General features: G+C 37.3%; 55 protein-coding genes, 3 pseudogenes and 2 other annotated features. Of the genes and pseudogenes, 8 read left to right on the forward strand and 50 right to left on the reverse strand.

Features of this window, described 5'->3' with window-relative positions; translation table 11 throughout:
- The 4 genes and pseudogenes from exsA to nadB form a co-directional block, all read right to left on the reverse strand.
- Positions 1–780: pseudogene (gene exsA, locus ACZ76X_RS25145) on the reverse strand (spore coat assembly protein ExsA); the annotation flags it as partial.
- A 225-nt stretch (positions 781–1,005) separates the two neighbouring features.
- Positions 1,006–2,112, reverse strand: a complete 1,107-nt coding sequence (nadA, locus tag ACZ76X_RS25150; RefSeq protein ID WP_479852034.1) for a quinolinate synthase NadA — start codon at positions 2,110–2,112, stop codon at positions 1,006–1,008.
- 30 nt (positions 2,113–2,142) lie between these two features.
- Entirely contained in the window at positions 2,143–2,976 is an 834-nt protein-coding gene (gene nadC, locus ACZ76X_RS25155; RefSeq protein WP_479852035.1) for a carboxylating nicotinate-nucleotide diphosphorylase, read from the reverse strand.
- A 19-nt stretch (positions 2,977–2,995) separates the two neighbouring features.
- Positions 2,996–4,525, reverse strand: coding sequence for an L-aspartate oxidase (gene nadB, locus ACZ76X_RS25160; RefSeq protein ID WP_479852036.1), 1,530 nt, complete (start codon positions 4,523–4,525; stop codon positions 2,996–2,998).
- Positions 4,526–4,677: 152 nt separating this feature from the next.
- On the opposite strand from nadB, the gene ACZ76X_RS25165 reads away from it, so the two are divergent.
- The 4 genes from ACZ76X_RS25165 to ACZ76X_RS25180 all read left to right on the forward strand — a co-directional run bounded on the left by ACZ76X_RS25165 (position 4,678) and on the right by ACZ76X_RS25180 (position 7,709).
- Positions 4,678–5,820 carry an IscS subfamily cysteine desulfurase gene (locus ACZ76X_RS25165; protein WP_479852037.1) on the forward strand — a complete coding sequence of 381 codons (1,143 nt, stop codon included), beginning with the start codon at positions 4,678–4,680 and terminating at the stop codon, positions 5,818–5,820.
- Positions 5,820–6,362: a transcription repressor NadR gene (locus ACZ76X_RS25170; RefSeq protein WP_078417860.1), complete on the forward strand. Its 543-nt coding sequence runs from the start codon at positions 5,820–5,822 to the stop codon at positions 6,360–6,362. Before ACZ76X_RS25165 ends, ACZ76X_RS25170 begins: the two co-directional genes overlap by 1 nt.
- Before the next feature lie 79 nt (positions 6,363–6,441).
- On the forward strand, positions 6,442–7,089 hold the full coding sequence (locus tag ACZ76X_RS25175; protein ID WP_479852038.1) for an MOSC domain-containing protein: 648 nt from the start codon (positions 6,442–6,444) through the stop codon (positions 7,087–7,089).
- 149 nt (positions 7,090–7,238) lie between these two features.
- Positions 7,239–7,709 carry a hypothetical protein gene (locus ACZ76X_RS25180; protein ID WP_479852039.1) on the forward strand — a complete coding sequence of 157 codons (471 nt, stop codon included), beginning with the start codon at positions 7,239–7,241 and terminating at the stop codon, positions 7,707–7,709.
- A gap of 178 nt (positions 7,710–7,887) precedes the next feature.
- Here ACZ76X_RS25180 and pheA read toward each other — a convergent pair whose 3' ends face one another.
- The 32 genes from pheA to hemA all read right to left on the reverse strand — a co-directional run bounded on the left by pheA (position 7,888) and on the right by hemA (position 41,452).
- Positions 7,888–8,739, reverse strand: coding sequence for a prephenate dehydratase (pheA, locus tag ACZ76X_RS25185; protein WP_479852040.1), 852 nt, complete (start codon positions 8,737–8,739; stop codon positions 7,888–7,890).
- A 97-nt stretch (positions 8,740–8,836) separates the two neighbouring features.
- Positions 8,837–10,747, reverse strand: coding sequence for an ABC transporter permease (locus ACZ76X_RS25190; RefSeq protein ID WP_479852041.1), 1,911 nt, complete (start codon positions 10,745–10,747; stop codon positions 8,837–8,839).
- 49 nt (positions 10,748–10,796) lie between these two features.
- The gene (locus ACZ76X_RS25195) at positions 10,797–12,719 is read right to left on the reverse strand and encodes an ABC transporter permease (protein WP_479852042.1); all 1,923 of its coding nucleotides are present in this window, start codon (positions 12,717–12,719) and stop codon (positions 10,797–10,799) included.
- Positions 12,694–13,470 carry an ABC transporter ATP-binding protein gene (locus ACZ76X_RS25200; RefSeq protein ID WP_000114530.1) on the reverse strand — a complete coding sequence of 259 codons (777 nt, stop codon included), beginning with the start codon at positions 13,468–13,470 and terminating at the stop codon, positions 12,694–12,696. Before ACZ76X_RS25200 ends, ACZ76X_RS25195 begins: the two co-directional genes overlap by 26 nt.
- A gap of 93 nt (positions 13,471–13,563) precedes the next feature.
- Positions 13,564–14,646 carry a HAMP domain-containing histidine kinase gene (locus ACZ76X_RS25205; RefSeq protein WP_479852043.1) on the reverse strand — a complete coding sequence of 361 codons (1,083 nt, stop codon included), beginning with the start codon at positions 14,644–14,646 and terminating at the stop codon, positions 13,564–13,566.
- Positions 14,636–15,343: a winged helix-turn-helix domain-containing protein gene (locus ACZ76X_RS25210; RefSeq protein ID WP_479852044.1), complete on the reverse strand. Its 708-nt coding sequence runs from the start codon at positions 15,341–15,343 to the stop codon at positions 14,636–14,638. Before ACZ76X_RS25210 ends, ACZ76X_RS25205 begins: the two co-directional genes overlap by 11 nt.
- Before the next feature lie 260 nt (positions 15,344–15,603).
- On the reverse strand, positions 15,604–16,890 hold the full coding sequence (gene obgE, locus ACZ76X_RS25215; protein WP_342715848.1) for a GTPase ObgE: 1,287 nt from the start codon (positions 16,888–16,890) through the stop codon (positions 15,604–15,606).
- Positions 16,890–17,438, reverse strand: coding sequence for a sporulation initiation phosphotransferase B (locus ACZ76X_RS25220; protein ID WP_088312891.1), 549 nt, complete (start codon positions 17,436–17,438; stop codon positions 16,890–16,892). The genes obgE and ACZ76X_RS25220 overlap by 1 nt, the downstream gene beginning before the upstream one ends.
- Positions 17,439–17,501: 63 nt before the next feature.
- Complete coding sequence (gene rpmA, locus ACZ76X_RS25225) at positions 17,502–17,792, reverse strand: 50S ribosomal protein L27 (RefSeq protein WP_000944957.1); 291 nt, start codon at positions 17,790–17,792, stop codon at positions 17,502–17,504.
- A 3-nt stretch (positions 17,793–17,795) separates the two neighbouring features.
- Positions 17,796–18,140 carry a ribosomal-processing cysteine protease Prp gene (locus tag ACZ76X_RS25230; protein ID WP_098669493.1) on the reverse strand — a complete coding sequence of 115 codons (345 nt, stop codon included), beginning with the start codon at positions 18,138–18,140 and terminating at the stop codon, positions 17,796–17,798.
- Positions 18,141–18,151: 11 nt separating this feature from the next.
- Positions 18,152–18,460: a 50S ribosomal protein L21 gene (gene rplU / locus ACZ76X_RS25235; protein WP_000270908.1), complete on the reverse strand. Its 309-nt coding sequence runs from the start codon at positions 18,458–18,460 to the stop codon at positions 18,152–18,154.
- A 14-nt stretch (positions 18,461–18,474) separates the two neighbouring features.
- Positions 18,475–18,552, reverse strand: a sequence feature (ribosomal protein L21 leader region).
- A 77-nt stretch (positions 18,553–18,629) separates the two neighbouring features.
- Complete coding sequence (locus tag ACZ76X_RS25240; RefSeq protein ID WP_479852045.1) at positions 18,630–20,018, reverse strand: Rne/Rng family ribonuclease; 1,389 nt, start codon at positions 20,016–20,018, stop codon at positions 18,630–18,632.
- Positions 20,019–20,085: 67 nt separating this feature from the next.
- Entirely contained in the window at positions 20,086–20,946 is an 861-nt protein-coding gene (gene spoIVFB, locus ACZ76X_RS25245) for a stage IV sporulation intramembrane metalloprotease SpoIVFB (RefSeq protein WP_098669491.1), read from the reverse strand.
- Positions 20,939–21,685, reverse strand: coding sequence for a stage IV sporulation protein SpoIVFA (spoIVFA, locus tag ACZ76X_RS25250; protein WP_479852046.1), 747 nt, complete (start codon positions 21,683–21,685; stop codon positions 20,939–20,941). The genes spoIVFB and spoIVFA overlap by 8 nt, the downstream gene beginning before the upstream one ends.
- A gap of 133 nt (positions 21,686–21,818) precedes the next feature.
- Positions 21,819–22,616 carry a septum site-determining protein MinD gene (minD, locus tag ACZ76X_RS25255; RefSeq protein ID WP_342715856.1) on the reverse strand — a complete coding sequence of 266 codons (798 nt, stop codon included), beginning with the start codon at positions 22,614–22,616 and terminating at the stop codon, positions 21,819–21,821.
- Between the two features lie 2 nt (positions 22,617–22,618).
- Positions 22,619–23,305 carry a septum site-determining protein MinC gene (gene minC / locus ACZ76X_RS25260; protein ID WP_098669489.1) on the reverse strand — a complete coding sequence of 229 codons (687 nt, stop codon included), beginning with the start codon at positions 23,303–23,305 and terminating at the stop codon, positions 22,619–22,621.
- Positions 23,306–23,340: 35 nt separating this feature from the next.
- Entirely contained in the window at positions 23,341–23,886 is a 546-nt protein-coding gene (mreD, locus tag ACZ76X_RS25265) for a rod shape-determining protein MreD (protein WP_098669488.1), read from the reverse strand.
- A gap of 14 nt (positions 23,887–23,900) precedes the next feature.
- Positions 23,901–24,752: a rod shape-determining protein MreC gene (gene mreC, locus ACZ76X_RS25270; protein ID WP_479852047.1), complete on the reverse strand. Its 852-nt coding sequence runs from the start codon at positions 24,750–24,752 to the stop codon at positions 23,901–23,903.
- 41 nt (positions 24,753–24,793) lie between these two features.
- Complete coding sequence (mreB, locus tag ACZ76X_RS25275; protein WP_000466737.1) at positions 24,794–25,813, reverse strand: cell shape-determining protein MreB; 1,020 nt, start codon at positions 25,811–25,813, stop codon at positions 24,794–24,796.
- A gap of 157 nt (positions 25,814–25,970) precedes the next feature.
- Positions 25,971–26,648, reverse strand: coding sequence for a DNA repair protein RadC (gene radC / locus ACZ76X_RS25280; RefSeq protein WP_087957065.1), 678 nt, complete (start codon positions 26,646–26,648; stop codon positions 25,971–25,973).
- 47 nt (positions 26,649–26,695) lie between these two features.
- Complete coding sequence (locus tag ACZ76X_RS25285) at positions 26,696–27,271, reverse strand: Maf family protein (RefSeq protein WP_479852048.1); 576 nt, start codon at positions 27,269–27,271, stop codon at positions 26,696–26,698.
- A gap of 221 nt (positions 27,272–27,492) precedes the next feature.
- Entirely contained in the window at positions 27,493–28,455 is a 963-nt protein-coding gene (locus tag ACZ76X_RS25290) for a stage II sporulation protein B (protein WP_479852049.1), read from the reverse strand.
- 164 nt (positions 28,456–28,619) lie between these two features.
- Positions 28,620–29,921, reverse strand: coding sequence for a bifunctional folylpolyglutamate synthase/dihydrofolate synthase (locus tag ACZ76X_RS25295; RefSeq protein WP_479852050.1), 1,302 nt, complete (start codon positions 29,919–29,921; stop codon positions 28,620–28,622).
- Positions 29,922–30,013: 92 nt separating this feature from the next.
- A complete protein-coding gene (locus ACZ76X_RS25300; protein ID WP_000072219.1) occupies positions 30,014–32,659 on the reverse strand; it encodes a valine--tRNA ligase in 2,646 nt (881 codons plus the stop codon).
- A 38-nt stretch (positions 32,660–32,697) separates the two neighbouring features.
- Positions 32,698–32,929, reverse strand: a binding site (T-box leader).
- A 120-nt stretch (positions 32,930–33,049) separates the two neighbouring features.
- Positions 33,050–34,075 (reverse strand): spore coat protein YsxE, encoded by a 1,026-nt coding sequence (gene ysxE / locus ACZ76X_RS25305; protein ID WP_479852051.1) that lies wholly within the window; start codon positions 34,073–34,075, stop codon positions 33,050–33,052.
- A 62-nt stretch (positions 34,076–34,137) separates the two neighbouring features.
- Positions 34,138–35,115 carry a stage VI sporulation protein D gene (gene spoVID, locus ACZ76X_RS25310; RefSeq protein ID WP_098669481.1) on the reverse strand — a complete coding sequence of 326 codons (978 nt, stop codon included), beginning with the start codon at positions 35,113–35,115 and terminating at the stop codon, positions 34,138–34,140.
- A 109-nt stretch (positions 35,116–35,224) separates the two neighbouring features.
- A complete protein-coding gene (gene hemL / locus ACZ76X_RS25315; RefSeq protein WP_479852052.1) occupies positions 35,225–36,514 on the reverse strand; it encodes a glutamate-1-semialdehyde 2,1-aminomutase in 1,290 nt (429 codons plus the stop codon).
- Positions 36,514–37,503: a porphobilinogen synthase gene (gene hemB, locus ACZ76X_RS25320; protein WP_001087078.1), complete on the reverse strand. Its 990-nt coding sequence runs from the start codon at positions 37,501–37,503 to the stop codon at positions 36,514–36,516. The genes hemL and hemB overlap by 1 nt, the downstream gene beginning before the upstream one ends.
- A gap of 63 nt (positions 37,504–37,566) precedes the next feature.
- A complete protein-coding gene (gene hemD / locus ACZ76X_RS25325; protein ID WP_479852053.1) occupies positions 37,567–38,319 on the reverse strand; it encodes a uroporphyrinogen-III synthase in 753 nt (250 codons plus the stop codon).
- 2 nt (positions 38,320–38,321) lie between these two features.
- On the reverse strand, positions 38,322–39,251 hold the full coding sequence (gene hemC / locus ACZ76X_RS25330; protein ID WP_479852054.1) for a hydroxymethylbilane synthase: 930 nt from the start codon (positions 39,249–39,251) through the stop codon (positions 38,322–38,324).
- Between the two features lie 15 nt (positions 39,252–39,266).
- Complete coding sequence (locus tag ACZ76X_RS25335; protein ID WP_479852055.1) at positions 39,267–40,100, reverse strand: cytochrome c biogenesis protein; 834 nt, start codon at positions 40,098–40,100, stop codon at positions 39,267–39,269.
- A 17-nt stretch (positions 40,101–40,117) separates the two neighbouring features.
- Positions 40,118–41,452, reverse strand: coding sequence for a glutamyl-tRNA reductase (gene hemA / locus ACZ76X_RS25340; protein ID WP_479852056.1), 1,335 nt, complete (start codon positions 41,450–41,452; stop codon positions 40,118–40,120).
- A gap of 416 nt (positions 41,453–41,868) precedes the next feature.
- Between hemA and ACZ76X_RS25345 the strand changes: the two genes are divergently transcribed.
- A complete protein-coding gene (locus tag ACZ76X_RS25345; RefSeq protein WP_063224825.1) occupies positions 41,869–42,321 on the forward strand; it encodes a MarR family winged helix-turn-helix transcriptional regulator in 453 nt (150 codons plus the stop codon).
- Between the two features lie 2 nt (positions 42,322–42,323).
- Entirely contained in the window at positions 42,324–42,740 is a 417-nt protein-coding gene (locus ACZ76X_RS25350) for an organic hydroperoxide resistance protein (RefSeq protein ID WP_098669475.1), read from the forward strand.
- A gap of 33 nt (positions 42,741–42,773) precedes the next feature.
- On the opposite strand, the gene ysxC is transcribed toward ACZ76X_RS25350, so the two are convergent.
- The 7 genes from ysxC to ACZ76X_RS25385 form a co-directional block, all read right to left on the reverse strand.
- Positions 42,774–43,370, reverse strand: coding sequence for a ribosome biogenesis GTP-binding protein YsxC (ysxC, locus tag ACZ76X_RS25355; protein ID WP_048531469.1), 597 nt, complete (start codon positions 43,368–43,370; stop codon positions 42,774–42,776).
- Positions 43,367–45,697, reverse strand: a complete 2,331-nt coding sequence (lon, locus tag ACZ76X_RS25360; RefSeq protein ID WP_479852057.1) for an endopeptidase La — start codon at positions 45,695–45,697, stop codon at positions 43,367–43,369. Before lon ends, ysxC begins: the two co-directional genes overlap by 4 nt.
- Before the next feature lie 184 nt (positions 45,698–45,881).
- Positions 45,882–47,552, reverse strand: a complete 1,671-nt coding sequence (lonB, locus tag ACZ76X_RS25365) for an ATP-dependent protease LonB (RefSeq protein WP_342715871.1) — start codon at positions 47,550–47,552, stop codon at positions 45,882–45,884.
- A gap of 106 nt (positions 47,553–47,658) precedes the next feature.
- Positions 47,659–48,918, reverse strand: a complete 1,260-nt coding sequence (gene clpX / locus ACZ76X_RS25370) for an ATP-dependent protease ATP-binding subunit ClpX (protein WP_000472282.1) — start codon at positions 48,916–48,918, stop codon at positions 47,659–47,661.
- A gap of 264 nt (positions 48,919–49,182) precedes the next feature.
- On the reverse strand, positions 49,183–50,460 hold the full coding sequence (gene tig / locus ACZ76X_RS25375; protein WP_000729253.1) for a trigger factor: 1,278 nt from the start codon (positions 50,458–50,460) through the stop codon (positions 49,183–49,185).
- Positions 50,461–50,769: 309 nt separating this feature from the next.
- Positions 50,770–51,768, reverse strand: a complete 999-nt coding sequence (locus tag ACZ76X_RS25380; protein WP_479852058.1) for a hypothetical protein — start codon at positions 51,766–51,768, stop codon at positions 50,770–50,772.
- Positions 51,769–51,965: 197 nt separating this feature from the next.
- On the reverse strand, positions 51,966–52,214 hold the full coding sequence (locus ACZ76X_RS25385) for a hypothetical protein (protein WP_002094402.1): 249 nt from the start codon (positions 52,212–52,214) through the stop codon (positions 51,966–51,968).
- A 481-nt stretch (positions 52,215–52,695) separates the two neighbouring features.
- On the opposite strand from ACZ76X_RS25385, the pseudogene ACZ76X_RS25390 reads away from it, so the two are divergent.
- A pseudogene (locus ACZ76X_RS25390) lies at positions 52,696–53,311 on the forward strand (PH domain-containing protein).
- Between the two features lie 85 nt (positions 53,312–53,396).
- On the opposite strand, the gene ACZ76X_RS25395 reads toward ACZ76X_RS25390, so the two are convergent.
- Positions 53,397–53,597 carry a cytoplasmic protein gene (locus tag ACZ76X_RS25395; RefSeq protein ID WP_098669470.1) on the reverse strand — a complete coding sequence of 67 codons (201 nt, stop codon included), beginning with the start codon at positions 53,595–53,597 and terminating at the stop codon, positions 53,397–53,399.
- A gap of 152 nt (positions 53,598–53,749) precedes the next feature.
- On the opposite strand from ACZ76X_RS25395, the pseudogene ACZ76X_RS25400 reads away from it, so the two are divergent.
- A pseudogene (locus ACZ76X_RS25400) lies at positions 53,750–53,836 on the forward strand (DUF6572 domain-containing protein); the annotation flags it as partial.
- A 505-nt stretch (positions 53,837–54,341) separates the two neighbouring features.
- Here the strand turns inward: ACZ76X_RS25400 and ACZ76X_RS25405 are convergent.
- The 6 genes from ACZ76X_RS25405 to ACZ76X_RS25430 form a co-directional block, all read right to left on the reverse strand.
- Positions 54,342–54,542 carry a cytoplasmic protein gene (locus tag ACZ76X_RS25405; protein WP_479852059.1) on the reverse strand — a complete coding sequence of 67 codons (201 nt, stop codon included), beginning with the start codon at positions 54,540–54,542 and terminating at the stop codon, positions 54,342–54,344.
- 279 nt (positions 54,543–54,821) lie between these two features.
- On the reverse strand, positions 54,822–55,385 hold the full coding sequence (locus tag ACZ76X_RS25410) for a hypothetical protein (RefSeq protein WP_479852060.1): 564 nt from the start codon (positions 55,383–55,385) through the stop codon (positions 54,822–54,824).
- A gap of 12 nt (positions 55,386–55,397) precedes the next feature.
- Complete coding sequence (locus ACZ76X_RS25415; RefSeq protein ID WP_479852061.1) at positions 55,398–55,769, reverse strand: minor capsid protein; 372 nt, start codon at positions 55,767–55,769, stop codon at positions 55,398–55,400.
- A 15-nt stretch (positions 55,770–55,784) separates the two neighbouring features.
- The gene (locus ACZ76X_RS25420) at positions 55,785–56,117 is read right to left on the reverse strand and encodes a hypothetical protein (protein WP_479852062.1); all 333 of its coding nucleotides are present in this window, start codon (positions 56,115–56,117) and stop codon (positions 55,785–55,787) included.
- Positions 56,118–56,519, reverse strand: coding sequence for a hypothetical protein (locus ACZ76X_RS25425; protein ID WP_479852063.1), 402 nt, complete (start codon positions 56,517–56,519; stop codon positions 56,118–56,120).
- Positions 56,520–56,575: 56 nt separating this feature from the next.
- Complete coding sequence (locus tag ACZ76X_RS25430) at positions 56,576–57,664, reverse strand: SU10 major capsid protein (protein ID WP_479852064.1); 1,089 nt, start codon at positions 57,662–57,664, stop codon at positions 56,576–56,578.
- Positions 57,665–57,671 lie beyond the last annotated feature (7 nt).

The following is a 57,671-nucleotide window of genomic DNA, read 5'->3' on the forward strand; positions in this document are numbered from 1 at the left end:
TTGCGGTGATACGATGTTTCCTACATTTTCTTTCTTTACTTGCGGTGATACGATGTTATTTTTTTTCGTTTGCGGAGAAATGACGTTATTAGGTTTCATTTTATTAATTTGAGGAGCAATTAATTCGCTTCCTTTTTTAATTACATCTGAAATTTTATATTCTTTTTTCGCTTTTATCGGTGGTTGCGGCGGCTGTGGTAATACATTTACCGAGAATTTCGTGTTTTCTTTCTCCGCTGGTTTTTGTTTTTCTATAACAGGTGGTTTTTGAATAACAGACGGTTTTTCAACTGGTTTTTCTATTTGAATTGGCTTTTCTTTTTGCACTTCTTTTTGTGGCTTTACCTGTATTTCCTTTTGCGGTGTCACTTGCATTTCCTTCTGTGGTTTTACCTGTACTTCTTTTTGCGGCTTCACTTGCATTTCCTTTTGTGGTTTTACTTGCACTTCTTTTTGTGTTTGCTGCATAGCTGGCTGCTGTGTAATTGGTGCTGATTGATACGTAACCTCTTCCTCATCTTCTATTCCAAGCGGCGTTGGCGTTGCTGAAAATTCTTTTTGTTGCACTTCTTTTACGTATTGTTTTGGAGGTGCTGAGCCTGCTCCAGCCTGCTGTTTTACATGAACGCTGTTTGATGGCACTTTAATTTTCATACCTGGCATAATTAAATCTGGATTACTAAGTTGTGTATTTGTTTTTTTCAACGTATCAAAATCCACTCCGTACTTTTTCGCAATTTTCCAAAGGGTATCCCCTTTTTGCACGATATGAATTTTCAAATTTTCCCCCTCCTGTATAACTTATCTATAAGTAACAAATCTCATGAAGTAACCCTTTCTAAATAACATTAACTTCTTTTCACTTGTATCACTTCTTCGATTTTCAATATCATTAGAAGCGGAATAAGTATAAGATAATCGCAATGATTTCTTCAAAACAATGTATGCCCATTTTGTTCTCGTTATGATTATATGTACGAAAAAAAGCAACGGGAATCCGCTGCTTTACACACGCTCTAACATACGATTTAATGCAAGAACTGCCTCTTCAGTCACTTGTTTATCTACGCTAATAACGTTAATTACTTCTCCTCTTTCTATCATTTCAAGTGCCCATAATAAGTGCGGCAGATCAATTCGGTTCATCGTTAAACACGGACACATAAATGGATTCAGTGAAACAATTTCTTTATCTGGATGTTGTTGAATAATTCGGTTCACTAAATTCATTTCTGTACCAATCGCCCATTTACTTCCAGATGAAGCCGCTTCAATCATATCAATAATATATTTCGTTGAACCTGCATAATCCGAAGCAGCTACAACTTCGTAGCAACATTCTGGATGTACAATAATGTTCATGTCCGGATGATTTTTCCGTACGTTCTCAATGTTTTTCACTGTAAAGTTTTGATGAACAGAACAATGTCCTTTCCATAAAATCACTTGAATTTCTTCTATATCTCCATCGTACTCTAATGAATCTGTATGCGGGTCCCATACTGCCATTTTATCTAACGGGATACCTAAATCGTATGCTGTATTTCTTCCTAAATGTTGGTCCGGTAAAAAGACAAGGCGCTCTTTTTGTGTAAACGCCCAAGATACCATTTGTTTTGCATTAGAGGAAGTTACTGTCGCTCCGCCATTTCGACCGCAAAACGCTTTAATTGCAGCTGTAGAGTTAACATACGTTAACGGAATCATCGTATCTCCAAATAATTTTGTGAGCTCTTTCCAGGCTCTTTCTGTTTGTTCGATATCTGCCATATCTGCCATCGAACAGCCTGCACGCATATCTGGCAAAATAACGATTTGATCATCTGTCGTTAACATATCTGCTGTTTCTGCCATAAAGTGTACACCGCAAAATACAATATATTTTGCTTCTTTATTACTCGCTGCAACTTGCGCAAGCTGAAGTGAATCTCCTGCTGCATCAGAAAATTGTACCACTTCATCTTTTTGGTAATGATGGCCTGGAATAAATAGTGTTTTCCCCATTTTTTCTTTAATCTCACGAACACGCTTTTCCATATCTTCTGTTGTCATCGTGTAATAACGCTCTGGTAACATCGTTTCAATCGGTTGCACTTTTTCTAAAATACTCATATCCCTTTCTCCCCCTCTAAGCCACTTTCCTTACGCCTCTATGTTAAAACTAATATCAAATGCTTTCACTGAATGTGTTAACGCTCCAAGTGAAATATAATCTACCCCTGTTTTTCCGTATTTCGATAAATCTTCAATCGTAATGCCTCCTGATGCTTCCGTAACGATAGCACTTGGTACAATCTTGGAAAACTCCCGAATCTCTTCTGGCGTACGGTTATCAAACATAATAATATCTGCACCAGCAGCTACAGCTTCTTTTACTTGCTCTTCTGTTTCTGTTTCCACTTCTACTTTCACCATATGTCCTAACTTTTCTTTCACCGATGTAACAGCTTTCGTAATAGAACCAGCAAAAGCAATATGATTATCTTTGATCATGACACCATCATATAAACCGAAACGGTGATTAAATCCGCCTCCGCACACGACCGCATACTTATCAAACATACGTAGCCCTGGCATCGTTTTTCGCGTATCACAAATACGTGTATGGCTACTATCTAAGGCACGAACAGCCTCGTATGTCATTGTAGCTATCCCGCTCATACGCTGGATAACGTTTAATATAACGCGCTCTGCCGTTAATAACGATGCAATTGGTCCTTGGACAGTTGCAATTATTTCGCCTTTTTCTACAAGATCTCCATCTTTTTTATGAAGCTCAACTTCAATTCTCTCATCAATTAATTTAAACCCTTCTTCAATGACTAAACGTCCCGCAAAGACCCCTGTGTCCTTCGCAAGAAACGTTCCTTTTGAAAGTAAATTGTCTGGAAAAATAAGCTGAGATGTTACATCTCTTTCTCCTATATCTTCTAGAAAAAATCGATTTAATGCTTCTTTAACCTTTATCGTATTCATAAAGCCCCTCTTCCTCTCATTACACAAGTTGTAGTTTTCTTTTCACTCGAACGATTTCTTTTTTTACGCTATTTCTATATGGATAATCACTTCGATAATGGCCACCAATGCTTTCTTCTCTTTGCAAAGCTGATACGACGATAAGCTCACACACTGTTAACATATTAATAATCGTTATCTCCTCATTTGTAAGAGCATCATGTTGCAATATCATATTTCGAACACCGTACTTACTAAGCCATCTCTTTGCATAAGATAAACTTTGTTCTGTTCGCACAATCCCAACGTATTTCATCATGCATTCTTGTATTTCTTCTTTCGCCGGCAAATGATTCAGAACGATAAACTTCTCTTCCTTCTCAGCAAATTTGTTCAATCTGTCTTTTGTCGCCTTCGTTAAAAGATGCTGTCCTATTCTTTTTCCAAACACAAGACCTTCTAATAACGAATTACTTGCTAATCTATTTGCTCCATGAACACCGTTACAAGCTACTTCACCGACTGCATATAAATTTGGAATGGACGTCTCCCCATCAATGTTTGTTTTCACGCCACCCATATGAAAATGAGCTCCGGGTACGACCGGAATGCGTTTTTTATTTATATCAACACCATTCTTTTTACACAATGCTGATACAGTTGGAAAACGTTCTTCGAAATTTTGGATAGACTCGATATTCAAATGCACGTTTTCACCCGACAAAAGCTGTTCATGAATCGCTCTTGCCACTACATCACGCGGTGCGAGATCATGATCTGGGTGTATATCCATCATAAAACGCTGCCCTTTTCCATTTATAAGGACAGCTCCTTCACCACGGACAGCTTCAGAAACGAGGCCACAGCATCGCCCGCCCGCATATAACATCGTTGGATGAAATTGTACAAACTCTAAATCTACAAGCTCTCCGCCTGCGCGGTATACCATCGCAAGTCCATCACCCGTAATTGTTTTATCATTAGAAGTAAAGGCGTATAAACCACCAACCCCGCCTGAGGCTAGCACAGTATAATCTGCATCATAACGCTTCAACTTCCCTTCACTATCTCGCGTTAAAACTCCAACGCATTTTTCATTTTCTATAATAAATTCAAGCACCATTTCCTGTTCCACTACCGTAACGTGCGGTGCTACTTCTTGAATGAAATGCTCTAATAAATTCTTTCCTGTTGCATCGCCGCCTGCATGTAAAATACGACGCTTTCGATGTGCACCTTCTTTCCCAAGATGAGGACCCATTTCATCTCCATCAAATTTCATTCCATTTTCAATGAGATGATTCATTTCTTTCGGTCCTTCCTCGACTAAATAACGGACCACATTTTCATTGTTATAATGACACCCTGCTACTAACGTATCTTCAAAATGATCATTTGGATTGTCATATGTAGCAACCGCTGCGGCAATTCCACCTTGCGCTAAATATGTATTATTATTACGGCTCGTTTTCTTTGTGATAATAATCACATTCTTTTCGTGACAAATCTCTTTCGCAACACGAAGTGCCGCAACGCCACTTCCAATAATTAAGACATCTGCACTTGGCATAATTGTTGCCTCCTACTTTACACTTTTCAACTGTCTTGACACCTATATTTACATAGTTTTAAAATAATGACAAGAGTTTTTTTATAATTCTTATTTTCATTACCATTTAAAAAATAAAAGAAATGTAACTCTTACTAGAGAGAGGAACTTACATGATGATATATCTTGACTATGCAGCTACTACACCTATGAGCGCGGAAGCGTTACAAACATATATGAAAGCAGCGTCGCAATACTTCGGAAATGAACAAAGTTTACATGATATGGGAGGAACAGCCTCTTCTTTATTACAAGTTTGCCGAAAAACATTTGCGGAAATGATTGGAGGAAAAGAACAAGGAGTATTTTTCACAAGCGGCGGCTCAGAATCTAACTATCTTGCGATTCAATCTCTTCTAAACGCCCGAAATAAGAAGCATATTATTACGACACCTATGGAACATGCATCCATTCGAAGTTATTTTCAATCCTTACAATCACAAGGGTATACAATTACTGAAATTCCTGTTGATACAAATGGGCTAATTCATTTAGATGATTTAGAAACAGCTATTACAGAGAATACTGTTCTAGCAAGTATACAGCACGGAAACTCTGAAATTGGAACCGTTCAAAACATCGCAGAGATTGGGGCACTTTTAAAAAAATATAACGTCTTATTTCATTCAGATTGTGTGCAAACATTTGGTAAACTTCCTATCCATGTTTTTGAGATGGGGATTGATAGTCTTTCTGTTTCAGCACATAAAATATACGGACCGAAGGGTGTTGGCGCTTGCTATATAAATCCGCAAGTTCGCTGGACACCAATATTTCCAGGGACTTCTCATGAAAAAGGGTTTCGTCCAGGTACAGTAAACGTTCCTGGCATTGCATCTTTTTTAACAGCTGCTGAGAATATATTAAAAAATCAACAGGAAGAAAGCTTACGTTTTAAAGAGTTACGATCCTATTTTTTAGAGCGATTACAAGCATTTCCTCTAGAAATTGAAGTAGAAGGTCATTCTACTTCTTGTTTACCACATATTATTGGGGTTACAATAAAAGGAATAGAAGGTCAATATACAATGCTAGAATGTAATCGCCGCGGTATTGCCATTTCTACCGGAAGTGCTTGTCAAGTCGGTAAACAAGAACCTTCGAAAACAATGCTTGCAATTGGAAAAACGTATGAAGAGGCAAAACAATATGTCCGCTTCTCTTTCGGGCAACAAACAACGAAAGATCAAATTGATACTACTATTCATGCACTACACACAATTGGAAATCAATTTTATAGAGGTGTTAAATCATAATGAAACAAAATGACCAAAAAAAGATTTTAGGTGAAGAAAGACGACAGCTTATCCTTCAGTGGCTTCTCGCTGCAAATGAGCCGTTATCTGGGAATGAACTATCGAAGAAGACAAACGTAAGTAGGCAAGTGATTGTGCAAGATATTTCCTTACTTAAAGCAAGAAACGAACCAATTATTGCAACTGCTCAAGGCTATTTATATTTAAAACCACAAGAGAAACAACAAGCTTTCGAACGCGTAATTGTATGCCAACATAAGCCAGCAGAAGTACGTCAAGAACTTACAATGCTTGTTGACCACGGCATCACGATTAAAGATGTAAAGGTTGAGCATCCTGTATACGGTGACTTAACAGCATCCATCATGGTAAGCAATCGCTTTGATGTAGAGCAATATTTACAAAAAATCGAAAACACAAATGCTTCCTATCTTTCGCAACTAACGGATGGTATTCACTTACATACAATTGAGGCAGATTCAAAAGAAAAGTTAGATGCAGCTTGCGAGGCACTAGATAAAGCAGGATTTCTCGTTTATTAATGTAAAGCACAGAGTTTTTATCATTCTCTGTGCTTTTTTAATGCTATAATATTGTAATCAATCGTAAAGGAGATCAAATATGGGAATTGAACTCGTTCACTTTAGCATTGGCAAGCCGAAACAAATGAAATATAGCGAAGATAAAGAAATGATTACTGGTATATGTAAAGAACTTACCGAAGAAGCTTTCCTATCAAAAGATGGCTTCCTTGGTGATGATGTAGCAGATTTAAAACACCACGGTGGACCTGATCGCGCAGTTTGTGTGTACTCACACGAACATTACGCACTATGGGAAAAAGAATTCCAAACAACACTTCCAGCTTCCGCATTTGGCGAAAACATTACCGTAACAAATATGTTAGAGCGTGATGTTTGCATCGGAGATACATACAAATTAGGTGAAGCGATTATTCAAGTGACACAAGCGCGCGTACCTTGTAGCACGATTTCAAAACGCCTCGGTATTCCTGGCATACTGCCGCGCATTGTAGCAACCGGATTTACCGGCTACCTATGCCGCGTTCTTCAAGAAGGTACTGTACGTAAAGATTCAAAAATTACATTACTAGAACGTCAACCGAGCAATGTTTCTGTTTTGTTCTCTAACGAAATTTATTTTCATAATAGAAAAGATAAAGAGGGCATTGAAAAGATTCTTGCTGTTCCAGAACTAGCCGATATTTGGCGTGGTCAGTTAGAAGAGCGTCTTGTGAAGTTAAAATAAAGAATCCCACCAGGTAAAACAGTATTGAGTCTATCCTACCAGATGGACTCTTTTTATTTTCTCTTCCTTCACGTCCAAACATATAAAAATATATTTCATATTATATATGGACAACCTTTAATCCTTATATGTGAAGGGAGTGATTAATTATGGCAGATTACTTCTTAAAAAATGGAAAAAAATATTATAAGAAAAATGATCGTCCATGTAATCCTTCAAATTCAGATTCAAATAACTGTTTTATACAGAACTATACTATTTTCGGTACGGGAGATACTCCTCAAGATCTTGATATAACAACTGGAATTCCTCGAACTGTATTTGAAAACTTCACTGAAAATCATAATAAGACACTTATTAAATTTAGTTTCAGTCCTGCTTTTGCAACAACGATTCGATTAACAATTGCAAGATTAAACCATCGCTCTCCACTTATATTTACCTTAACACCAGGAGATATTAAAACATTTTTAGTAGAAGATGTTTTAAGTATTACTTTCTCAGATACTGTAGCTCCATCTACACTTAACCTATTCATACAACAAACGAATTGTATTTGCTGCAGTAATTCGAACAATGATGAATCCTATTATTATAATAGTTGTAATGATGCGTACTAAAAACACGAAAAAAGAGTGACCTATTCCTAACAGAAAGCCGTCCTAGAATCTCTTTTAGGACGGATTCTTTATTTTGCTAGCTTAATTACATCACTTACTTCAATAGAATCGATAGCTTACTCTGCCTCAAACCGAGAAACAGCTTTTCATTTCAAACAAGTTTAACAATAGCTCACCTTTACAACCAATAAGAAGAATAACTCCCAAGCACAGTAACCGAAAAACCAAGTGCTTCAAGTTCCATCGTTACGCCTGGCAATAATACATCATCATATGCTTTATCGACATCAATCAAGAAAAAGTAATTTCCAAGACCTGTTTTCATCGGACGCGATTCGATTTTTGATAAGTTTAATTTTCTCCATGCAAAAGCTGATAACACTTGATATAGCGCTCCTGCATAATCAGCGGGTAACGTTATCATAAGCGTCGTTTTCTCTCCGCGGTTTTCTCCATTATTTGAAAGTATTGCTTTCTTTTTCTTATGGAGCACGAGGAAACGTGTATGATTATTTTTATGCGTATGAATGCTACGTCTTACAATCGTTAATCCGTATTTCTCTGCAGCTGCTTCATTTGCAATGGCAGCAATTTTTTCTTCAGGATGTTCTTTCACATATTGCGCAGCTGCACTTGTTGATGTCATATCTCGGACAGTTACCCCTTTTAACTCTTCATTTAAAAATTTATGACATTGCGCAATAGCGTGTGGATGAGAATGCACTGCATATACTTCTTCCCACACTTCTGCATACTGCGGATGTACAAGTAGGTGCTGCTGAATGGGTACTGTAATTTCTCCTACAATGGAAAGCGGCTGCTCATGTACGAGGTAATCAACTGTTATATTCACTGAGCCTTCTATGGCATTTTCTAGTGGTACCACTGCATAATCTACATTTCCATCTGCAGCTGCATCCATACAATCCGGAATCGTTCGATATGGCACATGCTCTGCTTCCGGAAAAAAACGACTCACCGCCATATTTGTAAATGTTGCTTCTGGTCCTAAATATCCTACTCGAATCATCGTCTTTTCCCCTCTTTTTTCGTTTTCTTACTGTTATACCATAATTTTTTATATTCTTCTATGTAAATTTCGAATATTAAAAAAAGACTAACTTTCGCTAGTCTAAATGTTTCTTATATTCTCTTTGAGCGAAGAAGAAATAAATGATACATGCTGCGATATAAAACAGAATGAACAAACCTACTTTTCTTAATGATCCATCCATAAAAAGCGTATTATGAAACGTATATAACGCAACTGCACTATGCATACTCCCTACTATAATTGGCGCAAAAAATAGCATACATAATTGCCAACGAGAAATTTTCCATACTTCTTCCTTCGTCATTCCAAGTTTAGAGAGTGCACCATACTGCTTTCGGTCCGATGCAATATTATGGAACCATTTAAAATACACGATACTACATGAAGTAAGAAAGAACAATATACTAATAAATGAGCCTACAAATAGAGTAATATCGCCGCCTTCTTTCATATTTACATATAACTCCATATTGCTTCGAAATGCATTATTATTTTGTTTCATATGTTTCCGTAAATCTTCATTTAATCTCTTCGTCTTTTCGATATTTGGTAATGTGTAGCCTCTATATATCATTTTTTCAGAATCAGGAACCTGATTTGCTATACTATCAAAATCTTCATCATTCATAACGAAGAACAGACCATTAATGTACGAAGGATGATAGTTAAATTGAACCCCTTCTTTCTGGCCGTTAAATACGAATTGATATGGTTGATTCATTACTTGCAATTGAATCTCTTTTTGATTATATACATTCGAATTATTGTATTTATTATAATAAACGAGTGTCACTGTACCTTTTTTATGGTGATACGTTTTCTGTTTTTGTTTCCTCGCTTCTTGGTTATATTCACTTTCTTTTATAAGCGGTACTATTGTTGTTTCTCCCTTATTAGATTGAAAGGATGCATACACTCCAACAAAACTTATATATTGAAAATCATCATACTCATATTGATGCAGTAATTTTTCAACCGCACCTTCCTCAAAGACTTCATGAGTAGAAATACCTTTTTCTATGTACGAAAACGAGTGTACCCCTCCAGTTCGCCACATATCTTGCATGCTAGAAAAATATAAAAACACCGTACCTGTTGCTGTAACTACAAACGTCGTTGCCATAGACATCAGAAAGAAAAAGCGACCATTTTCCTTCATTCGATGTGACAATTGATTCACTATAAATAAATACGGATATGTATACATAATCTTTTTATTTCGCTTTATCATTTCTAACACTTGGGTAGCTCCATGTGTAAAAGAAAAGTACGTTCCAAAAAAGACAAGTATAGACACAGGGAAAAAGTATATCACTATTGTAGCCATCGTCACTTGTAGCACCAACGCATACCCGCCCACTAAACAAGCAAAACCGAATAAACAGAGCCACTTTGATGTTTTCTTCTCTTTTTTATCTGTTCGAAATTCTTTCAATAACCGAATGATTTTTATATTCCATATACGTAAAGCACTTATAAAAGATAACAAAATAAAAACGACCATATATGTAATAAATGTTACACCAATCGCCCTTACGTCAAATATGACAGGGAGTTCTTTCGGAAGCCCCAGTAACATACTAAATACCATAAAAAAGAGTTTTAAAAAGACCATACCAAGCCCAATACCGAAAATATTCGCGAAGACCCCGATTAAAATTTGCTCGGTCATAATCACTCCTATTACGTTAGACTTTGTTGCTCCCATTAACATGTATAACCCTAATTCTTTCTTACGTGCTTCTATGAAAATTGAAGTAGAGTACAAAATAAATATGACGAAAAAAGAAATGATTATAACATTACATATGATAAGTCCCCAGCGTACGTTTTGATACCACATCGTCTCTTGCATATATGGATGCACAATGACAGACATATATGCGTAAGAAGCAAATATTGCAAAACAACTACTTAAGAAAAACACTTTATAATTACGCCAATTTCCTTTTATATTTTGCAGCGCTAGTTGCCGAATTTTCATCTATCGTCCTCCTGTAACTTACTACATAGGCAAAAAGCTAGAGGTTCCCCTAGCTTTTTACGTGTTTTAAATATCCTCTTTGCGCGATTATAAAGTAAATGGCAGAAGCTAAAATGTATGCTCCAATTACAAGCGCGCCTGATTTCCACAAATCAATATAAAGCATTTTCCCTAACGTATGAAGAGCAACTCCACTATGAATGGAACCGATTAAAATTGGGATAAAGAAGATAACTCCCATTTGTCGAATCGCAATTTTGCGAATTTCTTTATCTGTCATACCGATTCTCTTTAACGATTTAAATTGAATACGATCTTGTTCTTTATCGTTAAACCATTTAAAGTATGTCATACTACAAGCGAAGAAGAAGAACAGCACCGCTACGAAGAAACCAATGAACATTGTAATTGCTCCACCTTCTCTTATATCCTTATACGCAAACACTGAATTTCTCAATTCCCCTTGCTTTTCTGGTGCAATTTCATTTTTCAAATCTAATACAAGATCTTCTGTACTTTTCCAATCCTCAATATAATAACCATAATATTTCGTCTTTTCTTCATCTGGTACGAGTTTTGCATATTTCTCAAAATCTTGATCATTTACAACGAGATATTCACTATCATTAAAAACAGAATACTGCGTTGGGGCATTTAATTGAACAGACTGCTTTTGTCCGTTAATTGTAAATTCATACGGTTTTGTACGGTCTATCTTCATCAGTTCATTTGACATATCAACCATAACCATCGTTGCACTACCCATTGCATTATGAATTTCTGAAGGTTGCTCTCTCTTTTGTTTACGCACTTCCGCATTATATTCTTTTTCTGAAATAATCGTCATCGGTACTTCATGTTCACTATTAAACAACGTTATTTTCTGTGTTGCTGGTAGTTTAACGTAGGTTACTTTTCGTGCATCTTCAAACCCGTGTCTCTTCACAAGCTCCTGTACCTTTTCTTCATTAATAAGGCTATATGTATTTAACCCCTTTTCCTCATATGAAATAGCATGTGGTGTAAGTTCTACCGTTTTCGCACTCAAATTTTCAAAATATACGTAAAGCGTGCCAACTGCCGAGGATACAATCGCCGTAATAATAGAAATTACAAATAAAAAACGAGCATTATCTTTCATTTTATAAATAAGATTGCTAAGAACAAACATATTTGGATATGTATAGAAAGATTGCTTTCTTTTTTGTAATGCTTTTAATACAACTGTACTACCTTGTGTAAATAGTAAATACGTTCCGCCAATTGTCAGTCCTACCACCGGTAAAAAGAGGATGAGGAAATTCAGAAACGTTACTTGGAAGCTAAGTACATATGCAACAATAATACATCCTATACCAACTACACATAACCATGTAAATGCAAACGGCTCTACTTTTTGCTTTCTTGCCTCTCTTAATAAATCAATAATTTGCAAGCGTCCTACTGTCCAAACACTAAACAATGATAGGATTAAAAATAGAATAAAGTATACACCTGCCGTAATCAAAACTGCTTTACTATTCCATACGAGTGGAAGTGTCTTATCTATTTTTAATAATACACTTAACGCTTGGAAAAATAATTTTGAACAAAGCATTCCAACCCCAATACCAACTACAATTGCAATACTACCTAACATCAGTTGCTCTAATATAATCATTCGGCCGAGCTGCGATTTCGTTCCGCCTATTAATGTTAGTAGACCAAACTCTTTTTTTCTTGCTCGTAAAAACGTTGAATTTGCATATAAAATAAAGAGTGCCGAGAAGATGACCACAATATAATTCATCGATTCTAATCCTTTTGTGATCATCTTTCTCATACTAATATTACCGCTTACGACATCTGGATGATAAATAAAAGAAGCATACATGAAAAATACGACAATCGATAAACAACTACTTATAAGAAACGCTTTATAATTACGCCAATTTCCTTTTACGTTATTAAGCGCGAGCTGGCGAAAGTTCATGATATTCTCCTCCTAGCATCGCAAGTACGTCCAAAATTTCTTGGAAAAAGGCTTGCTTTGTTCTTCCTTTATGTATTTCTGAGAAAATTTCTCCGTCGCGAATGAATAGAATACGTTCGCAATAACTCGCCGCTACCGGATCATGCGTTACCATTGCAATTGTCACTTTCTTTTGTTCATGTAAGTCTTGCAACGCGCTCATTAATGATTTTGCTGACTTAGAATCTAAGTTTCCAGTAGGCTCATCCGCTAAAATTAAAGTTGGTTCATGAATGATCGCTCTCGCAGCTGCTGCACGTTGTTGTTGCCCGCCTGATACTTCATATACTTTTTTATTTAAAATTTCTTCGATATTTAAAAACTTTGCAATCTCAAGCACTTTTGCATCAATCTCATTTACAGATTTCTTCGCCATAACAAGCGGCAAAATAATATTTTCTTTAATCGATAACGTATCAAGTAAGTTAAAATCTTGGAAGATGAATCCTAAATGTGTACGGCGAAACTCTGCTAGTTTTGCAGCACGCATTTGATTAATTTCTTCGCCATTTACAAGCACATGACCTGAAGTTTGCTTATCAATTGTTGCTAATAAATTTAAAAGCGTTGTTTTCCCGCTTCCTGAAGGACCCATAATCCCTACAAATTCGCCTTCTTCTATTTTAAAATTTATATCGTTTAAAGCAGTCGTCGCTACTGAACCTTTTGATTGATACACCTTCGTTAATCCTTTTACTTCAAGAACACTCATTTCTAATCCCCCTATGTGTTTTCTTCTTACATTTACTATAAGAAAAATAAGAACAAGAAACGAGCGATTTCCCTTACAAAACGTTTTGTTATCTTACAGTTTTGTCATTTTTCTCATTAATGTATGATATTCTTCATCTTTTGCAAATTGGAACGTGAATGTTGTCCCTTCCCCTTCAGCCGATTGTACATAAATACCGTGATGTAAATTATCGCAAATTTCCTTCGTAATATATAAGCCCATTCCGGTTGCTTCTCTCGTTTTACGACCATTTATCCCCGTAAAGAATGGATCAAATATACGCTTTACATCTTGCTCTGGAATACCGATTCCATTGTCCTTAATATGTAATAACACTTTTTGATCTTTCTCTTCAATTTGAAATTGAATTTCCTTTTTCTCTACTTCTGAAATTTTCGTATACTTAATTGCATTTACAACGATTTGACCTATAGCAATACTGAGCCATTTTCTATCAGATGCAACCATACAAATATCTTCCTCAAACATTACTTTCGGAAATACAGACGATTGAATAAAAGATTTTCGATTTTCATTAATAATACCTCGAATGATATCTATCACATTTACTACTTCTACTTTATAATCTTTCGCAAACTGCTCTAACCTTGCCATATGTAACGCTAAATCTAAACCATTTAGTATACGGTTATTTTCTTCACGAATACTTTCAACTATTGCTCTTGCTTCACGATGCTCCTTACTAAACTTCTGTAATAGCAATTCTACAACCGATACTGGTGTTTTCATTTGATGAATCCATTGGTTCATAAATATCATTTGCTGTTGTTCTTTCGCATGTTGTTTATGAACTTCATTCATATATTGCTGTCTCAATAGCGTAAACGATTCAACGACCATCTCTTGCTCTGACGTATAAGAAGTATCAATAAGTAAAGAGTCATGTAATGTATTTCCGCCAGTAACATACTTTTCGATCCTCTTTAAAAACACACTTCGTTTTCGGTAATCGTAAATGAGGTATACAGTAAATACGACTGTCCCTAATAAGAGTCCATATAACCACGTACTCCAGTCAATTGATCTTTTGTCCAAAAGATTTTGCAACTGCAAAACGAGCCCAAATAAACAGAGGCTAACAATATAAGAAAGAAGTAAAGAAAATCGGTCCATGAGGTAATTTTTAACCTTCATGCCCTTCGCCCCACTCTGTAAGAAGTGCATAACCATATCCACGTTTCGTTACAATTGCATTTTTAATGCCTAGCTCCTCTAGTTTCTTCCTTACACGTTTTACATTTACGGTTAATGTATTATCATCGACAAAAGCTACCTCATCCCAGAGGGCTTCTAACAGTTCTTCGCGCGTTACATATTGATTTGCTTGTTTCATTAAACATTCTAATAAGTAAAATTCATTTTTTGTCAGTTCTGTTTGTTGCCCTTGCCACTCAACAACATGTTGGGACGGAAATAACAACAGTCCATTTACACCTAAACAATCACTTTCTGCCGCAGAAGCATACTCACCATACCCACGCCTAAGTGCACTTTTCACCTTAGCCATTACAATATCTAAATGGAATGGCTTCGTAATGTAATCATCTCCACCATTTTCAATTGCCATTACTTGATCCATTTCTCCTGTTCTTGCAGAAACGAAAATAATTGGTGCATTCGATACAGTGCGGATTTGACGACACCAATAGAAACCATCAAAATACGGTAAATTAATATCAAGTAACACGAGATGTGGATTTACTTTTACAAATTCATCTTTTATATGTCGTAAATCACTCGCTCGAAATGACTGATAGCCATATCTTTCTAAATGCTCTTCTAATATTCCCCCGATTTTTTCATCGTCTTCTACAATTAATATTTTATACATGTTCGTTTTCTCCCCATAAAAAAATTCTTTCAAAACCACTCCTCTTTTTATTATAAATTGAAAATTTAAGTAGTGGGGATTTTTTCCTGCATAAATCAGACTTTTACGATATAAAGTGAAACTTTAATCAGCCCTCACCAATCGGGCTTTTACGGGCAGCCCGACCCCCACCTAACTTCTTTGCTTTCGCTGCATTTTGAGGTAGGGGTCTTACTGCCCATTAAAGTGGGATAAAAAAAGACTGCCATATTTCGGCAGTCTTAGTCGATAAATTCAAATTCATATTCAAGAATTTTTACAATATCTCCGTCTTTCGCACCACGTGCACGAAGAGCTTCATCAATACCCATTCCGCGCATTTGACGAGCGAAACGACGTACAGATTCATCACGTGAGAAGTCTGTCATCTTGAATGTTTTCTCGATATCGTAACCAGAGATAACAAACGTGCCATCACTTTCACGTGTAATTTCAAATTTAACACCTTCAGTCTCAAGTTTGTACATTACACTTGTATCAGACTCATCCGCAACTTCATGTATTGGGAATTCTGGTGTTGTTTCTATTAAGTTCGCTACTTCAAACAGTAAGTCACGAACCCCTTGTTTCGTTACAGCTGAGATTGGGAAGATTTTTACTTCGTCTCCCACTTTCTCTTTAAATGCTTGTAAGTTTTCTTCTGCATCTGGCATATCCATTTTGTTTGCAACAACAACTTGTGGACGCTCCGTTAAGCGAAGATTGTATTCTTTTAATTCATTATTAATCGTTACGTAATCTTCATATGGATCACGGCCTTCTAAACCAGACATATCAACAACATGCACGATTACACGTGTACGCTCGATATGACGTAAGAATTGGTGTCCAAGTCCGACGCCGGCATGTGCACCTTCAATTAGTCCAGGAAGGTCAGCCATAACGAAGCTGCGGTTATCACCAGTTTCAACAACACCAAGATTTGGAACGATTGTTGTGAAGTGATACTCTGCAATTTTCGGACGTGCTGATGATACGACAGATAATAATGTAGATTTACCTACACTTGGGAATCCAACAAGTCCAACGTCTGCTAGTACTTTAAGTTCTAGAATGACATCACGCTCTTGACCTGGTTCCCCGTTCTCAGCGATTTCTGGCGCTGGATTCGTAGCTGTTGCGAAACGTGAGTTACCACGGCCACCACGGCCACCTTTTGCAATTACAGCAGTTTGTCCATGCGTTACTAAATCGGCAAGAATTTGACCAGTTTTTTCATCTTTTACTACTGTTCCTGGAGGAACCTTTACAAGTAAATCTTCAGATTTACGTCCATGTTGCCCTTTACTCATTCCGTGCTGACCGCGATCAGCTTTGAAATGACGTTGGTAGCGGAAGTCCATTAATGTACGTAAGCCTTCCTCAACAACGAAAACAACATCTGCACCTTTACCACCGTCGCCACCTGCTGGGCCACCTTTTGGAACATACTTCTCACGACGATACGCAACCATTCCGTTACCACCGTCGCCGCCTTTTACATATATCTTGACCTGATCTACAAACATTATTTCACCACACTTTTTTCAATTGGTTGTAATATAACTGAGACTTCTTCGTCTCTTACTGTATAAGAAATGGAATACCATTTATTGTTTTGGTTCGCAAGCCAATTCTGTAGTTCTTCTACACTCGTTAGCTTACCACGAAAATCAAAAAAGAAACGAGCATTCTCCGCGTCACATTCAATTGTGATACAAACATAATTTTCAACATATACGTCTAAACTATGCTGAAGCATTGAGAAAAATTGATTCGTCCATGTACATACAGTCTCATCTAAGTGAGATAAGTTATGTAATTTCCCTAATACTTCGTACTCCAATAAGCACGGCTGCTGTTTCCAATTATATGTTAAAATCCACTCTGAAAATAAAGGCATTGATAGCCCCATCAGATTGGATTCTTGTCTCGCTTCTTGGACAAAACGATCGATGAGACTATGAATTTCTTCCACTTTTCCAAGGGAAAGGTTTCCTTTCACCATCTGCATACGATTGAGCCAATCATGTCTCGAATGGCGCAATGCATCTATAATTGTCCATTTTTTATTCATTTAGATACCCCTTAATATAGAAAAACTCTAACCTGCACTCAGGTTAGAGTTTTCCGTGAGTTCTTATGCTTCTTGAGCAACAGGATATACGCTCACTTGTTTGCGGTCACGGCCAAGACGCTCGAAGCGTACTACGCCGTCAACTTTCGCGTATAGAGTGTCATCGCCACCACGACCAACGTTAACACCTGGATAAATTTTTGTACCGCGTTGACGGTAAAGAATTGAACCACCTGAAACCGTTTGACCATCTGCGCGTTTAGCACCAAGACGTTTTGACTGAGAGTCACGACCGTTCTTTGTACTACCTACACCTTTCTTAGATGCGAAAAACTGAAGATCTAATCTTAACATACGTTACACCTCCTGCACTTTTTCTATTAAACGGATATACTTTCCGTAATCAAGTTCGATCGTCTTAAGCGAAACAACCAATCCTTCTAAAAGTATCTGTGCTTTTTCCATTGTATGAACGTCTAAATCATTAGGCAATTCATACGTTAAGAATCCGCCATCACTTCCGAGTTCAATAGTTGCCTGCACATTACAAAGTTCTTCCACAGCATTTATGGAACCAAACACAACCGCTGTAGTTCCAGCACAGACAAGGTCTTGTCCATGTGGCGCATAATCGGCATGTCCAGTCATTTTAAATGATTGGATACTTCCTAATTTCGTGCGACTTATCGTAATTTTAATCATGTTAACCAGAATTAAGCGTTGATAGCTTCAACAACTAGCTTAGTGTAAGGTTGACGATGACCTTGTTTCTTACGATTGTTCTTTTTCGCTTTGTATTTGAAAACGATGATTTTCTTAGCGCGACCGTGTTTCTCAACTTTCGCAGTAACTGTTGCACCTTCTACAACTGGGCTACCAACTTTCACGTTTTCTCCACCAACGAAAAGAACTTTGTCAAAAGTAACAGTTTCACCAGCTTCAACATCTAATTTTTCAATGTAGATTTCTTGACCAGCTTCAACTTTGATTTGTTTTCCACCTGTTTCGATAATTGCGTACATACTTGCACCTCCTCTTAATTACTAAGACTCGCCAAAAACGAGGTAGACATACATGCCTTTAAGGAACCTGTCTTGTGCGGTTGTAGCATATAGCCGTTTAGGTGCTATAAACTATAACATAAAGATGTTACCATAATTCATTGACTATTGTCAATGAAACTTCTACTAACTATTTTTTCCGTTCTATAATTTCTTTTTTACTTCCAAAACGGATAATAGCGTACTTTTCGATCATATCATCTTTGAAATAAATTTCAAATGGAATATTTTTTTGTAATTCTTTTTGCAAAAATTGTTTTTGCAGTTCTTTAGGTGCAGCGATTAATACAGCCTCATCTTCTATATTGCCATATGTAATTAACTCTCTCTCTAACTCATACGCAATTGTTTCATATGACATCACATAACCCGTCGCTTTGCACGGTACACACTCTTCTAGTAGTACGTCGCGTAAAGAATGTTTTTTACGTTTACGTGTCATCTCTAAAATCCCTAACTCTGTAAACCCAAGCACTCTTGTATATGTGCGATCATTTTGCATAGCAGCGATGAGACATTCTCTTATCTTTTCTTTATCTTCTCTTCTTTTCATATTAATGAAATCAATTAATATCATACCACCGATATCACGCAGTCTTAATTGACGTGCAATCTCTTCAGCTGCCAATTCATTTGTACGAAGGACTGTATCTTGTAAATTCTGTTTTCCAGTAAACTTGCCCGTATTCACATCAATTACAGTCATCGTCTCCATTTGTTCCACAATTAAATACGCACCATTCGGAAGCCACACTATCTTTTGAAGTGCTTTCTCGATTTCACGCTCTATTCCAAAATGGCTAAACATTGAAGATTTTTCATTATAATAAGATACTTTTTCTTCCCCAATTTTTTCTTCTAATTCTTTTACTATACTTCTTGTATCTACAACTACTTTTTCAATCGTTTCAATTGGATTCTCTTGAAATACGCGATCTAAAAAGGTGGCCGGTCGATGAAGTAATAACGGTGCCTTTCCTTGCCCCTCTTTTCTTTTTAACTCTTCATATAACTGTTGTAACTTTTGCATTTCAGCTTGTATTTCTTCAATTTCTCCTTTTTCAGAAGCAGAGCGGAATATGTATCCACCTGTCCCTTCTACTTCAATTTGGAGTAGTTGTTGCCTTCTTTTATTATCTTTTATTTTCCGAGAAACCGCACGCATTTCATCATACGGCATATAAACGACATATTTCCCGGTAAATTCTATATTCGCTGTCAATTTCGGTCCTTTCGTATCAATTGCCTCTTTCACAACTTGTACGAGTACCGCTTGCCCTTCATGTATACGATAAGAAGACGGTACATCATCGTATGAAAGATACGCATGTTTTTCTAAACCAATATTTACAAAAGCTGCGTTCATTCCAGCAATCGTTCTTACAATACGTCCAACATAAATATGCCCAACAATCTCTTGTTCTTCATTTCGCTTCCATAAAAACTCAACAATTTTTTTCTTCTCTTCAATTGCAACGCGTTTTTCCGATCCAGCGTAGTTCATATATAACGTTTTCAAAATTCTTTCCTCACTTTATAATCATCTTTGCTTTTACAATAATAAAAGGTTAGTGCTATCGTCAACACTAACCGATTAATTCTTCGACAGATGAAGTTGTTCGTTTTTCAGTAAAATACGCATAGAGCAGTTCATTTTCATCCAATGTGTAATGTTCTTTATATTTTCCACGGACGATTATAGAGTGCTTATACCCTCTACGAAATTTTGTGAATATCTTATATAAATGATCTTCTGATTGCACTTCAATAGGTGCGATCTTTTCAATTCCTCTTTTGTTCCCATAATAACGTTCTAATAAAAAACGCATAAAGGCATACCGTCTTTGTTTCCACTCTTGATATAACGACACCGCTAAAAATATGAGTAACACCCACATCATAATATTGTTACTATTCCAAAGTAACTGCCACACCAGTATTACACTAAAAAAAACACATGATAATTTCATCATCTTTTCATGTGCCTGTAAATAAGGAAAACGATATGATAATACGTTAAACAATACTTTCCCACCATCAAGCGGCCAAATAGGCAGTAAATTAAACGCTAAAATAATTATATTATTCCACATAAAGAAATAATATAAATCCGCATGAAGCCAACCAGCTTCAAACAACATATAGCCTACTACCATCATCCAAATGTGTTGAATAGGTCCTGCAATTACGACGACAAGTTCTTCTTTCAATGATTTATTTCCATGTTCCTCGAGCTCAGCTACACCACCAAACGGTAAAAGTTCAATCTTTTTAATACGCCAATTATAATGTGCCGCTGCAAAAGCATGCCCAAGTTCATGGATAAGAACGATACAAAATAACAGTAGCAACTCTTTAAAACGAGCCGTAAAAATACCAATGACAATAATAACCCAAAACAACGGATGCACTGAAATTTTCGTTAAAACATCTCTATATTTAATCAAACGAAATCACCTGAATCGGATCAATAAATTTTTCATTCTTTTTTATCGCAAAATAAAACTTACCATTTTTATTATTTGTATCATTATTTACCGTTCCAATTTTTTGTTTCTTTGAAACGTAATCATATAATTTCACTGACATATCATTTAAGTTTGCATACCATGACTCCGTGCCGTCTGCATGTTGAATTTGAACTGTATTACCAAGTTCCTCTTTCTTGCCTGCAAAAACAACTAGCCCTTCATTTACTGACTCAACAGTTGCATTTGTAGCTGTTTGGACAAATACACCTTGGCCATTTTTTTGAAACCCTTGCATTACCTTTCCGGAAGCAGGAATCGCATAATCTTTTTGCTGAATCGGCCCTTCTTTTTTCTCATTTGGCGAATAAAATACGAGAGGTTTTCCAAACTGCTTTTCGTACCATTTCGCTACAGTAGCAAACTGAAACTCTTCTTTCATCACTTTTTCTGTAACAGCTTTAGCACCGTCAAAAGAAGAGGGTGCATTCTTATATAAAATAGCGATAGAAAGAACTAATATTGCTGATAATAAAACTTTGAAGAAAAACACTTCTTTTCGAAATAAAGGATGAATTTCCTTTTCTCCATCCTCAATAAATACTGTTTCATTATCAAAATTCCCTCCAGCGAAATACTGCTCTTCCTCCATCCTTTCTTGCTCTGCCTTCCTTTTCGCAATCCGTTTTTTAATTTCTTCTACACGTCTATTCTTCATACTGTCTCCTTTCCTTCATTAAGCTAATTTAAATAGAAACAGTTGTATACAGTTTGTACATATGTATGAGCTAGGAAAGGAAGATATTCGTGTGAAGAAAAAAGAAAGCACTCCGCAAATATGCGAAGTGCTTTTAACGGATTCCAAAGAAGTTTTTCACCTTTGTAAATACCGATACCTTTTCTTGTTCAAATGCTTGTAATGGGACATTCTCGCCCAACAAACGTCTTGCAATATTACGATAAGCTAACGCTGCTTTTCCGGTCGGTTGCAACGCTACAGGTTCACCTGTATTTGTAGCACGAATAACTTCATCATCATCTTCGACAACACCAAGAAGCTCGATTGACAATGTACGTACGATTTCATCAACATCTAACATATCCTGTTCATGAAGCATATGACTACGCACACGATTAATAACAAGTTTCGGTGGTTCAATATCCTCTTTTTCTAAAAGCCCGATAATACGATCCGCATCGCGCATTGAGGATACTTCTGGCGTCGTAACAACAATTGCTTTATCCGCACCAGCTACCGCATTTTTAAATCCCTGCTCAATCCCTGCAGGACAATCAATTAATATGTAATCATAATCTTGACGTAATACTTGTATTAATTCATCCATTTGTTCAGGTGTTACCGCTGATTTATCACTCGTTTGTGCTGCAGGTAATAAATAAAGATCATCAAAACGTTTATCTTTAATAAGAGCCTGAGGTAAACGACAACGCCCTTCAACGACATCAACAAGATCAAATACAATACGATTTTCCAGCCCCATTACTACGTCTAAGTTGCGAAGACCGATATCTGTGTCAATTAAGCACACTTTCTTTCCAGATAACGCTAGGGCTGTACCAATGTTCGCAGACGTTGTAGTTTTACCTACACCGCCTTTTCCAGATGTAATTACTATTGCCTCTCCCACAGCTATACAATTCCCCTTTCTAACTTTGTTAAATTAGGTCTAAGATGAGTGAGAAGTTGCAGTCGATCGACAACAATGTGATTGTTCTCATTAATATACGCACATTCTGCCGCCTCCGCTCCGTCTTCTTTCTCTTCCGGAGCCCGCATTGCCACATCACTAATTCGAAGTTGCATCGGGTTCATAACAGATGCAGCGATTACAGCATCCGAATCCCCATAATACCCAGCATGTGCAATTCCTCTTAATGATCCTACGACAAAAATATTCCCCCCAGCGATAACCGTTCCGCCTGGATTAACATCTCCAATTAACAATAAATTTCCTTTTACATGTAAAACTTGTCCAGAGCGAACAATTTTGGAAATAGGGACAATTTCTGTTTCTTCTTTCCAAGCTATTGCTTCCGCTTTAGTTATAACATCACTTTCAATTGAATCCACAACAAGATTCTTTTTATTACGAATTAACGTACGAATCTCTTCTTGTTGGACTTCTGTTAAATAACGATTTCCCACTTTCACATGCACTTCAATTAAAGAGCGCCCATCACCATCATAGTAATGTGTAGAAAGCTTTTCATCCAGCTCTTTCAGTAACTCAGAGAATGAACAACAATCATCTAAATGAAGTGTTATTCCGTCTTTTGTCCCCTTTATTATTACATTTTGTTGCTTTTTTTCTTCCACTAAAGTTCACCCCACCGATTCAATTCGACATAAAATTAGAAAATCCTTTTTTCTTTTTCTTCCATCGCTTTTGAAAGACGCACTAAATATCGTCTCAGTGGGAAACAAACTATCAATAAGAAAATTGCATTTAGCAATAAAGTAGACAGGAGACGATCTGTGAAAAAGACATACGCCGACATATGAGTACGTCCTAACAAAGTTAAAAATCCATACACATAATACTCTAATGCTACTATGCTAGCTAGTACGATAGAAGCAACAATAAATAAATTCAATTGTAATATCTTCATCACACTATAAACTAAATAAGCTAAAATCGGATACGCAAAAATATATATACCGACAAGTTCTGTGTATACGGTATCAAATAAGAACCCAAATAATAGTCCGTAGTAAATCCCTTGGACCGGACTATAGTACACAGTAACAAAACATAATACAATGATAAAGAAATGAGGTGCTGCTATACTGTTTTTCCAAAAAACTGCTGTTGGAACAATAGTAGCAAACATATTTTCAAATAGAAAAACAAAAAGGAGCAAAAGAGGAAGAGCTGCTCTTTTTAAAATCTTCATCATCTCTTCTCCCCCTCCTATTCTAATGGCGCTGAAGGCATTGCACGTTTCGCAACCATAACATGCTCTACGTCATTCAAATCAGCGGCAGGTTTTACATAAGCTGTTTGTGTTAAACCGTATGGATCCGGCTGAACATCAACGATTTTTCCAATTACAAGACCTTTCGGGAAAATATCACCAAGTCCGGATGTTACAACTAGTTGATCGGCCTTTACTTCTGCATCAGAGCCAATCTTTGTGAAAAGAAGTAAGTGTTTTTCTTTGTCGTAACCTTCAATCAATCCAAAGATTTTCTCATTTCCTTGTACGATAGCAGAAACACGATTTGTTCGGCTCATAGAGCTTAGCAACTCTACTGATGATGTAAACTGAGATACACTTTTCACTCGTCCAACTAGACCTTGTGAAGTTACTACAGCCATATCTTTTTTAATTCCTTGCTGTGCCCCTTTATCAATTCCAACTAAATCGTACCATTTATCTGGATTACGAGAAACGACAGTAGCTGGAATTTCAGTATAATTACTAGGCAACTCTTTTTTACCCGTTAACTCTTGTAACTTCTTTTTATCATCTTCTAATTGCTTTACGTCACCTGATAACTTTGCATAGTTATCTAATTTTGCTTTTAATTCTTTATTCTCTTCATACGTGCGCTTTACATCCTCTACATTTTCGAAGAATCCAGCTACGTATTTCGCTGGCTTTTGGAATACACGTTCTACAACACCGACAGTGTCTTTCACAAACTGCTCTGGCCATGTTAAACTGTTCCGTTCTTTCAATGAGATTCCAATCAATGCCACGAGAAGAATAATACTAACTAACAAAACAATTAATCTTTTGTTTAAGAAAAACTGTGGCACGTTCACACCCTCTTAATTTCATTGATTTTTATTTTGCAATATTATCGAGCAGCAGTTTTGAAAAGATCGATATTGTCTAATGCTTTACCCGTTCCAATTGCTACGCAATCTAATGGGTCTTCTGCAACAAGAACTGGCATATTTGTTTCTTCGCTAATCACTTTATCTAAGTTACGTAGTAATGCTCCGCCACCTGTTAATACGATACCACGGTCCATAATGTCTGCCGCTAATTCAGGTGGAGTTTTCTCTAACGTATTTTTAACAGATTCTACAATTGCATCTACTGTATCTTTTAATGCATCTGCAATTTCTTCTGGTTGAATTAGTACTGTTTTTGGTAAACCACTTACTAAATCACGACCGCGAATTTCCATAGGCTCGATACCTTCTGGCTCGCCTGCAGAACCGATTTCTAATTTTAATGCTTCAGCTGTTCTTTCACCAATCATTAAGTTGTAGCTTTTCTTGATGTACTGAATGATTGAATCGTCCATATCATCACCAGCAACACGAACTGATTGACTTGTTACAATACCACCTAAAGAAATAATCGCAACTTCTGTTGTACCGCCACCAATATCAACAACCATGCTACCAGTTGGTTCCCAAACAGGTAAGTTTGCACCAATTGCTGCTGCAAATGGTTCTTCGATTGGATAAGCATCACGTGCGCCCGCTTGACGAGTCGCATCGATTACTGCACGTCTTTCTACAGCTGTAATACCAGAAGGTACACATACCATTACGTAAGGCTTACGTGAGAAGAATCCATTTGATTTTTGAGCTTGTTGAATGTAATATTTCATCATTGTTGCTGTCGTTTCGTAATCAGCAATTACACCGTCTTTCATCGGGCGAAGTGCCACAACGTTTCCTGGTGTACGACCAATCATTTGTTTTGCATCGCTACCTACAGCAACGATTTGTTTCGTATCAGTTTGTAACGCTACTACTGAAGGTTCACGTAAAACTACACCTTTTCCTTTTACATATACAAGCGTGTTCGCAGTTCCTAAGTCTATTCCAAGATCGCGAGTAAAGCCACCAAATCCAAACATATTATTTATCTTCCTTTCTTGTTTTCACGGACTCATTTTTTCTTACTTTATATTATAAAAACAGTACGTTTTTTATATCTTTATCCTTTTTGTAGATAAATTTCTACAAAAAACTCATAAATCACATTATAAAACAAAATAAGTAAAAAGCATAGTCTTAAATATGACCTTTTTCCTTTAAACTCACGAATTTATGGTCGCCTATTATAATATGGTCAAGCACTTCAATTCCGATAATCCGGCCGCATTCTACTAAGCGTTTTGTTACTTCAATATCTTCTCGGCTCGGCGTGGGGTCTCCTGAGGGATGGTTATGAAGACATATGATAGAGGCTGCTGCACGGCGGAACGCTTCTTTAAACACTTCCCTTGGATGTACAATTGATGTGTTTAAGCTTCCAATGAAAATGGTTTGCCTATGTATAACTTGATTTTTTGTGTTCAAATATAAACATACAAAATGCTCCTGCTGCAGAAAGCGCATTTCTTCCATCATATATCTCGCGCAATCTTCTGGGCTTCGAATGCTATATCTATTTTGATATTCTAAACGCACCATTCTTCTACCGAGTTCAAACGCAGCTATAAGCTGGGTTGCCTTTGCAACCCCAACACCATGTATACTGACAAGCTCCTCTAACGTTGCATCTTTCAACATACGTAAACCATCAAAATGATGTAGAATTTTATCTGATAACTTTAAAACTGTTTCTTCTTTAGAACCTGTTCTGAGTAACACTGCAAGAAGCTCCCGATTCGATAAACTTCCAGCTCCTTCTAACAATAAACGCTCCCGTGGCTGTTCTTCTTTAACAACATCACGAATACCGTTCATTTCTCCACCCCTTTTATTTGTTCTCTCAAAGAAAATCCCATGCAATTTTACGCATGGGTTATATCAGTATTAAATTGTTTTAATTCCCGAACAAGACGTGCAATTGGTAACCCGACTACACTATAGTAGTCCCCTTGAATATGTTGAACAAAAATAGCCCCTTTACCTTGAATGCCATAACTTCCAGCTTTATCTAAAGGCTCTTTTGATGCAACGTATGCGTCAATTTCTTCTTCTGTTAATTCCCAAAACGTAACTTCTGTACGCTCGTAAAAAGTGACCGTTTTGTCTTTTGCTATAATTGCAACACCCGTATACACTTCATGTGTTTTCCCTGATAATAATTGCAACATTTCTTTCGCTTCCGCCTCATTAGAGGGCTTTCCAAGAATACGCGATTCATATGTAACAATTGTGTCTGCACCTAACACAATATAATCACCGTTATTTTCTGCTACTGCAGATGCTTTTTGCAGAGCAAGGGACATAACAATATCAGAAGGTGAGGAATACGCACCAATCGTTTCTTCTACTTCACTTACAATGATTTCAAATGGTACACCCGCTAACTCAAGTAATTCCTTCCTGCGAGGTGATCCTGAAGCTAAAATAATTTTTCTCATATTTTCTCCTTCCTTTCTCACATGAAGCAGAATCATTTACATCAATCGTATCAAAGGAATAGTTTGTCCACAAATGAAAGAAATATTATTTTCTCTAAACAAAATAATATTTCTTTACTAGCATACGATTATATTCCTGCCATAGAGAAAGCACTTTGCTCTAAATTCAAAAGAAAAGAAAGAAGTACCTATACTTCTTCCCTCGTCATTTCATTATCCTATCATTTCGCCTTTTGTGAAACAATTTTTTCATATGAAAGCATACCGTCAATAATAACTTGATTTAATTTCGCCAAAGATTCCTTATCACCTTTTCCATCCTTCACTGTTTGCACAGCTACCGACGTATACATATACAATTTCTTTGCTTCTTCTTGCTTCATACTTTTCCCTTCTTTTTCAATCGCTTTCCACTCTTTTTCAATCGCACCTATATCTTTCGCATCACTTTTCCCACTACCTTGTATGCTAGAAGCATATTTTGCTAAATGAGTATATAATGGCTGTACTTTTGTTAAAAACGACCCAACTTCTTTATTATCTTTCAGTAACGCTTTATCTGTTATATCCCAATCCTTTTTCAATACGGAAACATTATCATTTTTATACTGCGTCACTAATTGGTTTACGCCTTGTTCATCGCTAGCAATACCAACAACTAATGCATACTTATCACCGCTCGGTTTTAAAGCTGCAACGCCTCCATTACCTTTCCACTCTTCAAGAGCGGCCTGTCCCTTTTCTTCAGAAGAATAAACCCCTCCTTGAACAAAAAATAATTTCATTGGATTTAATGACGTTCCTGTCTGCGCTTTTTGTTTTTCCTCTTTTGGTGCTGGTGTTTGTTCTGCCGTTCCACCCGCCTTTGATTCTTCATTTTGCACCTGCTTTGAAGCTGTTACTTCGTTTCCCCCTGTCGCACCTTGTCCTTTCAGTAACTGTAGCATCCCCATCCCAAACGCCGTACCAATAATAATCGCAGTTGCAACGATTGCAATTAACGTATTGCTCCACTGCTTTCGTTTTTTTTCCGTAGACATTACTTTCGCTTTTTGAAATGGAACAACGTTTTTCGGTCTTTCACTCTCTACTACCATCCAGTCAAATTCATCTTTCTTCTTCTCCTCATACTTCGCTTCTGTTCCATTCACTTTCACTGAGATCGTTCGTGATTGCTTGTCCATACACTCACACCTCACCTCTTATCATTGTCCGCATCATACCATATTCATTTCACAAAAAAACGAGATATTTGTCAGAGGAATTCGCCAAATAACCCTATATATTTATCTTATATGTATGCATTTGACTTCATTTGTAGAACAAAAAACTAGATAGCAAAGACTATCTAGTTTTTCTCGCGAATATATTTTCGAACTTCCGAAATGAAGTAAAGAGAACCTGTTATAATAAAAACATCATTTTCTCCAATCATTTCAATCTTCTTATCAATTGCTTCTTTCCAATTTTCAAAAACTAACTTTGATTCTTTCTTTGAATACGACGCAAGCTCGCCTGCTGAAATCGCACGATCAAAGGCGAATGTTGTAAAAACAATTTCATCGGCGATGGTTTCTAATTGACCTACCATATTATGCAATTGTTTATCACCAAGAGCAGTAAATAAAACTATTACATTTTTATCTTTGTAATGTGATTCTACCGTTTTTACAAGGCTTTCAATACCTTCTGGGTTATGAGCACCATCTATAATAATATCTGGATTACTTTGCAATTTTTCAAAGCGCCCAACCCAATACGCTTCCTGTAATCCCGTTCTTATTTCTTCTTCCTCAATTAAAAATGATAAATATGTTTTTACATACATGACTGCCATAAGTGCAAGTGCTGCGTTCCCTACTTGATGGCTGCCTTTCATTGTGATTCGCACATCTTCAAAAGAGGCGAAAGGACAAATGAAATCAAATTGTTCTCCATCTTCACTAGACTGTTTATGTAACACTGTAAAATGATTGCCCATCTCATATAAGTTTGCATGATTTTCCTTTGCAACCTTTTGAATGACTTGCAACGCTTCCTCATCTTGCACACCAGTAATAACCGGAACACCAGACTTAATAATTCCCGCCTTTTCATATGCAATTTCTCCTAGTGTATTACCTAAAATATGCATATGATCATGGCCTATATTTGTAATAATCGTGAGAACAGGATGAATCACATTCGTAGAATCAAAGCGCCCTCCAAGCCCTGTTTCAAATAAAACAACATCACAGAAATTAACTTTACCGAAATAACAAATTGCCATAACAGTAATAATTTCAAACTCGGTCGCTTCCCCTAAATCTGTCTCATCTAGCTTTTCAACGACTGGCTTTACCATCTTTACAAGTTCAGTAATCTCTTCATCTGCAATTGGTGTGCCGTTCACACTAATGCGTTCGTTAAATGTCTCAATATAAGGGGAGGTAAATGTCCCTACCTTATATTTTGCGTCTTCTAACATATAGCGCATATATGTTAACGTTGAACCTTTTCCATTTGTACCAGCAAGATGAACACATTTTATGTGACGTTCTGGATTTCCTAGTTCTTCTAGCATCCATCTCATTCTTTCTAATCCTGGTTTAATACCAAACTTCAATCGACTATGAATCCACCCTATCGCTTCTTCGTATGTATGTATCACGTATGCTTTCCCCTTTCAAAAGACAACCTTCATACCCCTATTATACGCAAAGAAAAGAGACTCACCAATATAGTGAGTCTCTAAAAAGCATTTTATTTCTCAAGATCTGCTAGACGTTGGCGAACTGCTTCGCGTTTTTCTAGGTAATCTTGCTCTTTCGCACGCTCTCCTTCAATAACTGCTGCAGGAGCTTTTGCTACGAAACCTTGGTTTGAAAGTTTCTTCTGTACACGTTCTACTTCTTTGTCGAACTTCTCAAGTTCTTTCTCAAGACGCGCTCTCTCTTCATCAAGATTGATAAGATCAGCTAACGGTAAGAATAACTCTGCACCTGTTACGATTGCAGTCATTGCTTTTTCTGGCGCTTGCAAGTCCGTTTGAATTGTTAATTCGCTTGGGTTACAGAAACGCTCAATGTAAGAGCTGTTTTTCGTAAGTTGAGCAAGTACAGCCTCGTCTTTTGCTTTAATTTGCATTTGAACTTTTTTGCTCATTGGCGTATTAACTTCTGCACGGATGTTACGAACAGAGCGAATGATATCAACTAGAAGGTGCATTTCTGCTGCAGCTTCTGTATCTTGTAAATCTTCGCGAACTGTTGGCCACGCTGCTACTGTAATAGATTCGCCTTCGTGCGGTAAATGTTGCCAAATCTTCTCTGTTACGAATGGCATGAATGGGTGTAATAGACGCATTGTTTGGTCTAATACGTAAGCTAAAATAGAACGAGTTGTTTTCTTAGCTGCTTCATCTTCACCGTATAGAGGAAGTTTCGCCATCTCAATGTACCAGTCACAGAAATCGTCCCAAATGAAGTTGTATAATGAACGACCAGCTTCACCGAACTCATATTTATCCATGTTACGTGTTACGCTTTCGATCGTTTCATTTAAGCGAGTTAAAATCCACTTGTCTGCAACTGATTTTTCACCAGTTAAATCGATTTCTTCATACTTCATATCATCCATGTTCATTAATACGAAACGTGATGCATTCCAAATTTTATTAATGAAGTTCCAAGTAGATTCTACTTTTTCCATGCTGAAACGTAAGTCTTGACCTGGTGCACTTCCCGTTGATAAGAAGAAACGCATTGCATCTGCACCGTACTTCTCGATAACTTCCATTGGGTCAATACCGTTACCAAGAGATTTACTCATTTTACGTCCTTGCTCATCACGAACTAAACCGTGAATTAATACATCTTTAAATGGACGCTCGCCTGTAAACTCTAAACCTTGGAAAATCATACGAGATACCCAGAAGAAGATGATGTCATAACCCGTTACTAGTGCATCTGTTGAATAGTAACGTTTGAAATCTGCTGCATCTTCATTTGGCCAACCAAGTGTTGAGAATGGCCATAGTGCTGAGCTGAACCATGTATCAAGTACGTCATTATCTTGATTCCAGTTTTCAATATCTGCTGGTGCTTCTGTACCTACGTATACTTCACCAGTTTCTTTATGATACCAAGCTGGAATGCGGTGTCCCCACCATAATTGACGAGAGATACACCAGTCGTGAATGTTTTCCATCCAACGTAAATATGTGTTTTCGAAACGCTCTGGTACGAACGTTACTTTCTCTTCTTCTTTTTGCTGAAGTGCTACTGCCTTCTCAGCAAGTGGAGCCATTTTTACGAACCATTGTGTTGATAAATAAGGCTCAACAACTGCACCACTACGCTCACTATGACCTACTGAATGCATATGAGGCTCGATTTCTACTAATACGCCCGCTTCTTGTAAATCTTTTACTAAAGCTTTACGGCATTCGAAACGATCCATGCCGTTATACTTACCAGCTTTTTCGTTCATCGATCCATCTTCGTTCATTACTAAGATACGTGGTAAATCATGACGGTTACCCACTTCAAAGTCATTTGGGTCATGAGCTGGTGTAATTTTTACAACACCTGTTCCGAAATCTTTTTCTACATACTCGTCAGCAATAATCGGAATCTCACGGCCTACGATTGGAAGTGTAACTGTTTTTCCGATTAAATGCTTGTAACGATCGTCTTCTGGATGAACCGCTACTGCTGTATCACCAAGCATCGTTTCTGGACGAGTTGTTGCAAGACGAATATGACCAGAACCATCTGTTAACGGATAGTTCATATGGTAGAATGCACCTTGAACTTCTTTATGAATTACTTCAATATCAGAAAGAGCTGTGCGTGTTGCTGGATCCCAGTTGATAATATATTCACCACGGTAAATTAAGCCTTTTTCGTATAATTGAACGAATACTTTATTAACCGCATCAGATAAACCTTCGTCTAATGTGAAACGTTCACGAGAATAGTCTAGTCCTAAACCAACTTTTCCCCATTGTTGACGAATGTGAGAAGCGTATTCTTCTTTCCACTCCCAAGCTTTTTCAAGAAATTTCTCACGGCCAAGATCGTAACGTGAAATACCTTCTTCACGAAGTTTTCCTTCTACTTTCGCTTGTGTTGCGATACCCGCATGGTCCATTCCTGGAAGCCATAATACATCGTAACCTTGCATACGCTTCGTACGAGTTAAAATATCTTGAAGAGTTGTATCCCAAGCGTGACCTAAGTGTAACTTACCAGTTACGTTCGGAGGTGGAATTACAATTGTATACGGTTGTTTCTTCTCGTCTCCTGTTGCTTCAAAATATTTGCCTTCTAGCCACCACTGATAAAGGCCTTCTTCAACGGACATATGATCATATTTAGTTGGTAAATTTTTTTCCGTGTTTGACATTATTTTCCCTCCTTAAAATAAAAAATGCCCCTCATCCAAAAAAGGACGAGGGACATCGCGGTACCACCTTTATTTACAAACAAATTCAGAATTTGCTTATACTCTTAATTTGATAACGGACAAATCCGTCTTTTCCTAATAAGAACTATTCCGTTCAGAAAAGATGCTCCAGGGCTACCTTCTAACATAACTATCTAGAGAATCTCCCAGCTAATGATTCTCCTCTCTGAAGACGTTTCTTGTTATACTCTTCCCCTTCAAGGCATTTATATGATTGTTAATTATTATATACAATAGTGTAAAAAACGAAACCTTATTCGTCAAGATAAATTTAAGACTACGAATTTTTTGAAGCACAAAAAAGATAAGTAGAGAATGCTACTTATCTTTTTACCCGTTCCCTTGCTGGGCAGCTTGTAATTGCGAAAGGAAATATTCTATATTGCTAACGAGCCAATGTGCTTGTTGCAAACTCTTTACTCCGAGAAGTTCATTTTCCTCATTACGGCTCTCTCTTCTTTTTTTATAAGACTGGATTTGCCGAATAAATTGCGATGGATACGTCATATACGCAAACATGAGTAGTTGCTCTTCTTTCGTAAAAGGGAAATTTTTTTGATACATTTGATACCATTCAAACCGATCACTTCGCGCAATTGGATATGTGTTTAACGACCGAGAATAGAACCCTACAATATCTTGCACTGGTGTTGCAAACTTCGATTTTTCTAAACTAATAAAATAGCCATTCCGTTCATAATCAAATAAAAAATGATTAAGTGATACATTGCCATGCACAAAAGTAATACGTGTTTTGTCTTTTTCTTTCATCGCGTCGTTCCACTCTTTTAATTGCTTCGTTGCAAACTCACGGGCTCTCATTACATGATGATAGTACGTACAATATTGCAATTCAAACGGAGACATATACCATTTCGCTTCCGATTCTACAAGAAACTCTTCTAACATCTCACCATCGTTTTCCCAGCGATCGGATATATTCGTATAATGTTTCTCTAAATCTTCTTCAGTATACGTTTCTTCTTTTACCGTTTTTTGATGCAACGTTCCGAGGGTCTGAAACATTTTATGGTATTGATCATTATCCTCGCCGTTTCCTTCCGCACGTTCTAACCACGGCATTAAATAATAGTTATACGTACCATCACTTAAAATATAATTTCCATCCGTCGCATGGTATATAGGTACATAATTTGAGAAACCTTTCTCTTTCAAATATTGAATATGGTGCAAAAAGTTATTCCGCTCTAACTTCCTGCCTTCTATTTTCTTGAGCGCATATGGACCTTGATTCGTATAAATTTTCGTTACACTTCCGTGCTCTTCCATATGCTGCGTATCCAATTTATATTGCCTTATAATGGGTTCATAGCGATTTCGTAATTCCATATCCATACGAATAACCCTTTCTATTCAAAACATAGCCTTTAGAAAAATAAGTGAGTGAAACCACTCACTTATTTCGTTTTTGCTCTTGAAACAGGAATATAAATAATTTGTCCTGTAGTTAAATATATATCTTCTGTTTGATTGACACGGTATAAGTTTTGTACAGATGTTTCATAACGTTCTGCAACAGATTCAATCGTATCTCCTTCTTGCACAAAATACATTCGTAACTTTGTAAATTCTTCTTCTGGTTCTTTCGTAAATAATTTCGTTAAATAAAGCGCATTTTCATCGCGCTGTGAATACGTTTCCTCTTCTTGTACTTCTTGTTTTTTCGCTTGTTCTTTCTTGAAATCTTTTCGTCCGAACAATTCAAATTGTGGCGTTGTTTCTTTCTCCTCTTCACGCTCTACAAATTCATGTTCTTCTATTTCCTCTTCTTCTACTTCCTGCTCTTTTCTTTCTTCTAGTTGGAACGGTTCAAATGCGTAATCTTCCCACTCATCTGATTCCTTATAGGCTGGCTCTTCGACTTGCGGCGTCGGTCTAGTTTCATACTCTTGAGCTGAATCATCTTCTAACTCAGCATACGCCGTTTCTTCCTCTTCATCCTCAATTCTTTCTTCATCACATAAACCTGTAATAGATATATCCGCTAATAATTGTAAGCAACCATTTTCCTTCAGTTCATAATCAAATTCCTCGATAGATACATATAGTTCTTCAATTACTTTCACACGGTTTCTTGGGATTGATATTTCAAGCGGAAAGGAATGAACAAGTTCATTAACCCCATCTTCTCTTGTTTCTACATAATCAATGGACTTAGCAGGCGATAGATCTCTTAATGAATAATCTGAATCATCTTGCCGTGCAACATACTCTCCCGTTAAATCTAATTGCCCTCTCACAATAACCTCATGATCAAGCTCTTCTATCTCAACGTCTGGATCTAACGAAATTGACAAAAGTTCTTCGACTTCCTGTCCTTTTTGGAACCAAACAGATTCTTTTAATGAAAAACGTAATGAATGATCTGTTGCCACTTCTTTTCCCCCTCCCAAACTATATGTCATTACAGATTTATGTACGGAATGCTGACTTTATGAATAAAAAAAATCGCTCCCCTTATGGAGAGCGATTTTCTTTATTCAATTAAGCTTTTAATTTTGACATTGCAATTTCAGCCGCTGCGATTGTCGCCTCAATATCTGCATCACTATGTGCTGTCGATAAGAATAAACCTTCGAATTGGGATGGCGGTAAAAATACACCTTGTTCTACCATTTCACGATAGTAAGCCGCAAAGAATTCTAAGTTTGAAGATTTTGCTGCATCGTAATTAATAACTGGTTCATCTGTAAAGAAGATACCAATCATAGAACCCGCACGATTAATATGGTGCGGAATGCCATGTTTTTCAGCCGCTTTACGTAAGCCAGTTTCTAACATTTCAGCTTTACGCTCGAATTCTACATACGATTCTGGCGTTAACTGTACTAACGTTTCATAACCTGCTGCCATGGCTAGTGGGTTACCTGATAAAGTACCTGCTTGATAAATCGGTCCGCTCGGTGCAACTTGGCGCATAATTTCTGCTTTACCACCGTATGCTCCTACCGGTAATCCACCTCCGATTACTTTACCTAAACAAGTTAAATCAGGTGTTACACCGTAATAACCTTGTCCGCAATTATAAGCAACTCGGAATCCTGTCATAACTTCATCAAAAATAAGCAATGCACCATTTTGCTCTGTTACTTCACGAAGACCTTCTAAAAATCCTGGTTGCGGAGGAACAACACCCATATTTCCTGCTACTGGTTCTACAATGACACAAGCAATATCATCACCGAATTGTTCGAAAGCGTATTTCACACTTTCTAAATCGTTATACGCTACAGTAATCGTATTTTTCGCTACACCTTCTGGTACACCAGGGCTATCTGGTAAACCTAGCGTCGCTACACCCGAACCCGCTTTAATTAATAACGAGTCACCATGACCATGGTAACAACCGATAAATTTCAAAATTTTGTTACGGCCTGTATAACCACGAGCTAAACGTAGCGCACTCATTGTCGCTTCTGTTCCAGAGTTAACCATACGTACAATCTCAATTGATGGTACGCGCTCAATAACAAGTTTCGCTAATTTATTTTCAATTTCCGTTGGGGCACCGAAGCTTGTACCTCTTTCAGCAACAGCTTTTAAAGCTTCCACAACACGATCATTTGCATGACCATGAATTAAAGGACCCCATGATAATACGTAATCGATGTATTCATTTCCATCGATATCATATACTTTAGAGCCTTTTCCGCGCTCCATAAACAACGGATTCATACCAACAGACTTAAAGGCACGAACCGGGCTATTTACGCCACCAGGCATTAAATCTTGAGCCTCTTCAAATGCCGCAATCGACTTATCAAACTTTTTCATTATTTAGCGCCTCCTTCTTGTAACCATCTTGCTGCATCTTTCGCATGATACGTAATAATCAAATCTGCTCCTGCACGTTTCATACTAATTAATTTTTCAAGTACAACTTCTTTTTCATTAATCCAACCATTTTGCGCTGCCGCTTTAATCATCGAATACTCACCACTTACGTTATAAGCAACGACTGGTAAATTAAAGTTATTTTTCACATCACGAACGATATCTAAATAAGAAAGAGCTGGCTTTACAATTAAGAAATCTGCCCCTTCCATTACATCTGATTCTGCTTCACGGAATGCTTCCATACGGTTCGCTGGGTCCATTTGATATGTTTTACGATCACCAAATTGCGGTGCACCGTGCGCTGCGTCACGGAATGGTCCGTAAAATGCTGATGAATATTTCACAGCGTACGACATAACTGGTACATGTCCAAAACCATTTTCATCTAATGCATGGCGAATTGCTGTTACAAATCCGTCCATCATATTTGATGGTGCAATAATGTCCGCTCCTGCTTTCGCTTGACTTACAGCTGTTTTTGCAAGAACTGCAAGAGACTCGTCATTTAAAATAATACCATCTTCAATTACCCCGCAATGACCATGGCTTGTGAATTGACATAAACATGTATCCGCAACTACTACTAGGTCAGGGAATTCACCTTTAATTTGCTGAATTGCACGTTGCACAATTCCATGATCACAATATGCTGATGATCCAACTTCATCTTTTTCAGCAGGTAAACCGAATACAATAACAGAGCGAATACCTAAATCAACAACTTCTTGCATTTCAGCTTGCAACAAATCTAAAGACATTTGATATACGCCTGGCATAGAAGGCACTTCATTACGAACATTTTCTCCTTCTAATACAAAAATAGGGTAAATAAAATCTTCCGTATGTAAAAACGTTTCACGCACAAGCGCACGCATATTACCACTTTGTCTTAAGCGACGATGACGATTAAATTGTAAAGAGTTCATAGATTTCTATCCCCATTCTTTTATTTTATCCCGCTATTACGGGCAGTAAGACCCACTAAAGTTTCACTTTATAGACTCACTAATGCATTGTAGTAATGCTTCTACAGTGTACTCTTTCGGCATAATAATATGCGGAAAATAAAGGCTCGCCTCTTTTTCCGTAATAGGCCCTATACAAGCAATTGTACATTTTTTTGTCCATTCTCTCCAGTTTGTACCCTCAAGTAAATGAACAAAACTAGTAACAGTTGAAGGGCTCGTAAATGTAATAATGTCTACTTTCCCTACTTCTAACGCTTCTATAAGCTCTCTCTTTTTCTCTACATTTTCTTTCGTACCATATACAATGAGCTCATCTAGAGAAACACCCATTCCGCGAAGTGCAGCTGGGATTACATCTCTTGCTAAATTCCCTTTCGGAAATAAAATGCATTCGTTTCCAATTAATCTTTTTACAAACTCTTCTGCAAATACTTCTGCCACAAATGAAGTTGGAACAAAGTCCACTTCATAGCCTCGCTTTTCTAACTCTAACTTTGTTTTCACACCTACTGCAGCAATTTTCATCGTTACAGGTAACTTCTTTCTCAAACGATCTAGAAAAAAAGCTACGCCATTTTTACTCGTAAAAATAACCCAGTCATACGAATGCAGCTGCCCTGCTATATGTTGAATTTGCCTATGAGACATACCTTCCATACGCAAAAGCGGAATTTCCAATGGAATTCCGCTCTTTTCTTTCACCGCTACACTCATTTGTTTTGCTTGATGCTGGGCACGTGTAATCAATACCGTTTTGCCAGCGAGAGCGTTCATATTTATTGTTGCCCCTTATTTGCAGCAAGAATGAGTTCTTTTGCGCCTTGTTTAATTAAACGGTCCGCAGCCTCTAATCCTACTTCCTCTGGATTCGTTCCTACTACTATCTCTTTCAATAAAACAGAACCGTCCATAGACCCGACAAGAGCTGTTAATTCGATTGCATCGTTTTCTGTAAGAGTTGCATATCCAGCGATTGGAACTTGGCATCCACCTTCAAGTTTATGAAGGAATACTCGTTCTGCTGCCACTGTTTTTTCTGTTACTGCATCATTCATATGCGCTAACAACTGTAGTAAATCCTTATCATCTTCACGACACTCAATCGCTAATGCACCTTGCCCTACAGCAGGTACACATAACGTCTCATCTAAATGCTCTGTAATAACTTCATTATCCCAGCCCATTCTCTGTAATCCAGCTGTCGCTAAAATGATAGCATCGTAATCTTCTTCTTTTAATTTACGTAAACGTGTATCGATATTTCCGCGAATCCACTTCACTTGTAAATCTGGTCTCGCAGCTAACAATTGTGCACTACGTCTTAAACTACTTGTACCTAAAATAGCGCCTTCTGCTAACTCATTAAACGACGCTCCGTTTTTTGAGATAAAAGCATCACGAGGGTCAACACGCTTCGGTATACAACCAATCATTAATCCTTCTGGAAGTACGGCCGGCATATCTTTCATACTATGTACAGCCATATCAATTTCTTTCGTAAGCAACGCATGTTCAATCTCTTTCACAAACAAGCCTTTTCCGCCTACTTTCGAAAGAGTAACATCTAAAATAACATCACCTTTTGTGACGATTTCTTTCACTTCAAATTCATATGGTAAACCTAGTGCTTTTAACTGATCAATAAACCAGTTTGTTTGCGTTAATGCTAATTTACTCTTTCGTGACCCTACAATAATTTTGCGCATAATTTTCTCTCCTCATTATAAATACCAAAAGTGGAAATTGGATAAACTGCTTAATAGAAAAATATTAATTAGCATTACGAGAAATGCTCCGATGTTCCACTGTACGATTTTCTTCCCTTGCAACACATCTGCCGCTCGTAGGTAAAGACCCGCACAATATACAAATAAAACGACAAAAGACCCGATTACTTTCGTATCATACCAATGGAAATTGTCCAATTTTGTATATCCCCATATGCATCCTAATAAAATAGCTAGTAAGAAAAATGGAACGGAAAATAAATTTAATCCGTAAGACATTGATTCTAGCTTCGGTAAATTTCCTAACCTTCTTAATCTCGCATTCCATTTCTTCTTTTTTAATAGGCGATATTGCAATAAATACATAATAGAAAAAATGAACGATACAGTGAAAGCTGCATAAGAAATAATAGCCATACCGACATGTACGTATACAAGCTCCGAAACTAATTGCTCTGCAAGTACCGGCGACATCTTTCCGAGCGGTGTAAAAATAGAAAAAGCGCTTACGCCAAACGCAACAACATTTGTAAAAAAGACTAAAAAGTCAATCCTCATAAATCGATTAATGACTAAAGACATCGTAATCAACAGCCAAACGTAAAAATAAATCCCTGATAATAAAGTTAATATAGGATTTGTCTCTGAATCTGTAGCCCTAAGTAACATGAAGATAGACTGCAGAATCCACACAATTGAAAGTAACCAAAAAGCAAATCGGTTCGCCTTTCGGTTACTTTGGAAATAATCTATAAAATATAAACTAATGCTACAAGCATATAAAATAATTGCAATATGATAAATAATACTGTTATTTAAAAAACTCATCCGATCATCCTTCCAAATTATAAAGATGGAACGGATGGTGTCCACACTCTTTTATGTTCTACTTCTTCCGCACGGCTCTCTACGTCTTCCATTTCTAAATCGAAAATCTTTGCAAATAACGCTAATTTTTCGTCCGCTCCCTCTTCAGCAGCTATTTCTTTCGCTACTAAAATTGGGTCTTTTAATAATTGATTAATAATACTTTTCGTATGCTTACTAATTACTTTTCTCTCACGATCACTAAGATTCGGTATTTTTCGTTCTAGACTTTCCATCGTTTCACTTTGAATAGCAAGCGCCTTATCACGAAGAGCTGATATTAATGGAACGACACCAAGTGTACTTAACCACGTTTTAAATAAAACAATCTCCTCTTCAATCATAAATTGAATTTTCTCTGCTTCTTTCAAACGCTCTGCACGGTTCGCTTCCACTACTCCTTGCAAATCATCAATGTCATATAAGAAAGAACCTTCTAACTCATTAATCGCTGGATCAATATCACGCGGCACTGCAATATCAACCATAAATAATGGACGACCAGAGCGCATTTTCTCTACCTTTGTCATCATCTCTTTCGTAATGACATAATCCGATGCACCAGTTGAACTAATTAAAATATCAGCTTCTAATAATGCACATTGTAATTCACTTAAAGGTTTTGCATGTCCCATATATTTCTCAGCCATTACTTCAGCTTTTGAAAGCGTCCTATTCATAACTGTTACTTTACGAGCGCCGCTTCCATATAAGTTTTGCAATGCAAGTTCACCCATTTTACCAGCGCCAAGAATAAGCACGTGACAATCTGTTAACTCGCCGAATATTTTCTTCCCAAGCTCAACAGCAGCATAACTAACAGACATCGCACTTTCACCAATTGTCGTTTCTGAGTGAGCACGTTTCGCCAACGTAACCACTTGCTTAAACAATTCATTAAAAATTGTGCCTGTCGCTTTTACTTGCTGCGCTTCTAAAAAGCTATCTTTTATTTGACCTAAAATTTGAGTCTCTCCAACTACCATAGAATCTAAACCGCACGTTACGCGGAATAAATGATCTATTGCACCGTCTTGTTCAAAAATAGTTAAATACGGTGCGACTTCTTCTATTTCAAGCTGAAACCAATCAGCTAAAAACTTCTTAATATAATACCGTCCCGTGTGTAATTGATCGACAACAGCGTAAATCTCAGTGCGATTACAAGTTGATACAATGACATTCTCTAACACGCTCTTTTGATTTTGTAATGTAGTCATTGCTTGCTCTAACTCTACTGCCTGAAATGTGAGTTTCTCACGAAATTCTACAGGGGCTGTTCGATAATTTACACTAACAACAAGAATATGCACGCAGCATGTCCCCCTTCACCCGTTTTATCACTTTATCTACTATCATAATACAACTTTCCTCTTATGAATCTGACAATCGTGTGAACAACCGATTATTTTTTAAATTATTCTCCGTATGTAATAAAGGAGATTCAGTAAAACGAATAAAAATTTTCTACTTTATAATGATTATAAAATAATAACTCTATTTGTACGTTACCAAAAAAAGTCCTCATAATCAAGTGATGGAAACTATTCCATATGAATTATAACATCATCTTTCCTATCTTCTTTCATCATGAAGGAAAATATGTATGATTGTTCCAAATTGTAGCACAAACTTTCTCAATACAACGCATTTGACATTGTATTTCTTTTTCGTTATATTAGTTTTACAAAATTAAATTGTGCACAACTTAATAAGAAAGGAGTTATGTATGACAGAGGATTCTTTACATCTAGATAACCAACTTTGTTTTTCTATTTACGCCTGTTCTAAAGAAGTTACCCGCTTTTATCGACCCTATTTAGAAGAAATGGGTATTACGTATCCTCAGTACATTACTTTACTCGTACTATGGGAGCAAGACGGATTAACAGTAAAGGAAATTGGAGAACGTCTATTTTTAGATTCCGGTACGTTAACACCTATGTTAAAGCGGATGGAATCATTGCAACTTGTAAAACGTGTTCGTTCCAAAGAAGACGAGCGCAAAGTTTGTATTGAATTAACAGAACAAGGTAAAGATTTAAAAGAGAAGGCTTGTTCATTACCAACAACAATGGCTACAAATTTAGGAATTACAGAACAAGAATATCGTTCTTTATTAATTCAATTAAATAAACTAATTGAAACAATGAAAACAATTAATGATAGAAAAGGGGAATAAACATGGATAAATTATATACTGCTTCAGTAACTGCTACAGGTGGAAGAAATGGAAAAGTCGTTTCAGATGATGGTATATTAAATCTTGATGTAAGAATGCCGAAAGCACTAGGCGGTGCAGGCGGAGAAGCAACAAATCCAGAACAACTATTTGCTGCTGGTTATGCTGCTTGTTTTGATAGTGCATTACAACTTGTCATTCGTACGAAGCGTGTGAAAGTAGAAAGTACAGAAGTAACTGCTCACGTTTCTATCGGAAAAGATACAGATGGTGGTTTCGGCCTATCTGCTGTACTTGATGTACATGTTGCCGGCGTCTCTCATGCCGAAGCACAAGAACTTGTAGAAGCAGCTCACGGTGTATGTCCTTATTCGAAAGCAACGAGAGGAAATATTGAGGTTACATTAAACGTAAAATAAAAAATGTAGTAAATAAAAAACGCGCGACATTCGTCACGCGTTTTTTGTTTTTGTCATTTTATGAATAGCCTTCCATGCTTCTTCTTTTCCAAGTCCTGTTTCAGAAGAGAATAGAACAATTTCATCGCCAATTTCAACAGCAAGCGTTTCTTTTACAACTTTTAAATGCTTCTGCCATTTCCCTTTCGGAATTTTATCGGCTTTCGTCGCAATAATAATTGTTGGGATTTCATAATGCTTTAAGAAATCATACATCATCACGTCATCGCTTGTTGGTTTGTGACGTAAATCAACTACTAATACAGCTGCGTCCAATTGTTCACGCGTTGTAAAGTAAGTTTCAATCATCTTGCCCCATGCTGCGCGTTCTGATTTAGATACTTTCGCATATCCATAACCTGGAACGTCAACAAAATGCATCATTTCATTGATTAAGAAAAAGTTCAACGTTTGCGTTTTTCCTGGTTTAGAAGAAATACGAACTAACTTTTTACGATTTAAAATTTTATTAATAAAGGAAGACTTCCCGACATTTGAACGACCTGCTAATGCAATTTCTGGTAAATCACTGTCTGGATATTGTTCTGGTTTAACAGCACTAATTACAATATCTGCTTTTGTTACTTTCATTGTTTCACTCCTACTAATGCGTGCTCCAATACTTCATCTAAATGAGATGCAAGCACAAACGTAAGGTTTTCTTTTACGCTTTCTGGAATATCATCTAAATCTTTCTCGTTTTCTGCTGGCAAAATAATTTTTGTTAAGCCTGCGCGGTGAGCACTTAATGTTTTTTCTTTTAAACCACCAATCGGTAATACACGACCACGAAGTGTAATTTCACCTGTCATCCCTACTTCTTTACTTACAGGAATACCTGTTAGTGCAGAAATAAGTGCCGTTGCCATCGTAATACCTGCTGACGGTCCATCTTTTGGAACTGCTCCTTCTGGAACATGAATATGAATATCATTTTTCTCATGGAAATTCGGATCAATCTTAAGCTCTTCTGCACGAGAACGAATATAGCTAAACGCTGCTTGTGCGGATTCTTTCATAACATCCCCAAGTTTCCCTGTTAAAATTAATTTCCCTTTACCTGGTGCTACAGACACTTCAATCGCAAGTGTATCGCCGCCCGCTGCTGTATACGCTAACCCTGTTGCCATACCAACTTGGTCTGTTTTCTCAGCTTGCCCATAACGGAATATGTGCTTGCCAAGTAAATCAACAACATTTTTCTCTGTTACTACAATACGCTTACGCTCTGCTGTAACAATAATTTTTGCTGCTTTACGACAAACTTTTGCAATTTGGCGCTCTAGTGTACGAACACCAGCCTCACGTGTATAATAACGAATAATTTCAAGTAGCGCTTCATCACGTACTTGTAAATTACCTTTTCGTAAGCCATGCTCTTTTAATTGTTTCGGCAATAAATGTTCACGGGCAATGTGTACTTTTTCAAGTTCAGTATAACCGGCAATCGAAATAATTTCCATACGGTCAAGCAATGGACCTGGAATACTTGAAAGTGTATTTGCAGTTGCTACAAACATAACCTTCGATAGATCATATGGTTCTTCAATGTAATGATCACTGAAGTTATGGTTTTGTTCTGGATCTAACACTTCAAGTAATGCTGCTGATGGATCTCCACGGAAATCGTTAGACATTTTATCAATCTCATCTAATAAAAAGACCGGATTAACTGATTTCGCCTTTTTCATACCTTGAATAACGCGTCCTGGCATTGCTCCAACGTACGTACGGCGATGACCACGAATTTCAGATTCATCACGTACACCCCCAAGGGATACACGGACAAAATTACGATTTAATGATGTTGCAATTGAACGCGCTAACGAAGTTTTTCCGACCCCAGGAGGGCCTACTAAACAAAGGATAGGTCCTTTTAATGAATTCGTTAACTTCTGTACCGCTAAATACTCAAGTACGCGCTCTTTCACTTTCTCAAGACCGTAATGATCTTTGTTTAAAATCTCTTCCGAATGAGCAAGATCAATCATATCTTCCGTTGCTTCTGTCCACGGAAGTGCTAATAACCAATCAATATAATTGCGAATTACACCGCTCTCCGCAGAACTTGCTGGTAACTTTTCATAACGATCTAATTCTTTCTGTGCAGCCTTCATTGTTTCTTCAGGCATTCCCGACTTTTCAATTTTCTCACGAAGCTCTTCAACTTCCCCGCCCTTACCTTCTTTATCGCCAAGTTCAGTTTGAATCGCCTTCATTTGCTCACGTAAGAAATATTCTTTTTGCGTGCGCTCCATTGAACGTTTCACTTTTTGTCCAATTTTCTTTTCTAAACTAAGTAATTCTTGTTCATCTTGAATAATTGAAATAAGTGTATGTAATCGTTCTTTCACAGATATAATCTCTAAAATCTCTTGTTTCTGCTTCGTTTTAATTGGCAAGTGAGAAGCAATTAAATCAGCTAATCTTCCTGGCTCTTCTACATCAGCTACCGTTGCAAATGTTTCATTTGAAACTTTTTTCGAAACTTTAATATATTGTTCGAAATGCTCTAATAATGTACGCATAAGAGCTTTCTCTTCTAAATCAGCTTCCACTTCTTCCGTTACCGTTTTAATAGAAACTTGTACTACATTTTCTTCTTCGATAAATTCTACTACTTCTGCTCTATGTAAACCTTCTACAAGGACACGAAGCGTACCGTTTGGCAATTTTAACATTTGCTTCACTTTCGCCACTGTACCTACACTATATATGTCATCTTCTTTCGGATCATCGATATTCATTTCTTTTTGCATTGCTAAAAAGATAATATTTTCATCCATTGCCGCCTGCTCTAGTGCTTGTATCGATTTATCACGTCCTACATCAAGATGCAGAACCATCGTTGGATATACGAGAACGCCTCTTAATGGTAGGAGGGGCACGATTCTTTCATTCGTATTCATACTAGACATAGCACCTCCATAATAAATTAAACTCCTGTTCAACTATTTTATATTACAATACATCTAGATGCAATTGCAGAGATTTTCCGCAATTGTAAATCCCACGTTTTTTCTCCTTTATAAAAAGGAAAAAAGACTCCGCTTAAGCATACAAACTTAAACGAAGTCTGGCAAATTTTATTATCGTACATTCTCACATTGATTGTGCATCTGTCTCGTCCACAGCAGTATGTATATCAAGCTCTCGATGTATATTTTCTTGCATAAATGTTAGCTCAAATACTTCTTTTAACTTACGAACAGGAATGATTTCAATTCCCTTTATTGTATACAAAAACGGTTGCATGTTTTCAGCAGGGATGATAACTTTCTTAGCTCCCGCCTTTTTCGCAGCTTTTATTTTCGCGTACACACCACCAATAGGTTTCACTTCCCCGTGTATACTAATCTCACCAGTCATCGCTACTTCATTATTCACATACGTACGATGCACTGCTGAATACACACCTGTTGCCATCGCAATACCTGCCGAAGGCCCATCAATCGGTATACCACCCGGAAAATTAATATGTATATCGTACCCTTCTGGCAATACATCTAGAGAACGAAGTACTGTTAATACATTATCTACAGAACCTTTTGCCATACTTTTACGGCGAATTGATTTCGTTTGACTTCCAATACTTTCCTCTTCAACAATTCCGGTAACATTTACCGATCCTTTATCTTTCGCCTTGATTGCTGTTACTTCAATTTCTAATAACGCACCTGTATTTGGTCCGTATACAGCAAGTCCATTTACAAGACCGATTCTCGGAATAGGATAAATGCGCTTTTCGTACTTCGGTGTAAGTTGACTAGAGTGAACAACCCACTCTATATCTTCATCTTTAATGAATGGGCGTTCTTCATTTATTGCCATTCCTGCAGAGATTTGTACAAGATTAATTGCTTCTCGCCCATTTCTCGCATACATCCCAACCATTTCAATACCATTTTCACCGATTTGCATCTCCACTTTGTCAGCTGCATTCTTCGCTACTTTTTGAATTTCTTCTGTATCTAACTCACGAAAGAACACTTCTAAACAACGCGACCGAATAGCAGGAGGGATCTCCTCTGGCGAACGTGTCGTCGCCCCAACTAAGCGAAAATCGGCTGGTAAACCTTTTTGAAAAATGTCATGTATATACGTTGGAATCATCGTATTCTCTTCACTGTAGTATGCACTTTCCAAAAACACTTTCCGATCTTCTAGTACTTTTAACATTTTGTTCATTTGAATCGGATGTAGTTCACCTATCTCATCAATAAACAAAATACCACCATGTGCATCTGTTACCGCACCTTTTTTCGGTTGTGGAATACCTGCTTGCCCCATCGCACCGGCACCTTGATAAATTGGATCATGTACAGAACCGATTAAAGGGTCTGCAATACCACGTTCGTCAAACCTTGCTGTCGTCGCATCCAGTTCAATAAATGTTGCATTTGTGCGAAATGGAGATTTTGGATTTCGTTTCGCTTCTTCTAATACAAGACGTGCTGCCGCTGTCTTTCCGACACCTGGCGGACCATATATAATCACATGTTGCGGGTTCGGACCACAAAGAGCCGCTTTTAACGACTTAATCCCGTCCTCTTGCCCTACAATATCTAAAAAGGATGTAGGACGCACCTTTTCCGCAAGCGGCTCTGTTAAAGAAATCTCGCGCATTTTACGAAGCTGTTCTAATTCTTTTTTTGATTCTCGATCAATTGAAACTTTTTGTGTTCGCTGATTTCGAAGTAAATGCCAAAAATACAATCCGACAATTACACCAAAAACAAGTTGAACAAGTAAAAATATATTTGTCCAGCTCATCATTTATTTCCTCCCGCAATGTTTTATCTCTTAGTATTTCCGCGGAGGAACATAGCTAAACATAAAGAAAAACAGCAATTATAAAAATTGCTGTTTCTCCTTCGCATTATGCAGATGTTTTTGTATCAAGTACAGTACCATCTTGTAACACCAATTTTGGCGCTGCATTATCAGCTACTGTTTCTTTTGTAAGAATACACTTCTCGATATCTTTGCGAGATGGTAGCTCGAACATTACCTCAAGCATTAAGCCTTCAATAATAGAACGAAGTCCACGAGCACCTGTTTTACGTTCAATTGCTTTTTTCGCAATTTCAATTAGTGCACCTTCTTCAAACTCTAACTCAACATCGTCAAGCTCCAATAGTTTTTGGAATTGCTTAACAAGTGCATTTTTCGGTTTCGTTAAAATATCAACAAGAGCATCTTCATCAAGTGGCTCTAGGTTCGCAATAACTGGAAGACGACCGATAAACTCTGGAATTAAACCAAATCTTAAAAGGTCCTCTGGTAATACGTGAGATAAAACATGCTTCTCATTTACATCAGCATTTTTCTTCTCAGAACCAAAACCAATTACTTTTTCACCAAGACGACGTTTAATAATTGGCTCGATGCCATCAAACGCTCCACCACAGATGAATAAGATATTCGTTGTATCAATTTGAATAAACTCTTGGTGCGGATGCTTACGACCACCTTGAGGTGGAACGCTTGCTACAGTACCTTCTAAAATTTTCAGAAGTGCCTGCTGCACACCTTCACCAGATACATCACGTGTAATTGATGGATTTTCGGACTTACGTGCCACTTTATCAATCTCATCAATATAAATGATTCCTTTTTCCGCTTTCTCTACATCATAATCAGCTGCTTGGATTAATTTTAGTAAGATGTTTTCTACATCTTCCCCAACATATCCAGCTTCAGTTAAAGATGTTGCGTCCGCGATTGCAAATGGAACATTTAAAATACGCGCTAACGTTTGTGCCAGTAATGTTTTACCACTACCTGTTGGCCCGATAAGTGCGATATTACTCTTCGCTAATTCTACATCATCAATTTTGCTGTTAGAATTAATGCGTTTGTAATGGTTATATACCGCTACCGCTAGTGCTTTCTTCGCATTATCTTGTCCGATGACATACTCATCTAAGATTTCACGAATTTCTACCGGTTTCGGTACATCTTTGAATTCTACTTCTTCGTCTTTCGCAAGCTCCTCTTGTACAATTTCAGTACAAAGTTCGATACACTCGTCACAAATGTAAACACCTGGACCTGCAACTAACTTTCGAACTTGCGTTTGTGTTTTACCACAAAAAGAACATTTTAATTGCCCTTTTTCATCATTAAATTTAAACATATTTTCACACCCCTTACAAAGTGCTAACCTCTTGCCTTCGTATGTACACGATAAATGTATCGTATGTAAATACATATTATGTCACTACGTGGCGAGAAATACAAATAATATGACTAGTTATGTACAAATAAAAAGTTTTTAAAACTTTTGAAATATGTATATTCGACTCATTAAGGAAGTTTTCCTTCTTCATCGAAAAGTTTTATAAATATATTTCTATATTTATAAAACAAGGCACGATTAAAATCGCGCCTTGTTATTTTATTATGCAGCGTTTTCTACTAAGAAATCTACAGCTTTACGCACTTTAAGATCTTCAGCTAAAGCGTCTACGCTTCCAAGAGCTTGCTTGATAGCGTCTACTGGCATACCGTACATTTCAGCCATTTTTTCAACTTCTGCAGTTACTTCTTCTTCAGTAACTTCGATGTTTTCAGCTTCAATGATAGCTTCAAGAACAAGGTTGATTCGTACGCGTTTTTGAGCGTCTTCTTTCATTTGCTCTTTTAACTTGTCAGCATCAGTACCTGTGAATTGGTAGTAAAGCTCAAGGTTCATACCTTGTTGGCTTAAACGTTGCTCGAATTCACGAACCATACGATCTAACTCAGTGTCGATCATAGCTTCTGGAATGTCGATTTCAGCGTTAGCAGCAGCTAATTCTACTACTTCGTCACGTACTTTGTGCTCAGCTTCGTGCTTTTTGCCTTCTTCTAAGTTTGTACGAAGTTTTGCTTTTAATTCATCAAGAGTTGCAACCGCTTCGTCAGCTTCTTTAGCGAACTCGTCGTTTAACTCAGGAAGTTCTTTTGTTTTGATTTCATGAACTGTTACTTTGAATGTTGCTGGTTTGCCAGCTAATTCAGCAGCATGGTACTCTTCTGGGAATGATACTTCAACGTCTTTAGACTCACCAGATTTAAGACCAATTACTTGCTCTTCGAAACCTGGGATGAATGTACCAGAACCGATTGCTAGAGAGTAGTTTTCGCCTTTTCCGCCTTCAAATGCTTCGCCATCAACGAAACCTTCGAAGTCGATTACAGCTGTATCACCGTTTTCAACAGTTCCTTCTTCTTTAACAACTAGTTCAGCTTGACGCTCTTGTAAAGATTTTAATTCGTTCTCTACATCTTCGTCAGTTACAGTTGTTTCAACTTTTTCTACTGCTAAACCTTTGTACTCACCTAATTTAACTTCAGGCTTCACTGTTACTTTTGCAGTGAAGATAAGGTTAGCATTTTTTTCGAATTTCTCGATGTCGATTTCAGGATGAGCAACTGGGAAGATACCAGCTTCATCGATCGCTTCACCGTATGCTTTTGGTAAGATGATATCTAAAGCATCTTGGTATAAAGATTCGATACCAAAGCGTTGTTCGAATAACGGACGAGGCATTTTTCCTTTACGGAAACCTGGTACGTTGATTGTTTTTACTACTTTTTTGAACGCAGCGTCGATAGAGTTGTTTACTTCTTTAGCATCAACTTCGATTGTTAAAACGCCTACGTTACCTTCTAATTTTTCCCATTTTGCAGCCATTTATTCTTTCCCTCCAACTATAATAATGTATGCACATACCTCTATAGATTAAGATCTTCATTATCTCTTTTTTGAAATAACAAAAGTACAAATACTCCTCTAGCAAAAGCTTTCAGATATAATGTTCCAATCTACTAATTGCCTAAAAGACAACTACGGTATATTTTGTTCGAGAATAATATGAAACATATTAAGTAAGAGAATTACACTTCTCTTCTCTTACAAACAGGCAGATTTCTGCCTTTTGCAACCCTTACATTATAACATAGAATATGCTCGTTTCAAGAACCGAACGATTCTTTTTCATAATTATACGGGCAAATATCCTTCTCTTTCAACACGTAATAACCATTGATAGGCAATATGAAACTCTTCTAATTCAATATTATACGCTGTCATAAGCTCTTCTTCATCAATAGTCAATCCGAAACGCTTTCTTCCAATTCTCTCTAAAACAGCAGCCCAAATCTCCACCTTATCCATTAATAGAGCGAATGGGAAAACGCTAATTTGCAATTCTTTCCAATATGTAACCATCGCATCAAATATATCAGGATACTTTTGTTCTAATCGACTTGATAATGTATGTATAATGTTATTGGATTGCTCCTCATTATGACCTGTAAATGCTGGAATTACCTTGATCGTATTCCCAAACTTTTCTACCTCTATCTCTTCTTCTATTTGATTTTCTATCATTTTATACAAAATAGAAGTTTTCAAATAAGGATGCTGTTTTTCGTCTATTAAAAATTTCTTTAAAATAGGTAATGCAAGATCCAGGTCTTTTAACGAAAGTTGCTGAATTGCTCTTAGCTTTTGTCCAAAGTTTTCTCCAAACATTTCATTAGTAAACTCATCTAATTCAAAATTTGAATCGACTAGTGACGTATCTACTTCATTTAACATACCTTCTGCAAATAAAGCGAGCTGTGCTAATTTTTCTTTTTGCTCAGGCATTACATCTTTCGTTTGCAAAACTTTTTCAACGGTTTCAATGACACCTTCATAATCATTTGTTTGAACTAAAATCGTCACATATGTTTCCAGAATATCACCAAATAATACAGCTCCCGTTTCAAGTAACTGTTCACATTTGTCTTTCGCTTCTTCCATATGTTTCAATTCCAACAAACAAATAACAGAAGCGAGTTCCGTTTGTTCCGTTTCTGCATTATACTGACGTAATATTTCAAAGCAGCGCAATGCATCTTCGAATTTCCGCTCTTTCAGCGCTAAAAAACCTTCATCAATATATCGCTCTGATAGCTGCGGAAACAATACGACCGTATTTTCTTTTTTATCCATACGTCCGCCTCTTTTTCTAGATTTTAATTATCTTTAAAGTAAATATATCAAATGAGTAATGAGAACACAACATCCCAAAACTCTTTGTTTGAAATATATAAATATTTAATTTTTATATTTCAATACAAGCAAATCCCTACTCAAAATTAAAAATATGCAAATAAAAACCCTCAGCAATTCAAGCAGAGGATTCATCATTAATGGAAAGCGTTTATAATAGTGGGGTATATAACAAGGGTAATAATTTGGAGAACAATAATTGCCATAACAATCATGCTAAAATAGAAGATTGGTTTACTTCGCTTCATTAAAAACATAATAATAAGCATCGTACAAGCAAACAAACTTAAGAAGAACAAACTCGTTGTCGAACTAAGTATACCACTTGGGACAAAGAACAATAACACTACACTACAAGTACCTATAATTCCAAATAACCATTCCATTCATTCACTCATTCCCTTTCCCTCTCATGGCAGTTTTTTTACTAAGCGATTAAATGTTTTACAACATCAACTACATATGTTAATTTTTCATACGCTACAAACCCAAAAGCAACCGTTAAACCCGTTACGATTAATCCTTTCATCATTTCTTCCTCCTCGTTTTATCGTTGTTACCTTCATTATAGTTGATTAGCAATTTGTTACCATCGAACTACCTTACAGTTACCTTACAGAATTGTAAGATTTCAAAAAAGGATTAAAAAAACACCTCATATCGCTTAAGGTGCTTTCACGGAATTTCTCTATAATCACTTGCAAAATGAACTTTTTCTCAGCACCTTTTTACATATTTTTAAAATAACATTCGTTACTTTTCTTAACTTACCTCCCAATATTTTCTCATTAAAAGAAAATTCTTTGTTAAAACCATGTTAATATATTTTCGTACAATTAAGAATTTATTTTACAAGGGGGATTATATATGTTCAAAAAAGTAGCTGCCGATGTTTTGGGATTAAGTGATGTAGGTTCTGTCATTACACCGAAAGATTACGATAAGGTCGATGCTGATGATTACGTGATGCATGAAGATGGGGAGAAAATTTATTTTCTCATTAAATCGAAATCAGATGAATATTGCTTCACAAACAAAGGATTACTCCATCTAGATGGTACAAGTGCGACAAGTAAAAAAACGTACACTACGCCGCTTTAGCTATAGTAAATATCAAATTAAAAACGTAGCGCTTGAAACTGCGGGAACGATTGATTTAGATGTAGAAATTAAGTTCCAAATGGGCGATGAGCACTATTCAATTGATGTCCATAAAAAACATATTGAAGAATTAAAAGATTTATATAAAGCTTTACTTAAAATAGAAGAAATCTCATACGACAACGATATTACATTGCAGTATGCACATAAAAGTTTAGATATGGCATCTAACGCTTTTAGCCGTATTTCAAACGCACAAGTAAATTTAGCAGAACAGTTTAAAGAAATGAACGAAATCGCTTTTAACTGGCTCGTTGATACGAAAAAACAATATAATGTGAAAGATTATGGTTTTGTGTTTGAAAAGTTTATTAATAACTAAACAAGAAACCCTTGTTATCAAAAGATAACAAGGGTTTCTTAGCGTCCCAGGAGAAATTCAAGCTCCCACTCCGCTCATTTCCGTACTATTTTATATATTTTGATCGCAGTCTTAATATATCTTCCTCTTCGCGAATGCCTGCCGATCCCTTCCTCACATTTTTTACGATAGTCCAATTCGGGTTAGTTTCATCACCGATGTTCTGTACTGTAAAATTGCCATCACCATATTTTCGGTGACCTTCTGCCAATTTCTCCGTTAAATCGTTCTCATTTGATCTCGCCATCTTTGCGCCATCTCCCTTTTTTATACAACCTTCTTAAACTGTCTAACCAATCACAGGTCCAGTCAATTGGAGATTCTCGTTTTCCGCTTCTATTAATTGTAACACACTGTCGGGGATAAGTTTCGATAACTGCTACTCAATCATACTAGAATGGTAAAAAGTTTTATAATATTGTAAGTGAACAGTTAGGAGAATCTGGATATGGATTTGAGTTCCATCATAAACCTATTGATTCTTGAAATTAAATAAGAGGAATAGGGCGCATAAATGGCGCTCTTTTCTTAATGCACTTTAATCCGTTACACATAATAATTACCATATATTACGTTACATTTTTTACACCTTTTGCACATACATCAATTTGTAGACAAACAAAAAACCTTGTTATCTTTTGATAACAAGGTTTTCTTAGCGTCCCAGGAGAGATTCGAACTCCCGTTCCGTCAATTACCTACGATATATAAACGATTCTTTTCTTCGTTTGCTGAACGTACATTTTGGCGGTCAACTGACCGTTTTTGTTAGTTAATATTATACGCTATATAGTAGCCCTACGTCAACGTTGAAAGCACTCTTATTCTACCAATTTCCTTATGCTCGATTCTGACGCAATTAGACGATACTATATCCACGGGAGAAAAGATAATCGCCTCAAATCGCTAATCTCGGCGACGTATTTTCGAATATTGTCTCGCTGCGCACAAAAAAAGAGAGCGAAGCAATTAAGCCCCGCCCACTTCCGCACTATTTTATATATTTTGATCGCAGTCTTAATACGTCTTCTTCTTCACGGATGCCTGCCGATCCCTTCCTCACATTTTTTACGACAGTCCAATTCGGGTTATTTTCCTCGCCAATGTTCTGTACCGTGAAGTTACCGTCACCGTATTTGCTCCGACCTTCCACAAGTTTTTCCGTTAAATTATTCTCTTTTGATTTCGCCATCTTTGCGCCATCTCCCTTTTTTATACAACCTTCTTAAACTGTCTAACCAATCACAGGTCCAGTCAATTGGAGATTCTTGTTTTCCGCTTCGATTAATTGTAACACACTGTCGGGGATAAGTTCCGATAACGGTTACCCCATCGCACTAGAAACGTTATTTTCTTTGAATGTGAATGAGCCGACGCCAGTTACGCTAAATGATACGATTCCATTCGTTACCAATCTATATCGTTTACGCATAAAAAAAGAGACTAGAGCCGAAGCCCTAGCCTAGTTTTATTATTTAGTTTTAGCTGTAAGTGTCTCTTCCGCTTTTACAGACTCATCACCTAAGATGTACAGTTCGCCAGTTTCCATGTTCGGATAAGCGTTGAACGTGATGTTTGTTACACGCTCGTTATCTGAATCGTAAGTGTAGTCAGGGTCAGCGATAGCAGACGCAAGTGGAATCGTAATCCAATCATTTTCAGTCGCATTCAGGTCAGTCGGCTTGATAACCATCTTCTTCGCAGTAGATAGTAAGTCGAATCCAGCCGTAGCGTTAACGACTAACTTCTTCTTTTCGCCTGAAGTGTGTAGCGTAGAGTTCGGCATTACTACCGCTAACTTCTCTAGTAAGTGTAATGCGAATGGAACTGTTACTTCCGCCTTTCTACCTTTCATGATCGCTTTGACTGGCGTTTCTCCGTATTGGTCAACCGTTACTTCTTGTACTGACGTAGACACTCCGAATGCGATACCGCCTTTTGTGATATCGAATGTTACCATGTCCGCACCTTCACCGTATTCTACAATCGCTGCCCCAATCGGTACGTTAATTGATTTCGTGTTTACTTTAGCCATGTGTAATTCCTCCTAGTTTCTTATAGTTGTTTCGAAGTTCAGCGAGAAGATAGGTCTGTCTGCATCGTCCGTCCCTGTCCATATTGGAGCGGATTGCATCGCCTTCATTTCTACGACTGACGTTTCGCTTATTAGAAAATCGCGTTTATATTTCAAAGCGTTATATAATTCCCACGCTAATGCTTCCGTTTGTCCTGCTTTGTTCGCTTCACCACGTACGAGCAATTGAATGCTAGGACGCCGTACACCTGTCGATTCAGTAGCGAAGCCACCGTCAACAAGGACGACTACGCTCGCATCTTTCCCAGTTAGCGGGAAGGAATAAGCGTAATATGTATATGGAACAAGCGACTGTACATAGTTTTTAACATCCTCAACTCGCATCGTAATCGCTCCTTTCTACACGTACACCCACGTTAGCAATGGCTTGCCAGTGAAGTCTCGCTTAATCGTAATATTCCTCGGCTTGCCTTTGTGCTTTGTACCAGCTTCATTCACATATTCGAGTTCGTCCGTGTAGTCGATATCGGCGAGTTTGTCAAGTACTAGCTTTAGGTCAACAACGATGATCGCACCTTGCAGTTTACTTTTCCTGTCGATTGTGGTATGAGAGCCTTCTTCAGCACGACATTTCAATTCGGTGATTTCAGTCTCTTCGGTTTCACCCCAAAAACCTGCGTCACCAATTTTTCTATAACGCGTTACTGTTTGTCTTAATGGAATCATAGCCATCTAGCACAACCACCCTATCTCTCTTCCCTTGAGTTTCAAGTCGTCATTTGCTTCCTCAATTAGAGCCATGACGCTGTCAGGGATTAACTCGTCAAGGGGCTGACCGATTGGACTAGAAACGTTATTCTTTTTGAATGTGAACGAACCTACGCCCGTAACGCTGAATGACGCAATCCCTTGCTGTTGCATTCTGTTTGTATCGTTATAAACGATTGCTAGATATGCGCTGAACTCGTAGATCGCTTCGTCAGGAATGATAATTTCCTCGCCATAAGTCGTTCGCAATTGCCTATCAGCGACATTCATCAGTCTTACTTTTTTGTCGTCATCAGCATCGTGCCAGTCTTCGTTCGTTACGACATAAGCATCAATGTGCGCCGTGGCTTCAGGAATTCTTTCCATGTAATCACCGCCTATATTAAAAAGACTAGAGCCGAAGCCCTAGCCTAGTTTTGTTATTATTTAATGGAAAGACCTGTAATCTTAGCGTGTGCCTGTTCTTGCAAGAACTCAAGAGTGTACTCGCCGACTAACATACCTTTCATGTAGTCACCTTTCAGACCTAAGAAATTATGAGAGAACTCACGATTTTGTAGAGGTCGAATGCTGATACGGTCTACATCTACGATGAACACTTCACCCGCAGATAAGTTGTTATTCAGGATGATTTCAGCAGCTCCGAAGTCAGACATGTAATGGTCTACAACTTGACCTCGTCCGTTATCTAAACGACCTAAACGAATCTGTGCGTTATCGAATTTAGAAATAGCGATCTTTTGCGTCGCACCTACGATAATCTTGTAGTTACCGCTCGCAGTAGAGCCAGACTTCTCGTACACCAAACGGAATGCTTCGATTAGATGCTCGTCCGAAATAGCTTCACCGCCAGCTTTAATAACGTTCGTTTCGATGAACGAGCGAATACCGCGCATCATACGCTTGTTTCCAGCTTCGTAACGAATACCGTTGATAACAGCTTTTTCTAACGCCAGCGCTAGTTCTAACTGTTTCTTTTGTTTCTCTTTCTCGTACTCGTTGTCGATACCATATTGAGCAACCGCCATTGCAGTACCAGTTAACTCAACAGACTCGTCGAAGATTTGTGTGATATTAGATACGCGCTTACGTGGTTTGTATCGTGCATCACGAGCATCTGCGCCTTCTTGACCTTCTACGAACATCACTTCGAGAACAGCACCGACTTCAGCGATTTCTGCAACTGTACCAGCATAGCCACGAATTACTGTTAACGTTTCACCTTCCACGCCAACGACTAGGATTAATTCGTCATTGTTACGAATAACTTGATTCGGGCGGAATGCTTCAGCGTCAGATACTTCGATTGTAGTCGCTTCAGGAGATGCTTCTTTTGCAACAGTAGATTCTTGCGCGAACATTTCATCTTCGAACCAAATATGTTCCACACTGGAAACCGCTTGTCCGAATCCAACTAGGTTAAGCATCGGTGTTTGCTTTGGCGCTAATAATAGAAACTCGTCTGTAACACTTTCCTTTTTCCCAATCATATCGTTTGTATAAGTCTTCATTAATGTA

The organism is Bacillus sp. BC05(2025) (assembly GCF_056725905.1).

Coding starts and splice junctions, on each gene's coding strand:
- spoIVFA (WP_479852046.1), bottom strand. CDS start 21,685: ATGAAGAATAGACGTGTAGAAGAAATTAAAAAACGGATTGCGAAAAGG.
- ACZ76X_RS25385 (WP_002094402.1), bottom strand. CDS start 52,214: ATGGAATGGTTATTTGGAATTATAGGTACTTGTAGTGTAGTGTTATTG.
- hemB (WP_001087078.1), bottom strand. CDS start 37,503: ATGAACTCTTTACAATTTAATCGTCATCGTCGCTTAAGACAAAGTGGT.
- ACZ76X_RS25190 (WP_479852041.1), bottom strand. CDS start 10,747: ATGAAAATTCGGCAACTAGCGCTGCAAAATATAAAAGGAAATTGGCGT.
- lon (WP_479852057.1), bottom strand. CDS start 45,697: ATGTCTAGTATGAATACGAATGAAAGAATCGTGCCCCTCCTACCATTA.
- ACZ76X_RS25205 (WP_479852043.1), bottom strand. CDS start 14,646: ATGAAGGTTAAAAATTACCTCATGGACCGATTTTCTTTACTTCTTTCT.
- ACZ76X_RS25290 (WP_479852049.1), bottom strand. CDS start 28,455: ATGGACAAGCAATCACGAACGATCTCAGTGAAAGTGAATGGAACAGAA.
- mreD (WP_098669488.1), bottom strand. CDS start 23,886: ATGATGAAGATTTTAAAAAGAGCAGCTCTTCCTCTTTTGCTCCTTTTT.
- ACZ76X_RS25230 (WP_098669493.1), bottom strand. CDS start 18,140: ATGATTAAAATTACGATAAGTCGCACGAAATTAGGAAGTATCCAATCA.
- ACZ76X_RS25380 (WP_479852058.1), bottom strand. CDS start 51,768: ATGGATAAAAAAGAAAATACGGTCGTATTGTTTCCGCAGCTATCAGAG.
- ACZ76X_RS25300 (WP_000072219.1), bottom strand. CDS start 32,659: ATGTCAAACACGGAAAAAAATTTACCAACTAAATATGATCATATGTCC.
- ACZ76X_RS25175 (WP_479852038.1), top strand. CDS start 6,442: ATGGGAATTGAACTCGTTCACTTTAGCATTGGCAAGCCGAAACAAATG.
- ACZ76X_RS25415 (WP_479852061.1), bottom strand. CDS start 55,769: ATGCGAGTTGAGGATGTTAAAAACTATGTACAGTCGCTTGTTCCATAT.
- obgE (WP_342715848.1), bottom strand. CDS start 16,890: ATGTTTGTAGATCAGGTCAAGATATATGTAAAAGGCGGCGACGGTGGT.
- nadA (WP_479852034.1), bottom strand. CDS start 2,112: ATGAGTATTTTAGAAAAAGTGCAACCGATTGAAACGATGTTACCAGAG.
- ACZ76X_RS25395 (WP_098669470.1), bottom strand. CDS start 53,597: ATGGCGAGATCAAATGAGAACGATTTAACGGAGAAATTGGCAGAAGGT.
- ysxC (WP_048531469.1), bottom strand. CDS start 43,370: ATGAAAGTAACAAAAGCAGATATTGTAATTAGTGCTGTTAAACCAGAA.
- clpX (WP_000472282.1), bottom strand. CDS start 48,918: ATGTTTAAATTTAATGATGAAAAAGGGCAATTAAAATGTTCTTTTTGT.
- ACZ76X_RS25170 (WP_078417860.1), top strand. CDS start 5,820: ATGAAACAAAATGACCAAAAAAAGATTTTAGGTGAAGAAAGACGACAG.
- ACZ76X_RS25430 (WP_479852064.1), bottom strand. CDS start 57,664: ATGAAGACTTATACAAACGATATGATTGGGAAAAAGGAAAGTGTTACA.
- nadB (WP_479852036.1), bottom strand. CDS start 4,525: ATGCCAAGTGCAGATGTCTTAATTATTGGAAGTGGCGTTGCGGCACTT.
- ACZ76X_RS25345 (WP_063224825.1), top strand. CDS start 41,869: ATGACAGAGGATTCTTTACATCTAGATAACCAACTTTGTTTTTCTATT.
- ACZ76X_RS25195 (WP_479852042.1), bottom strand. CDS start 12,719: ATGAACTTTCGCCAGCTCGCGCTTAATAACGTAAAAGGAAATTGGCGT.
- ACZ76X_RS25180 (WP_479852039.1), top strand. CDS start 7,239: ATGGCAGATTACTTCTTAAAAAATGGAAAAAAATATTATAAGAAAAAT.
- ACZ76X_RS25410 (WP_479852060.1), bottom strand. CDS start 55,385: ATGGCTAAAGTAAACACGAAATCAATTAACGTACCGATTGGGGCAGCG.
- lonB (WP_342715871.1), bottom strand. CDS start 47,552: ATGAGCTGGACAAATATATTTTTACTTGTTCAACTTGTTTTTGGTGTA.
- ACZ76X_RS25200 (WP_000114530.1), bottom strand. CDS start 13,470: ATGAGTGTTCTTGAAGTAAAAGGATTAACGAAGGTGTATCAATCAAAA.
- ACZ76X_RS25210 (WP_479852044.1), bottom strand. CDS start 15,343: ATGTATAAAATATTAATTGTAGAAGACGATGAAAAAATCGGGGGAATA.
- hemL (WP_479852052.1), bottom strand. CDS start 36,514: ATGAAAAAGTTTGATAAGTCGATTGCGGCATTTGAAGAGGCTCAAGAT.
- ACZ76X_RS25420 (WP_479852062.1), bottom strand. CDS start 56,117: ATGGCTATGATTCCATTAAGACAAACAGTAACGCGTTATAGAAAAATT.
- pheA (WP_479852040.1), bottom strand. CDS start 8,739: ATGATTCGAGTAGGATATTTAGGACCAGAAGCAACATTTACAAATATG.
- hemC (WP_479852054.1), bottom strand. CDS start 39,251: ATGCGCAAAATTATTGTAGGGTCACGAAAGAGTAAATTAGCATTAACG.
- nadC (WP_479852035.1), bottom strand. CDS start 2,976: ATGAATACGATAAAGGTTAAAGAAGCATTAAATCGATTTTTTCTAGAA.
- ACZ76X_RS25405 (WP_479852059.1), bottom strand. CDS start 54,542: ATGGCGAAATCAAAAGAGAATAATTTAACGGAAAAACTTGTGGAAGGT.
- rplU (WP_000270908.1), bottom strand. CDS start 18,460: ATGTACGCAATTATCGAAACAGGTGGAAAACAAATCAAAGTTGAAGCT.
- ACZ76X_RS25285 (WP_479852048.1), bottom strand. CDS start 27,271: ATGAGAAAAATTATTTTAGCTTCAGGATCACCTCGCAGGAAGGAATTA.
- ACZ76X_RS25335 (WP_479852055.1), bottom strand. CDS start 40,100: ATGAGTTTTTTAAATAACAGTATTATTTATCATATTGCAATTATTTTA.
- hemD (WP_479852053.1), bottom strand. CDS start 38,319: ATGAACGCTCTCGCTGGCAAAACGGTATTGATTACACGTGCCCAGCAT.
- ACZ76X_RS25220 (WP_088312891.1), bottom strand. CDS start 17,438: ATGAATAAAAAATGGACAATTATAGATGCATTGCGCCATTCGAGACAT.
- rpmA (WP_000944957.1), bottom strand. CDS start 17,792: ATGTTAAGATTAGATCTTCAGTTTTTCGCATCTAAGAAAGGTGTAGGT.
- ACZ76X_RS25425 (WP_479852063.1), bottom strand. CDS start 56,519: ATGGAAAGAATTCCTGAAGCCACGGCGCACATTGATGCTTATGTCGTA.
- ACZ76X_RS25350 (WP_098669475.1), top strand. CDS start 42,324: ATGGATAAATTATATACTGCTTCAGTAACTGCTACAGGTGGAAGAAAT.
- radC (WP_087957065.1), bottom strand. CDS start 26,648: ATGAACGGTATTCGTGATGTTGTTAAAGAAGAACAGCCACGGGAGCGT.
- ACZ76X_RS25165 (WP_479852037.1), top strand. CDS start 4,678: ATGATGATATATCTTGACTATGCAGCTACTACACCTATGAGCGCGGAA.
- tig (WP_000729253.1), bottom strand. CDS start 50,460: ATGGCTGCAAAATGGGAAAAATTAGAAGGTAACGTAGGCGTTTTAACA.
- ysxE (WP_479852051.1), bottom strand. CDS start 34,075: ATGGATATGGAATTACGAAATCGCTATGAACCCATTATAAGGCAATAT.
- mreB (WP_000466737.1), bottom strand. CDS start 25,813: ATGTTTGGATTTGGTGGCTTTACTCGCGATCTTGGAATAGACTTAGGA.